At 67.4% G+C, this 51762-nt stretch carries 53 protein-coding genes and 1 rRNA gene; 27 read left to right on the forward strand and 27 right to left on the reverse strand.

The genetic code is table 11. From position 1 onward, the window contains the following. Positions 1 to 216 precede the first annotated feature (216 nt). Positions 217 to 1359 (reverse strand): HNH endonuclease signature motif containing protein, encoded by a 1143-nt coding sequence (locus A3CU_RS50215; RefSeq protein WP_052372511.1) that lies wholly within the window; start codon positions 1357 to 1359, stop codon positions 217 to 219. Positions 1360 to 1526: 167 nt separating this feature from the next. Continuing rightward, positions 1527 to 2225 (reverse strand): TioE family transcriptional regulator, encoded by a 699-nt coding sequence (locus tag A3CU_RS0131700; protein WP_043843262.1) that lies wholly within the window; start codon positions 2223 to 2225, stop codon positions 1527 to 1529. An 82-nt stretch (positions 2226 to 2307) separates the two neighbouring features. Here A3CU_RS0131700 and A3CU_RS47725 point away from each other — a divergent pair, with 82 nt between their 5' ends. Then, positions 2308 to 3513, forward strand: a complete 1206-nt coding sequence (locus A3CU_RS47725; protein ID WP_052372512.1) for an erythromycin esterase family protein — start codon at positions 2308 to 2310, stop codon at positions 3511 to 3513. Positions 3514 to 3539: 26 nt separating this feature from the next. Here the strand turns inward: A3CU_RS47725 and A3CU_RS0131710 are convergent, their stop codons facing one another. From A3CU_RS0131710 to sdhC, 4 genes are all read right to left on the reverse strand, one after another. Then, positions 3540 to 4316 (reverse strand): succinate dehydrogenase iron-sulfur subunit, encoded by a 777-nt coding sequence (locus A3CU_RS0131710; protein ID WP_027945639.1) that lies wholly within the window; start codon positions 4314 to 4316, stop codon positions 3540 to 3542. Further along, positions 4316 to 6103, reverse strand: coding sequence for a succinate dehydrogenase flavoprotein subunit (gene sdhA, locus A3CU_RS0131715; protein WP_027945640.1), 1788 nt, complete (start codon positions 6101 to 6103; stop codon positions 4316 to 4318). Before sdhA ends, A3CU_RS0131710 begins: the two co-directional genes overlap by 1 nt. A gap of 171 nt (positions 6104 to 6274) precedes the next feature. After that, positions 6275 to 6694, reverse strand: a complete 420-nt coding sequence (locus tag A3CU_RS0131720; protein WP_027945641.1) for a succinate dehydrogenase hydrophobic membrane anchor subunit — start codon at positions 6692 to 6694, stop codon at positions 6275 to 6277. Then, a complete protein-coding gene (gene sdhC / locus A3CU_RS0131725) occupies positions 6694 to 7140 on the reverse strand; it encodes a succinate dehydrogenase, cytochrome b556 subunit (RefSeq protein WP_027945642.1) in 447 nt (148 codons plus the stop codon). Before sdhC ends, A3CU_RS0131720 begins: the two co-directional genes overlap by 1 nt. 372 nt (positions 7141 to 7512) lie before the next feature. Here sdhC and A3CU_RS0131730 point away from each other — a divergent pair, with 372 nt between their 5' ends. From A3CU_RS0131730 to A3CU_RS47730, 6 genes are all read left to right on the forward strand, one after another. Further along, positions 7513 to 8616 (forward strand): BMP family lipoprotein, encoded by a 1104-nt coding sequence (locus tag A3CU_RS0131730; RefSeq protein WP_027945643.1) that lies wholly within the window; start codon positions 7513 to 7515, stop codon positions 8614 to 8616. Positions 8617 to 8845: 229 nt separating this feature from the next. Further along, the gene (locus tag A3CU_RS0131735; RefSeq protein ID WP_027945644.1) at positions 8846 to 10393 is read left to right on the forward strand and encodes an ABC transporter ATP-binding protein; all 1548 of its coding nucleotides are present in this window, start codon (positions 8846 to 8848) and stop codon (positions 10391 to 10393) included. A 127-nt stretch (positions 10394 to 10520) separates the two neighbouring features. After that, positions 10521 to 11609: an ABC transporter permease gene (locus tag A3CU_RS0131740; RefSeq protein ID WP_027945645.1), complete on the forward strand. Its 1089-nt coding sequence runs from the start codon at positions 10521 to 10523 to the stop codon at positions 11607 to 11609. Positions 11610 to 11665: 56 nt separating this feature from the next. Next, positions 11666 to 12898, forward strand: a complete 1233-nt coding sequence (locus A3CU_RS0131745) for an ABC transporter permease (RefSeq protein WP_052372518.1) — start codon at positions 11666 to 11668, stop codon at positions 12896 to 12898. Between the two features lie 35 nt (positions 12899 to 12933). After that, complete coding sequence (locus A3CU_RS0131750) at positions 12934 to 13326, forward strand: cytidine deaminase (protein ID WP_043843267.1); 393 nt, start codon at positions 12934 to 12936, stop codon at positions 13324 to 13326. A gap of 169 nt (positions 13327 to 13495) precedes the next feature. Then, positions 13496 to 14986 (forward strand): thymidine phosphorylase, encoded by a 1491-nt coding sequence (locus A3CU_RS47730; protein WP_084144043.1) that lies wholly within the window; start codon positions 13496 to 13498, stop codon positions 14984 to 14986. Between the two features lie 220 nt (positions 14987 to 15206). Here A3CU_RS47730 and A3CU_RS0131760 read toward each other — a convergent pair whose 3' ends face one another. Further along, positions 15207 to 16292, reverse strand: a complete 1086-nt coding sequence (locus A3CU_RS0131760; RefSeq protein WP_027945648.1) for a hypothetical protein — start codon at positions 16290 to 16292, stop codon at positions 15207 to 15209. 179 nt (positions 16293 to 16471) lie between these two features. On the opposite strand from A3CU_RS0131760, the gene A3CU_RS0131765 reads away from it, so the two are divergent. The 3 genes from A3CU_RS0131765 (at position 16472) to A3CU_RS0131775 (ending at position 19503) form a co-directional block, all read left to right on the forward strand. Then, positions 16472 to 17566 (forward strand): adenosine deaminase, encoded by a 1095-nt coding sequence (locus A3CU_RS0131765; RefSeq protein ID WP_027945649.1) that lies wholly within the window; start codon positions 16472 to 16474, stop codon positions 17564 to 17566. Positions 17567 to 17699: 133 nt separating this feature from the next. Then, positions 17700 to 18899 (forward strand): MFS transporter, encoded by a 1200-nt coding sequence (locus tag A3CU_RS0131770; protein WP_027945650.1) that lies wholly within the window; start codon positions 17700 to 17702, stop codon positions 18897 to 18899. Between the two features lie 148 nt (positions 18900 to 19047). Beyond that, a complete protein-coding gene (locus A3CU_RS0131775) occupies positions 19048 to 19503 on the forward strand; it encodes a nuclear transport factor 2 family protein (protein ID WP_027945651.1) in 456 nt (151 codons plus the stop codon). Positions 19504 to 19565: 62 nt separating this feature from the next. On the opposite strand, the gene A3CU_RS0131780 is transcribed toward A3CU_RS0131775, so the two are convergent. Genes A3CU_RS0131780 through A3CU_RS0131790 form a run of 3 tightly spaced genes read right to left on the reverse strand, consistent with a single transcriptional unit; the run spans position 19566 to position 21581 of the window. Further along, positions 19566 to 19970, reverse strand: coding sequence for a type II toxin-antitoxin system VapC family toxin (locus A3CU_RS0131780; protein ID WP_027945652.1), 405 nt, complete (start codon positions 19968 to 19970; stop codon positions 19566 to 19568). Then, a complete protein-coding gene (locus A3CU_RS0131785; protein WP_043843269.1) occupies positions 19970 to 20242 on the reverse strand; it encodes a type II toxin-antitoxin system Phd/YefM family antitoxin in 273 nt (90 codons plus the stop codon). The genes A3CU_RS0131780 and A3CU_RS0131785 overlap by 1 nt, the downstream gene beginning before the upstream one ends. A gap of 58 nt (positions 20243 to 20300) precedes the next feature. After that, a complete protein-coding gene (locus A3CU_RS0131790; protein WP_027945654.1) occupies positions 20301 to 21581 on the reverse strand; it encodes a hypothetical protein in 1281 nt (426 codons plus the stop codon). Between the two features lie 183 nt (positions 21582 to 21764). On the opposite strand from A3CU_RS0131790, the gene A3CU_RS0131795 reads away from it, so the two are divergent. The 4 genes from A3CU_RS0131795 to A3CU_RS0131810 all read left to right on the forward strand — a co-directional run bounded on the left by A3CU_RS0131795 (position 21765) and on the right by A3CU_RS0131810 (position 26888). Continuing rightward, entirely contained in the window at positions 21765 to 24275 is a 2511-nt protein-coding gene (locus A3CU_RS0131795) for a DEAD/DEAH box helicase (protein WP_027945655.1), read from the forward strand. Positions 24276 to 24631: 356 nt separating this feature from the next. Continuing rightward, a complete protein-coding gene (locus A3CU_RS0131800) occupies positions 24632 to 24895 on the forward strand; it encodes a DUF6412 domain-containing protein (protein ID WP_027945656.1) in 264 nt (87 codons plus the stop codon). A gap of 46 nt (positions 24896 to 24941) precedes the next feature. Next, positions 24942 to 25589 (forward strand): YidC/Oxa1 family membrane protein insertase, encoded by a 648-nt coding sequence (locus A3CU_RS0131805; RefSeq protein ID WP_027945657.1) that lies wholly within the window; start codon positions 24942 to 24944, stop codon positions 25587 to 25589. Positions 25590 to 25619: 30 nt separating this feature from the next. Continuing rightward, positions 25620 to 26888 (forward strand): cytochrome P450, encoded by a 1269-nt coding sequence (locus tag A3CU_RS0131810; protein WP_027945658.1) that lies wholly within the window; start codon positions 25620 to 25622, stop codon positions 26886 to 26888. A 108-nt stretch (positions 26889 to 26996) separates the two neighbouring features. Here A3CU_RS0131810 and A3CU_RS55860 read toward each other — a convergent pair whose 3' ends face one another. The 4 genes from A3CU_RS55860 to A3CU_RS0131825 form a co-directional block, all read right to left on the reverse strand. After that, positions 26997 to 27221 (reverse strand): HepT-like ribonuclease domain-containing protein, encoded by a 225-nt coding sequence (locus A3CU_RS55860; protein WP_425388294.1) that lies wholly within the window; start codon positions 27219 to 27221, stop codon positions 26997 to 26999. Beyond that, a complete protein-coding gene (locus A3CU_RS54830) occupies positions 27160 to 27333 on the reverse strand; it encodes a hypothetical protein (RefSeq protein ID WP_245617445.1) in 174 nt (57 codons plus the stop codon). The genes A3CU_RS55860 and A3CU_RS54830 overlap by 62 nt, the downstream gene beginning before the upstream one ends. Further along, a complete protein-coding gene (locus tag A3CU_RS0131820; protein WP_027945659.1) occupies positions 27323 to 27616 on the reverse strand; it encodes a nucleotidyltransferase family protein in 294 nt (97 codons plus the stop codon). Before A3CU_RS0131820 ends, A3CU_RS54830 begins: the two co-directional genes overlap by 11 nt. Before the next feature lie 116 nt (positions 27617 to 27732). Then, positions 27733 to 28695, reverse strand: coding sequence for a sugar-binding transcriptional regulator (locus tag A3CU_RS0131825; protein WP_245617446.1), 963 nt, complete (start codon positions 28693 to 28695; stop codon positions 27733 to 27735). Positions 28696 to 28814: 119 nt separating this feature from the next. On the opposite strand from A3CU_RS0131825, the gene A3CU_RS0131830 reads away from it, so the two are divergent. The 4 genes from A3CU_RS0131830 to A3CU_RS0131845 all read left to right on the forward strand — a co-directional run bounded on the left by A3CU_RS0131830 (position 28815) and on the right by A3CU_RS0131845 (position 33123). Further along, positions 28815 to 29810 (forward strand): zinc-dependent alcohol dehydrogenase family protein, encoded by a 996-nt coding sequence (locus A3CU_RS0131830; protein ID WP_027945661.1) that lies wholly within the window; start codon positions 28815 to 28817, stop codon positions 29808 to 29810. Then, positions 29803 to 31152, forward strand: a complete 1350-nt coding sequence (locus A3CU_RS0131835) for an ABC transporter substrate-binding protein (protein WP_027945662.1) — start codon at positions 29803 to 29805, stop codon at positions 31150 to 31152. The genes A3CU_RS0131830 and A3CU_RS0131835 overlap by 8 nt, the downstream gene beginning before the upstream one ends. 167 nt (positions 31153 to 31319) lie before the next feature. Continuing rightward, a complete protein-coding gene (locus A3CU_RS0131840) occupies positions 31320 to 32249 on the forward strand; it encodes a carbohydrate ABC transporter permease (protein WP_027945663.1) in 930 nt (309 codons plus the stop codon). A gap of 49 nt (positions 32250 to 32298) precedes the next feature. Then, positions 32299 to 33123, forward strand: coding sequence for a carbohydrate ABC transporter permease (locus A3CU_RS0131845; protein ID WP_027945664.1), 825 nt, complete (start codon positions 32299 to 32301; stop codon positions 33121 to 33123). Between the two features lie 33 nt (positions 33124 to 33156). Here the strand turns inward: A3CU_RS0131845 and A3CU_RS0131850 are convergent, their stop codons facing one another. Then, positions 33157 to 33348, reverse strand: a complete 192-nt coding sequence (locus A3CU_RS0131850; RefSeq protein ID WP_027945665.1) for a ferredoxin — start codon at positions 33346 to 33348, stop codon at positions 33157 to 33159. 99 nt (positions 33349 to 33447) lie between these two features. Next, on the reverse strand, positions 33448 to 34650 hold the full coding sequence (locus A3CU_RS0131855; RefSeq protein WP_027945666.1) for a cytochrome P450: 1203 nt from the start codon (positions 34648 to 34650) through the stop codon (positions 33448 to 33450). 115 nt (positions 34651 to 34765) lie between these two features. On the opposite strand from A3CU_RS0131855, the gene A3CU_RS0131860 reads away from it, so the two are divergent. From A3CU_RS0131860 to ehuA, 5 genes are all read left to right on the forward strand, one after another. Next, a complete protein-coding gene (locus tag A3CU_RS0131860) occupies positions 34766 to 35398 on the forward strand; it encodes a TetR/AcrR family transcriptional regulator (RefSeq protein ID WP_027945667.1) in 633 nt (210 codons plus the stop codon). Between the two features lie 217 nt (positions 35399 to 35615). After that, positions 35616 to 36497 (forward strand): ectoine/hydroxyectoine ABC transporter substrate-binding protein EhuB, encoded by an 882-nt coding sequence (gene ehuB / locus A3CU_RS0131865; protein ID WP_027945668.1) that lies wholly within the window; start codon positions 35616 to 35618, stop codon positions 36495 to 36497. 85 nt (positions 36498 to 36582) lie between these two features. Continuing rightward, positions 36583 to 37269: an ectoine/hydroxyectoine ABC transporter permease subunit EhuC gene (gene ehuC, locus A3CU_RS0131870; protein ID WP_027945669.1), complete on the forward strand. Its 687-nt coding sequence runs from the start codon at positions 36583 to 36585 to the stop codon at positions 37267 to 37269. Beyond that, positions 37266 to 37922, forward strand: coding sequence for an ectoine/hydroxyectoine ABC transporter permease subunit EhuD (ehuD, locus tag A3CU_RS0131875; RefSeq protein WP_027945670.1), 657 nt, complete (start codon positions 37266 to 37268; stop codon positions 37920 to 37922). Before ehuC ends, ehuD begins: the two co-directional genes overlap by 4 nt. Further along, positions 37906 to 38682 carry an ectoine/hydroxyectoine ABC transporter ATP-binding protein EhuA gene (gene ehuA / locus A3CU_RS0131880; RefSeq protein WP_027945671.1) on the forward strand — a complete coding sequence of 259 codons (777 nt, stop codon included), beginning with the start codon at positions 37906 to 37908 and terminating at the stop codon, positions 38680 to 38682. Before ehuD ends, ehuA begins: the two co-directional genes overlap by 17 nt. Before the next feature lie 50 nt (positions 38683 to 38732). Here ehuA and A3CU_RS0131885 read toward each other — a convergent pair whose 3' ends face one another. The 6 genes from A3CU_RS0131885 to A3CU_RS0131910 all read right to left on the reverse strand — a co-directional run bounded on the left by A3CU_RS0131885 (position 38733) and on the right by A3CU_RS0131910 (position 44348). Further along, entirely contained in the window at positions 38733 to 39599 is an 867-nt protein-coding gene (locus A3CU_RS0131885; RefSeq protein WP_027945672.1) for an aldehyde dehydrogenase family protein, read from the reverse strand. After that, positions 39592 to 41025 carry an aldehyde dehydrogenase family protein gene (locus tag A3CU_RS0131890; RefSeq protein ID WP_027945673.1) on the reverse strand — a complete coding sequence of 478 codons (1434 nt, stop codon included), beginning with the start codon at positions 41023 to 41025 and terminating at the stop codon, positions 39592 to 39594. The genes A3CU_RS0131885 and A3CU_RS0131890 overlap by 8 nt, the downstream gene beginning before the upstream one ends. 52 nt (positions 41026 to 41077) lie before the next feature. Continuing rightward, positions 41078 to 42034, reverse strand: coding sequence for a deoxyribose-phosphate aldolase (gene deoC / locus A3CU_RS0131895; protein WP_027945674.1), 957 nt, complete (start codon positions 42032 to 42034; stop codon positions 41078 to 41080). Positions 42035 to 42134: 100 nt separating this feature from the next. Continuing rightward, a complete protein-coding gene (locus tag A3CU_RS50220; protein WP_052372514.1) occupies positions 42135 to 43088 on the reverse strand; it encodes a CU044_5270 family protein in 954 nt (317 codons plus the stop codon). Next, the gene (locus tag A3CU_RS0131905) at positions 43081 to 43668 is read right to left on the reverse strand and encodes an RNA polymerase sigma factor (protein ID WP_027945675.1); all 588 of its coding nucleotides are present in this window, start codon (positions 43666 to 43668) and stop codon (positions 43081 to 43083) included. Before A3CU_RS0131905 ends, A3CU_RS50220 begins: the two co-directional genes overlap by 8 nt. Positions 43669 to 43748: 80 nt before the next feature. Further along, positions 43749 to 44348, reverse strand: a complete 600-nt coding sequence (locus tag A3CU_RS0131910; RefSeq protein WP_027945676.1) for a DUF1707 SHOCT-like domain-containing protein — start codon at positions 44346 to 44348, stop codon at positions 43749 to 43751. A gap of 170 nt (positions 44349 to 44518) precedes the next feature. Here A3CU_RS0131910 and upp point away from each other — a divergent pair, with 170 nt between their 5' ends. From upp to A3CU_RS0131925, 3 genes are all read left to right on the forward strand, one after another. Then, positions 44519 to 45142, forward strand: a complete 624-nt coding sequence (gene upp / locus A3CU_RS0131915; protein ID WP_027945677.1) for a uracil phosphoribosyltransferase — start codon at positions 44519 to 44521, stop codon at positions 45140 to 45142. 761 nt (positions 45143 to 45903) lie between these two features. Next, positions 45904 to 46305: a MerR family transcriptional regulator gene (locus A3CU_RS0131920; protein WP_027945678.1), complete on the forward strand. Its 402-nt coding sequence runs from the start codon at positions 45904 to 45906 to the stop codon at positions 46303 to 46305. Then, the gene (locus A3CU_RS0131925; protein ID WP_027945679.1) at positions 46302 to 47279 is read left to right on the forward strand and encodes an aldo/keto reductase; all 978 of its coding nucleotides are present in this window, start codon (positions 46302 to 46304) and stop codon (positions 47277 to 47279) included. The genes A3CU_RS0131920 and A3CU_RS0131925 overlap by 4 nt, the downstream gene beginning before the upstream one ends. A 145-nt stretch (positions 47280 to 47424) precedes the next feature. Here A3CU_RS0131925 and hisS read toward each other — a convergent pair whose 3' ends face one another. The 5 genes from hisS to A3CU_RS0131945 all read right to left on the reverse strand — a co-directional run bounded on the left by hisS (position 47425) and on the right by A3CU_RS0131945 (position 51059). After that, positions 47425 to 48717 (reverse strand): histidine--tRNA ligase, encoded by a 1293-nt coding sequence (hisS, locus tag A3CU_RS0131930; protein WP_027945680.1) that lies wholly within the window; start codon positions 48715 to 48717, stop codon positions 47425 to 47427. A gap of 251 nt (positions 48718 to 48968) precedes the next feature. Further along, on the reverse strand, positions 48969 to 49577 hold the full coding sequence (locus A3CU_RS0131935; RefSeq protein ID WP_027945681.1) for an acyl-CoA-like ligand-binding transcription factor: 609 nt from the start codon (positions 49575 to 49577) through the stop codon (positions 48969 to 48971). Then, on the reverse strand, positions 49574 to 49708 hold the full coding sequence (locus A3CU_RS55270) for a hypothetical protein (protein WP_281174169.1): 135 nt from the start codon (positions 49706 to 49708) through the stop codon (positions 49574 to 49576). The genes A3CU_RS0131935 and A3CU_RS55270 overlap by 4 nt, the downstream gene beginning before the upstream one ends. 27 nt (positions 49709 to 49735) lie before the next feature. Next, positions 49736 to 50518, reverse strand: coding sequence for an AMP-binding protein (locus A3CU_RS47745; RefSeq protein WP_156960662.1), 783 nt, complete (start codon positions 50516 to 50518; stop codon positions 49736 to 49738). Positions 50519 to 50609: 91 nt separating this feature from the next. Next, a complete protein-coding gene (locus A3CU_RS0131945) occupies positions 50610 to 51059 on the reverse strand; it encodes a flavodoxin family protein (RefSeq protein WP_027945682.1) in 450 nt (149 codons plus the stop codon). Positions 51060 to 51596: 537 nt separating this feature from the next. Between A3CU_RS0131945 and A3CU_RS0131950 the strand changes: the two genes are divergently transcribed. Further along, a 16S ribosomal RNA gene (locus A3CU_RS0131950) occupies positions 51597 to 51762 on the forward strand; the annotation flags it as partial.

The raw sequence follows: 51762 nt of genomic DNA on the forward strand, positions 1-51762 counted from the left end.
AAACTTCGTGTTATGCACCGCAATACCGGCCCCAATCCACCAGATTTCGAGCCGGCTCCACATAACGGGGCGTCAATCGCTGGTTTCTTGTGTGTACCTTCTCGTCTCGCTCACCGGACCCGCACCATCTGGCAGTACTGGTACGCTCCGACTTTGTCAGGGCCGCTTGCCACCCAAATCCCAACACTCCCAACAGGATTCAGGCTGCCCTCAGCTTCACCCAACCGCTGCGACAGCCAGGCGACGAAGGTCTTTCACCTCCATTCGGTAAACAAGCGCCTCATGGCGCACTTTGAGTCGGTGGTGTCGCCGGCAGAGGCAGTTGAGGTTGGTTTTGGAGGTGTGGCCGTTTTTGCCGCGCTGGTAGTCGTGGTGGTGGTCGATGTCGGAACGTTGTGCGGGTCGGCGGCAGCCGGGTGCTCGGCATGTGCGGTCGCGGACGCGGACGAATTCGTCGAGGGCGGCGGGGGGCCGGTAGCGGGTGCGGCCAACGTCGAGGACCGCGCCGGAGACCGGGTCGCAGGTGACTTTCCGCCACACGCTGTTCGGATCGGCCATGATTTCCCGGGCGATCTCAGCTGGAATCCGTCCGTGTCCTTCGAGTTCGCATCCGGTGTTGGTGATGCCCAGTGCCGCGTCGATCGGCACGTGCACGTACACCTGTGCGAGCACTCCGGGCAGGCCCTCGTGCTTGCCCAGTGCCAGGTCGGCCAGGACATCCACGCGCAGTTGGTCCAATGTGCGGTCTTCGTCCTTGGTTTTGAGTTTGCGGGCGATGCCGTCCACTCGCGCGTAGATCGCCGAGGCGATTTCGGCGGGGAGGTAGGCCCAGAGTGAGGCCATCCCTTCGTCGGCGTGGATCAGTTCGAGTCGGCGGTCTTTGCGGCGTTTCTTCGCCCGCTTGGCGTATCCGTCAGGGTCGATGGCGCACACGGCGTCGCGCACCATTCGCCGTACCTTCTCGGAGTCTTTGCCTGCCAGTCGCCCGGCGATCCGCTCGTCCACCGCGCGGGCCTGCTCGTCCGACAGGGCTGCCGTCACCTCGCAGACCTTGGTTGCCGTGCGTAGGTCGATCTCGCCGTGCTCCATCGTGGCCAGCAACCTTGGTAGCCGGGTGGTCAACGTCTCCGCCACATCAACCAGACCGGCAGCGGCCTGTTTGCCGGCACAGAGTTCGAGTGCGACTTCCTCGGCCACCCACCTCGTATGGCCCCGAATCCGAGAGAGCCGGGAAATGGCGTGTACCTGGATGGCTTGGGCGCGGCAGATCGCTTCCCGGGCCACGGTCATGGTCTCGACCGCGGCGTGGTCGGACATGCGAGAGATATCGTCGCCGCACAACGAAAAGAGGTCATACATCACGAGGGGAATCCTTCACCCGAAGTCAAAGATACTCCTTTATTCTATCGCTCAGGTGCACGAACTCGCATCGAGTGCGGCATGAGATGCCTTCACTGAATCGACTGAAAAATATTTCCAGTCGTAGGAGCTGACCGATAGATTCGACCTCAGACGGAAGTCAGCCGCTATCTGAGCAAACTCAGATAGCGGTCGAGACGAGTGGCCGCGCTGAGCATGGCAAGGCCGCGCGCGGTCAGCTTTCGTTGCCAGTCCTCCAGGGCGCTGGACAGCGTGTCGGTGCCACCGGCGGTCCGGATCTGCTGGACCACGGTGGTTATGCGGTCCAACGGGTAGCCTCCGCGTCTTAGGAGATGCGCGAGTTCGGCGTCGCGGACGTCGTTTGCGTGGAAGACGCGGTAGCCGGTGGCCGGGTCTCGTGCGGGGACGAGGATGCCGACGCTTTCCCAGTTGCGCAAGGTCGCCGGGGTGACGCGGAGCCGTTGTGCGAGTTCCCCAATGGTTCTGTGGTCTGCTGATCGACCGTCAGCGGCGTCAGACTCCGCGGTCAGGTGATCTACCGCTTTTCTTACCGCATCGAGCGTTTCTCGGTCACGGAGCAACTGATGGTGGCCTCGGTCGATGATCACCAGTGCCCTGTCGAGTTCGTGATTGCCGAGCGCGTTCATGATCTGGCCCGCGGCGGAGTGCCCGTACGCGGGGATGAGCGAGAGGTAGGCGCGCAGCGCTGCCGCATGCACCTCGGTGTAGATCCGATAGCCGCTGGGTGAGCGCTGGGCGGGTGGGATGAACCCGTCGCGCTCGTAGTTGCGGACCGCCTGGGTCGAGATGCCGTGCTCGCGCGCGAGGTCGGTCGGTCGCAACATCGGTTTGAAACTTTACCGCATGACTGGGCGGTCAGAGCGAGGAGAAGTTTCAACCGATCTTTCAACGATACGCTTGAGACTCATGAGTCAGGACATTCGGGACTTCGTAACTACCTCAGGTGACCTCTTGGGGATCGGTGAGCCGACGCATCTGGAACCGTCCTTCGCGCGCGTCCGGAACGAGTTGTTCGTTCAGTTGGTCGACCGCGGCTTCTCCTCGATCGCCCTCGAGACCGACCGCGTGGCCGCGCTCATCGTGAACGACTTCGTCCAAAATGGAGTAGGCACCCTGGACGCCGCGATGAACGAAGGCTTCTCGCACGGCTTTGGAAACGTTGACGCCAACCGGCAGCTGATTGCCTGGATGCGCGAATACAACGAGAGCCGCCCCGCAGCGCAGCGATTGGCTTTCCACGGCTTCGACGCCTCCTTGGAAACAATGAGCGCGCCCAGTCCACGGCGCTACCTCGAATACGCCCGCGACTACCTGGCGCTCGACCTCGATCTGGCAAGCCTTATCGGCGATGACGACCGGTGGAGCCGCACAGAGGCGGTCATGGACCCGGCCAGTTCGGTCGGTGCGACGGCCGAGGCCGAGAAACTGCGATCGATCGCCGACGACATGCTCACCTCGCTCTATTCGCGTGCACCGGGATTGATCGCGACGACCTCACGCGCTGAGTGGTTCAGGGCCAAGACGCACCTCACCGCCGGTCTTGGCCTGCTGCGCTACCACAAGCAGTGCGCACAGCACGTCGAACCGAAGAATGCGCGGATATCCCTTTTGTCGGCCACCCGGGATGCGCTCATGGCCCAGAACCTTCTCGATATCCGGGACATCGAGGCGCGACGGGGCCCAACGCTGGTCTTCGCGCACAACACTCACCTGCAGCGGCGAAGCCCGAGCAACTTGCGCATGTGGGAGCTGGACCTCACTTGGTTCGGTGCCGGCGCCATCGTAGGGTCGCTGCTGGGCGAGCAGTACAGCTTCGTCGCTGGCAGCTTGGGCCGCAGCGAAGCGATCCGGCTTGAAGAGCCCAAGCCGGATACCTATGAAGGCGTTCTGCAGGGCCGCGTCACGACCGACTGGGGCCTGACAGCGGTCCCAACGGTCGCTTCCGCCGGCACACGCACGGATGCGACCCCAGAGCAGGGTTACTTCCCGCTCGAGGAAGCGACGCTCGACGCGGCTGACGCGATCCTGCACATCAGTGTCGGCGCGACAGCCGCGGACCGCGGATACTCCGCCTATCTGCAAGCGGAGCGGAGTAAGTACGCTGCCGGCTGATCGAGCGTGCCGACCGTCCTACGTGGTCAGCGCCGGAACAGCAGCGCCCGCTTGACCTCCTGGATGGCCTTGGTGACCTGGATGCCACGCGGGCAGGCGTCGGTGCAGTTGAACGTGGTGCGGCAGCGCCACACACCCTCGGCGTCGTTGAGGATGTCCAGCCGCTCCTCGGAACCCTCGTCACGCGAGTCGAAGATGAACCGGTGCGCGTTCACGATCGCGGCCGGCCCGAAGTACGAGCCGTCGTTCCAGTAGACGGGGCACGACGAAGTGCATGCTGCGCACAGGATGCACTTCGTCGTGTCGTCGAAGCGTTCCCGGTCGGCCTGGGACTGGATGCGCTCGCGGGTCGGCTCGTTGCCGTAGGCGATCAGGTACGGCTTCACCGCGCGGTACGCCTCGAAGAAGGGCTCCATGTCGACATAGAGATCCTTCATCGTCGGCAGGCCCTTGATCGGCGCGACGGTGACCACCGTCGGCTTACCCTCCTTGGCGAGCAGGTCCTTGACCAGCACCTTGCACGCCAGCCGGTTGATCCCGTTGATCTGCATGGCATCCGAGCCGCAGACGCCGTGTGCGCAGGACCGCCGGAACGACAGCGTGCCGTCCACATAGTTCTTGATGTTGAACAGGAGGTTGAGCACCCGGTCCGTGGGCAGCGCCGGGACGTCGTAGGACTCCCAGTGCGGCTCGGCGTCGACCTCCGGGTTGAACCGCAGGATCTTCACCGTGACGGTGACCGAGCCCTCCGGCGCCGGAATCTGCGACGTGTCGTGGGCGGAGCTTTCTACAACCGCGGTCATCAGTACTTCCGTTCCATCGGCTCGTACCGGGTGAAGGTCACCGGCTTGTAGTCCAACCGGAGGTCGGCGAGGAAGCCGGTCAGGCCCAGCGGCGCGTCCGCGTCTTCCTTCTCCGGCATCATCTTGTACGACATCGAGTGCCGCATGAAGTTGACGTCGTCCCGGTTCGGGTAGTCCTCGCGGGCGTGCCCGCCGCGGGATTCCTTGCGTGCCAGCGCGGCGTTGACCAGCGCCTCGGCGAGGTCGAGCAGGAAGCCGAGCTCGACCGCTTCGAGCAGGTCGGTGTTATACCGCTTCCCCTTGTCCTGCACCGAAATCCGGCCGTAGCGCTCCTTCAGCCGCTGCACGTCGTGCAGCGCCGTCTTGAGCGTGTCCTCGGTGCGGTACACGGCGGCATTGGTGTCCATGGTCTGCTGCAGCTCGGTGCGGATGTCTGCGACCCGCTCGCCACCCTGCGCGGTGCGGAGGTGGGTGACCATGCCCTCGACCAGCGTCGCCGGATTCTCCGGCAGGTCGACGTGTTCCCGGCCCTGCGCGTACTCGGCGGCGGCGATACCGGCCCGGCGCCCGAACACGTTGATGTCCAGCAGCGAGTTGGTGCCGAGCCGGTTCGCCCCATGCACCGAGACGCACGCGCACTCACCGGCGGCGTACAGTCCGGGCACGACCTTTTCGTTGTCCTGCAAGGCTTCCCCGTGCACGTTCGTGGGGATGCCGCCCATCGCGTAGTGCGCGGTCGGGTACACCGGCACCGGCTCGGTCACCGGGTCCACTCCCAGGTAGGTGCGGGCGAACTCGGTGATGTCGGGCAGCTTCGTCTCCAGCACCTCGGCCCCGAGGTGTGTGCAGTCCAGCAACACGTAGTCCTTGTGCGGGCCGGCGCCACGGCCTTCCAGCACTTCGAGCACCATTGAGCGGGCCACGATATCCCGCGGCGCGAGGTCCTTGATCGTCGGGGCGTAGCGCTCCATGAACCGTTCGCCGTCGGCATTGCGCAGGATCGCGCCCTCGCCACGGGCACCCTCGGTGAGCAGGATGCCCAGCCCGGCCAGGCCGGTCGGGTGGAACTGGTAGAACTCGATGTCCTCCAGCGGCAGGCCCTTGCGGAAGTAGATGCCCATCCCGTCGCCGGTCAGCGTGTGCGCGTTCGACGTGGTCTTGAAAACCTTGCCGAAACCACCGGTGGCGAACACGATCGACTTCGCCTGGAAGACATGAATTTCACCGGTCGCGAGCTCGTATGCGATCGCACCGGAGGCGACCGGGCCGTCCTCGGTCTCGGTCAGCGCGATGTCCAGGACGTAGAACTCGTTGAAGAACTCGATGCCGTGCTTGACGCAGTTCTGGTACAGCGTCTGCAGGATCATGTGGCCGGTGCGGTCCGCGGCGTAGCAGGCGCGGCGCACCGCGGCCTTGCCGTGATCGCGCGTGTGGCCGCCGAAGCGCCGCTGGTCGATCTTGCCTTCCGGCGTCCGGTTGAACGGCAGACCCATCTTCTCCAGGTCGAGCACCGCATCGATGGCTTCCTTCGCCATGATCTCGGCCGCGTCCTGGTCGGTCAGGTAGTCACCGCCCTTGATCGTGTCGAAGGTGTGCCATTCCCAGTTGTCCTCTTCGACGTTCGCCAGCGCCGCGCACATGCCGCCCTGCGCGGCGCCGGTGTGCGACCGGGTCGGGTAGAGCTTGGTGAGGACCGCGGTGCGGGCCCGCTGGCCCGCCTCGATGGCGGCGCGCATCCCCGCGCCGCCGGCGCCCACGATCACCACGTCGTACTTGTGGAACTGCATATCCGATTCCTTCTTATTCAAAACGTGGGCGGGCAGCCAGGTCGTGGCTTGTTGTGTTGACCGCCGGTTGGCCGTGCGGGCGGCCTGCCTCCCCGCCCACGTGCACCTTGCTCGGCGTCACCACAAGTGCTCATCCTCACGTTTTGAATCGCGTTCCGTTGGGTTGCCGGGTTAGCTGCTGGGAATGTTCGGGTCGAAGGTGAAGATCACCAGCGTGCCGACGAACAGGATGACCACCATTGCCACGCACAGCAGGATCTTCAGCCAGAACCGGGTGGTGTCCTTGCGTGCGTAGTCGTCGATGATCGTGCGCAGCCCGTTGCCGCCGTGGATCTGGGCGAGCCACAGCATGGCCAGATCCCAGAACTGCCAGAACGGCGAAGACCAGCGGCCCGCGATGAACCCGAAGTTCAGCCGGTGCACGCCGCCGTCGAGGATGTTCATGATGAACAGGTGGCCGAGCACCAGGATGACCAGCGCGAGGCCGGAGATCCGCATGAACAGCCAGCTGTAGAGCTCGAAGTTGCTCCGCCGGGCCGCGGGCCGTCGCGGCGAGCGCGGCTTGTCGAGGACGAGGGATTCGTTGTCCATCAGTGCCCGCCTCCGAAAAGCGTGGAAACCGTGCGCTCGAGCATGAAGTAGGCACCCGGCACCATCACCACGACCCAGATTCCCACGATCGACCACAGCATCGGCCGCTGGTATTTCGGACCCTTCGACCAGAAGTCGACGAGCATCACGCGGATGCCGTTGAGCGCGTGGAAGAGCACCGCGCCGACCAGGCCGACCTCCATGAGGTTGACGATCGGGTTCTTGTAGGTCGCGATCACCTGGTCGTAGGCCTCCGGCGAGACCCGGACGAGCGCGGTGTCGAGGACGTGAACGAACAGGAAGAAGAACGTGAGCACGCCGGTGATGCGGTGCAGGACCCAGGACCACATGCCGGGGTCGCCCCGGTAGAAGGTGCCTTTGCGGCGCGCGCCACTCGCCCGATCGCTCGCCGCCGCCGCACTGGCGGTGCTAGCCGTGGTCGACATCGGTTGTACGGCCTCCAACGTCATGGTTGGACTCGTGGAATCAACGAGCTTGGATACCCCGGATGCTAAACCCGCACGCAGATTGCCACTCACTTCCGGGTTGGTCTGTGTGATCGACCAGACACTGAGCGCGTGGTCCGCGTCACTCGCTCTCATCATGGTCACGTTGGGTAGTCGTTTATTCGCGCTCCCGAATCGCCAGCAAACATTTAGGTTACGGCGCGTGCCGCGGTTATGGCCGCCAATTGACTGGCCGGTACGGTTCGCCAGTCGAGCCCGGCGAAGTGGACCGGGCCGTTCTCGGGTCCGCTGGTACAACAGCGGGGAGGGAGATACAGCGTGCGCAGAACGACGACGCTGATGGCCACCGCGATGGCCGGCGTGCTCGCGCTTGCCGGGTGTGCCAAGGACTCCGGCAACGGCGGCAACAACAACAATGCCGGGGCTGCCGGATCCTGTGTCACCTCGACCGCACCGCCGGTGGGCGCCTTCGGGCCTTCGACGAGCGCGACCGGGGAGAAGCCCGACGCCAGCGCGATGCGGATCGGCCTCTCCTACGACATCGGCGGTCGCGGCGACGCGTCGTTCAACGACGCGGCAGCGGCCGGCGTCGACAAGGCCAAGACGGACTTCGGCGTCAAGGACGTGAACGAAAGCACCGCCGGTCCCAGCGAGGACGAGGCCGCCAAGGAGCAGCGGCTCACCCAGCAGGCGACCAACGGTTACAACCCGGTGATCGCGGTCGGGTTCGCCTACGCGGACGCGGTGAAGGCGGTCGCGGCGAAGTTCCCGAACACCAAGTTCGCGATCGTCGACGACGACTCGATCACCCTGCCGAACGTGACGTCGCTGGTGTTCTCCGAGGAACAGGGGTCGTTCCTGGTCGGCGTCGCCGCGGCCTACAAGAGCAAGAACTGCCACGTCGGCTTCGTCGGTGGCGTGAACACCCCGCTGATCCAGAAGTTCCAGGCCGGTTTCGACCAGGGCGCCAAGGCGGCATCGAACAAGATCGTCATCGAGGACGAGTACCTGACCCCGGCCGGCGACTTCTCCGGCTTCCAGGACCCGGCCAAGGGCAACGTGGTCGCCAACGGCGAGATCAGCAAGGGTGCGGACGTCATCTACCACGCGGCCGGCGCTTCCGGTAAGGGCGTGTTCGAGGCGGCCAAGTCCGGCAACGCGCTCGCCATCGGCGTGGACTCCGACCAGTACAACCAGCAGACGGTGGCGGCCTCGAAGGACGTGATCATCACGTCCATGCTCAAGCGGGTCGACGTCGCGGTGTACGACTACATCATGGCCCTGGCGACGAACACGCTGGATTCGCTGCCGAAGCGGTTCGACCTCAAGGTCGACGGCGTCGGCTTCGCCACCTCCGGCGGCAAGATCGACGACATCAAGCCGGTGCTGGAGGGCTACCAGCAGGAGATCATCGACGGCAAGATCACCGTCGCCACCACCCCCACCGCGAAGTAGGTCGCGGCAAACGGCGGCCCCGGGGCTCGGGAGGGCGATCAGCCTATTCAGAGAACGTGTGCGGGTAGCCAGGCCGTGACATCCGTTGTCGGCTTCCGGTCGACGACGGCGGCCTGCCTCCCCGCCCACGTGCGGCGTCGTGGTGGGTTACCGGAGGTGACCGTCTCGCGTTGTGAATAGTGGTCTCGTCTCGTGCACCGTCGGCAATCTCCGGGAGCATTTCACGCCTATGAACAGCGCAGAACCGGTAGTCGAGCTGTCCGGGATCACCAAGCGATTTCCCGGCGTGGTCGCCAACTCCGACGTCAACCTCACCGTCCACGCGGGTGAGGTGCACGCGGTGTGCGGCGAGAACGGGGCCGGCAAGTCGACCCTGATGAAGATCCTGTACGGGATGCAGCAGCCCGACGAGGGCACGATCTCGATCAACGGCAAGCCGGCCCGGCTGCGCAACCCGCAGGACGCGATCCGGCACGGGATCGGCATGGTGCACCAGCACTTCATGCTCGCCGACAACCTGACCGTGCTGGAGAACGTGGTGCTCGGCGCGGAGCGGCTGCGGGGCATCGGCCGCCGGGCGCGGGCGCAGGTGGCCGAGATCGCCGCGTCGGTCAGCCTCACCGCGCCGTTGGACGCACTGGTGGAAACGCTGGGCGTGGCCGACCGGCAGCGGGTGGAGATCGTCAAGGTGCTCTACCGCGGCGCGCGGATCATCATCCTGGACGAGCCGACCGCGGTGCTGGTGCCGCAGGAGGTCGACGCGCTGTTCGAGACCGTGCGGTCGATGACGGCCGACGGTTTCACCTTCATCTTCATTTCCCACAAGCTCGATGAAGTGCGTGCGATCGCGGACAGCGTCACCGTGATCCGGCGCGGCACCACCGTCGGTACGGCCGACCCGAAGCGGATCTCGTCCCATGAACTCGCCGAGATGATGGTCGGCGCCGAACTGCCCAGCCCGCAGACCGGCGAGTCCACCGTGACCAGCCGTGAGGTGCTCCGGGTCGTGGACCTTCGGCTCGATGCGGAAGGCTCCACCCGCGCGTTGCTGGATCATGTCTCGTTCACCGTGCACGCGGGTGAGGTGCTCGGCATCGCCGGGGTCGAGGGCAACGGGCAGACGGAACTGGTCGAGACGATCATGGGCATCCGGCGGGCCACCTCGGGCACGATCGAGTTGGCCGACGCTGACGGCCACGCCCGCGACCTGACGCGGCTGGGCACGCTGGAACGCCGCGAAGCGGGCGTCGGCTACATCGCCGAGGACCGCACGCGGCACGGGCTGTTGCTGACGCAACCGTTGTGGGTCAACCGGATTCTCGGCTACCAATCGCGCAAGCCGGTCTCGAAAGGACAGTTGCTGGACATCGCCGGGGCCCGCCGGGACACCGAGCGAATCGTGCGCGACTACGACGTGCGCACGCCCGGCATCGACGTGCCCGCGGCCGCGCTGTCCGGCGGGAACCAGCAGAAACTCGTGGTGGGCCGGGAGCTTTCCGGCGACCCGGTGCTGCTGATCGCCTCGCATCCGACCCGTGGTGTGGACGTCGGCGCGCAGGCGCTGATCTGGGAGCAGATCCGCGCCGCCCGGGCCGACGGGCTGGCGGTGCTGCTGATCTCGGCCGACCTCGACGAGCTGATCGGCCTGTCCGACACGATCCAGGTGATGCTGCGCGGGCGCCTGGTGCGCCAGGCGGATCCGGCCACCGTGACGCCGCAGGAACTGGGCTCGGCGATGACGGGCCTGGGAGGCTACCGGTCGGAGGAGCCCGCGTGAACCCGCTTCATGTCATGAGTGACCCGTTACGGACGAAAAACGGTACGAACGAGTCACTCATGAACCAGCGTCCCGCACGAACGGGACCACTCGTGAACCGGGCGTCCCGCAAGACACAGGAGACGGCATGACTTCCTGGCGTACCAAGGTTCTTCCGCCGCTGCTGGCGATCGTGTTCTCGCTGCTGATCTGCTCGATCGCGTTGGTGATCTCGGGCGCGGACCCGCTGCGGGCCTACGGCACGATGGTCGGCGAGCTGGGCAAGGGCACCACCGCGATCGACACGGTGAACCTGGCGACGGTCTACTACCTGTCCGGCCTCGCGGTGGCCATCGGCTTCCAGATGAACCTGTTCAACATCGGGGTCGAGGGCCAGTACCGGTTCGCCGCGATCGTGGCGGCCATCGTCGGTGGCGCGCTGCACCTGCCGCCGGTGCTCCACACGCTGGTGATCATTTTGGTCGCGGTGTTCGCCGGCGCGCTCTACGCGGCGCTGCCCGCCGTGCTCAAGGTGCAGCGCGGGGTCAGCGAGGTGATCTCGACGATCATGCTCAACGCGATCGTGGCCGGGATCGTGGCGTTTTTGATCAACCCGGCCCAGTTCGGCGTGCTCACCGGCAACAACCTGCGTACCCAGCAGATCGACCCCTCGGGCCGGGTGCCGGGTGTCCCCATCGGCGGGGCCACGCTGTTCGGTTTCGCCTTCATCGCCCTGCTGGTCGGCGTCGCCTACTGGTTCATGCTCAACCGCACCCGGTTCGGGTTCGAACTGAAGGCCAGCGGTGAGTCCGCGACGGCGGCGGCCGCGGGCGGCGTGAACGCGAAGCGGATGACGCTCATCGCGATGCTGCTGTCCGGCGGCGTGGCCGGCCTGATCGCCATGCCCGAACTTCTCGGCCGTGACTTCAGCTACGCGATCACCTCGACACAGGGCTACGGCTTCACCGGTATCGCCGTCGCGCTGCTGGGCCGTAACCATCCGGGCGGGATCGCGCTGGGCGCGCTGCTGTGGGCGTTCCTGGACCGGTCGGCGGTCTCGCTGGAGCAGGTGAACGTGCCCAAGGAGATCGCCACGATCATGCAGGGCGCGATCGTGTTGTCCGTCGTCGTGGCCTACGAGGTCGTCCGGCGCGCCGACCTGGCCGCGATGCAACGCCGGGTGGGCCGCGCGCTGACCGGGCGGCCAGCGAGTGTTCAGGAAGGGGGTGCGGTCTGATGGCACTGGGCCCCAACAACTCGCCGGCGGGCACGCTTTCGCCCGCGCCGGTCACCATGCCGTCGGCGCCGCGGAAACGGCGCCTGCCGGGCTGGGCGCGTGGCGTCCTGTGGGCGGTCGGCGTGATCGCCGTGCTGTCGACCGCGTCCTACCTGACCGGTGTCAACACGTTGACGTCCACGAACATGTCGCAGATCGCGGTGCGCCTGGCGCTGCCGATCCTGCTGGCCGGGCTGGGCGGCCTGTGGTCCGAGCGGTCCGGGGTGGTGAACATCGGGCTCGAGGGCATGATGATCCTCGGTACCTGGGGCGCGGCCTTCGGCGCGTACTACGGCGGCGTGTGGGTTGGGCTGGGCGCGGCGATCCTGTGCGGTGCGCTGGGCGGGCTGCTGCACGCGGTGGCCACGGTCACGTTCAACGTCAACCACATCGTCTCCGGTGTCGCGATCAACCTGCTGGGGCTCGGCGTCGCGAAGTACCTTTCGACGCTCATTTTCCAGCCGCTGTCGGGCAACCCCCGGCAGTCGCCGCCGGTGCCGACCTTCGACACCTACTCGGCGAGCTTCCTGTCGGACTGGCTCAGCGGCTTGGAAAAGCAGCAGCGGGTCGGCATCTCGGACGCGGCCGGCCTGATCAACGGCCTGATCACCGGAGTCTCGCCGCTGACGATGATCGCGATCGTGCTGGTGCCGGTGAGCTACCTGGTGTTGTGGCGGACCCGGTTCGGCCTGCGGCTGCGGTCGTGCGGGGAGAACCCGGTGGCGGCCGAATCGCTCGGCGTCTCCGTGTACCGGTACAAGTACCTGGCGGTCCTGATCTCCGGCGGGCTGGCCGGGATGGGTGGCGCCTCGCTGGTCCTGCTCTCGGGCGGCGCCGGCTACCTGGAGGGCCAGACGAACAACCGGGGCTACATCGGCCTGGCCGCGATGATCTTTGGGAACTGGCGTCCCGGCGGGCTGGTGGGCGGCGCGGCGCTGTTCGGGTACGCGGACGGCCTGCAGCTCTCCGGCGGCGGCAAAGCGGTGCTGGCGCTGATGTACGGCATGGTGCTGCTGCTCGTGGTGCTCGTGGTGGTGCAGCTGATCCGGCGGAAGTGGCTGGCCGCCGCGCTGGGCGTGGCGGGCGCCGGGGTGCTGTACTGGATCTATTGGGCCAACGAAGATCTGCCGAGCGACCTGACGCCGTACACCGCGCACTTCGTGACTTTGATCGTGCTCGCCACGGCGTCCCAGCGATTGCGAATGCCGCGCGCCGACGGCGTGGGCTACCGGCGTGGTGAAGGGGGTTGACGGTGTCCAATTCGGACTCTTCGGTGGATTCTTCGATGGCTGCCGAAGTGGACTGGGCGGGGCTGCGCTCGTGGGCGGTCGACGCCGCGGACAGCGCCTACGCGCCGTATTCCGGGTTGAAGGTCGGCGTCGCGGGGTTGGTCGACGACGGCCGGATCGTGCTGGGCTGCAACGTGGAGAACGCCTCCTACGGGCTCGGGTTGTGCGCCGAGTGCACGATGGCCGGGCAACTGCGGCTGTCCGGCGGCGGGCGGCTGGTCGCCCTCGCCTGCCGGTCGGGCGCCGGTGAACTGCTGATGCCCTGCGGCCGGTGCCGTCAGGTGCTCTACGAGCTCGGCGGCCCGGACTGCCTGGTGGACACCCCGTCCGGCGTGCAGCCGATGTCGTCGGTGCTGCCGGACGCGTTCGGACCGGAGGACTTACCGTGAAACTGTGTCAAGTCGCGGCTCCCAAACCGATCACCGAGCGCGCCCCGGCCGTCAGGCCCGCTGTCGGGGCGGCGGGGCGCCATTCCAGAGCGAGGTGAGTCAAATTCGTCAGGAGCGCCCTGTCGACACGATCGCGGTCGCGCGCAAAGCCGCGAAAGAACGACCTGCCATGACGTTCACCGCGGTCGAAGTCATCCGGGCCAAGCGGGACGGTGCGCGACTGACCGGCGAGCAGATCGACTGGGTCATCGACGCCTACACGCGCGGCGCGGTGGCCGAGGAGCAGATGTCCGCGCTGGCGATGGCGATCTTCCTGAACGGTATGGACGCGGGGGAGATCGCGGCCTGGACCGGCGCGATGATCGACTCCGGTGACCGGCTCACCCTCGACGTGCCGCGCCCGACCGTGGACAAGCACTCGACCGGTGGCGTCGGCGACAAGATCACCCTGCCGCTGGCGCCGCTGGTCGCGACCTGCGGCGCCGCCGTGCCGCAGCTGTCCGGTCGCGGGCTCGGGCACACCGGCGGAACCCTGGACAAGCTGGAGTCCATTCCGGGCTGGCGGGCCGAGCTGTCCGCGGGTGAGATCCGGCGCCAGCTGACCGACGTCGGCGCCGTGGTGTGCGCGGCGACCGAGGGCCTCGCACCGGCGGACCGCAAGCTGTACGCCCTGCGGGACGTGACCGGAACCGTCGAGTCGATCCCGTTGATCGCGAGCTCGATCATGAGCAAGAAGATCGCGGAGGGTGCTTCCGGACTGGTGCTGGACGTCAAGAGCGGGTCCGGCGCGTTCATGAAAACCGAGGAGCAGGCCCGGGAACTCGCGCGCACGCTGGTCGAGATCGGCACCGCGCACGGGGTGGCCACGACCGCCCTGCTGACCGACATGAGTACCCCGCTGGGGCGCGCGGTGGGCAACGCGGTGGAGGTGGCCGAGGCGGTCGAGGTGCTGCGCGGCGGCGGGCCGCCGGACGTGGTCGAGCTGACCTGCGCGCTGGCGCGGGAGATGCTGGCGCTGGCCGGGTTGTCCACAGTGGATCCTGCTGCGGTGCTGGCTTCGGGACAGGCGTACGAAACCTGGTGCCGGATGATCCGTGCCCAGGGCGGCGACCCGGATGCGCCGCTGCCCTCGCCGAAGCACGTGCACGTCGTGACGGCCGACCGTGACGGCGTGCTGACGGCGCTCGACGCCTATGCGGTCGGGGTGGCCGCGTGGCGGCTCGGCGCCGGCCGGACCCGCCGCGAGGACTCCGTCCAGCACGCGGCGGGCATCCTGTGCCACGCCAAGCCGGGGGAGGCCGTCGTGTCCGGCCAGCCGTTGCTGGAACTCCACACGGACACACCCGATGCGGTCCCGGCCGCCCTCGCGGTGCTGGAAAGCGCTTTCACAATCGCCGAGAACGGCTCGGACCCAGGCATCGCCGACAACCGCTCCGGACAAGGCACCGCCCAAGACCGCTCCGGACACGGGATCGCCAAAGACCGCTCCGGACAAGGGATCGCCGAAGACCGCTCCGGGCAAAGCGAGGCCCCCGCCACTTCGGCCCGGACCGTTCCGCGCGGGCAGACCGTTCCAGCCCGGACCGTTTCGGGCAAGGGCATCGTCCTCGACGTGCTACGCGGCTCCTCCCAGACCACCGCGAGTCCCCCACTCCCGTAGCGCGTGTCCCACGTTCCGGTAGCGCGTGTCCCACGTTCCGGTAGCGCGTGTCCCACGTTCCCGTCGTGCGTGTCCCCCACTCCCGTAGCGCGAGTCCCACACTCCGGTAGACCGAAACGTGGGACTCACCGCGACGGGAATGTGGGACTCACGCGACCCGAAGGTGGGACTCGCAGGACGGGAGTGGGGGACACGCGCGACGGGAGTGGGGGACTCGCGCCTAGGACTCGGTGGACTCTTCGGTGGACTCGGCCTTCTTGGTCTCGGCGCCCTTGGTGGTACGTCCGCGGCTGGCGCGACGCGGCTGGCGCGGTGCCGGAGCCGGCGCGGCGATCTGCGGGACGGCGGGGCCGCCGCCGAGCATCAGCTCCGCGAAGGTCGCCATCGCCTCGTCCAACTGGCCACCGATCCGCCGCTCGGACTCCTCGTTGTGCCGGCGCACCACCGAACTCACCGAGTCGGCGTCGGGACGGGCGGAAAGCGTCTCTTCGACCCGGGCCAACCCGCTCTTCACCGTGCCACCGAGGTCACCGAAGTGCGTGGAGACACCGTTTTCGACCTTGTCGATGCGTTCGGACAGCTGGTCGAGACCGCTGGTGATCTGGTCCAGGCGCGCGGAGAGCGCTTCCAGGCGCTGGGACGAGTCGATCATCTCGCCGGTCTCTTCCAAGGCGGTGCGCAGCGCCTGCGCGGTCGAGTCGATCCGTTCGCGAGTGGTGGTCTCGAGCGCCTCGACCCGGGACTTCAGGTCGCCGTCCCCGCTCTCGACCCGGTCACGCAGCGACGCCTCGGCCAGCTCGATGCGCTCCTTGACCGGGCCGTGCACGGCCGCGGGCAGCGCGTCGAGCTTCGCGTCCTGCTTGTCCAGGTGCCCGTTCAGCTCGTCGAGCCGACGGTGGATGCTCTCCAGCTTGTCCTCGAGCCCGTCCATCCGCCCGGCGACGCCCTCGAACCGGGCCGCCACGCCGTCGAGCCGGCCATCCAGCTGCGCGAAGGGCTTGGCCAGCTTGTCGACCACGCTCTCCACCGCGCGAGCCAGGTCGGCAAGCGCGTTGTCCTGCGCTTCGAGCTTGGACATGGCCTCGTCCAGACGCTCGGCGAGGACGCTGACCTCGGTCCGGTCCGGCAGCTCGGACAGCCGCTTGCGGACCGCGCCCAGCGAATCCACGGGCGCCAGGCGGGCATAGATGTCGTCGAGCGCGTCGAAGATCTGCTGCTGCTCGCTCTCACGGACTTCGGCCGCGCGCACCAGCATGTTGCGCATCCGGTCGAAGGACGGGGCTCCGATGTGGTTGTCACTGGTCACTGCGGTGTCCTTCGTCGGCGGGGAAAAAGAGACATTGTGCGAAGCTTAGCCATTGCGGAATTGCTGGTGGAGCCGTGCCCCCTTTGACCGCCCGTGGGTGCCCGGCTCATTAGCGTATGTTGCGGATTGGTCACGGAGTTCCGGTCACGTCCGGGTGCTGCCGCGAGTACGGTTGACCCATGTCCGCTATACCGCCCGTGACCTTGGAGCACATTCGCCGCGTACCCAAGGTGCTGCTGCACGACCATCTCGATGGCAGCCTGCGCCCGGAGACCGTGGCCGAACTGGCCGACACGACCGGTTACCGTGGCCTGCCCACCACCGATGTCGGCGAACTCGGCCGGTGGTTCCGCGAGGCCGCGGATTCCGGGTCCCTGGTGTCCTACCTGGAGACCTTCGCCCATACCTGCGGGGTCATGCAGACCGAGGACGCGCTGGTCAGGGTCGCCGCGGAGTGCGCGGAGGATCTCGCCGACGACGGCGTCGTCTACGCCGAAGTCCGATACGCCCCGGAGTTGTTCGTCGAGCGGGGGCTGACTCTCGACGCGGTCGTGGAGGCCGTCCAGGAGGGGTTTGCGCAGGGTGAGCGCCGGGCCGCCGAACGGGGGAAATTCATCCGAACGGGGACTCTTCTGTGTGCAATGCGTCAGCACGCCCGGGCGCAGGAGATCGCCGAAATCGCGGTCCGTTACCGGGACACCGGGGTGGTCGGATTCGATATCGCCGGACCCGAGGCCGGATTCCCGCCGACCCGGAATCTCGACGCATTCGAATATCTGCGCACGAACAATGCGCATTTCACAATTCATGCCGGTGAGGCTTTCGGGCTCGCGTCCATTTGGGAGGCGATCCAGCATTGTGGCGCGGAACGCCTCGGGCACGGGGTGCGCATTGTGGACGACATCAAGTCCGATCCGGACGGAACGGCGCACCTGGGCCCTCTCGCCAGCTACGTCCGGGATCGCCGGATCCCGCTGGAGATCTGCCCGTCGTCGAACGTGCAGACCGGGGCGGCGGCCTCCATTGCGGACCATCCGATCGGCCTGCTGGCCAGGCTGCACTTCCGGGTCACCGTGAACACGGACAACCGGTTGATGAGCGGCTGCACGGTCTCCAGCGAGTTCGCCGCGCTCGCGGACGCGTTCGGCTACGGCTGGGCGGATCTTCAGTGGTTCACCATCAACGCGATGAAGTCCGCCTTCCTCGATTTCGATCTGCGCCTCGCCCTCATCAACAACGTGATCAAACCGGGCTACGCGCCTTTGCTCGCCTGACGGCCACGCCCCGCGAGTTTGAACGTTGCCGACGTCTGTGGCGCTCGGTTGGCCGCTTACGCCGTTGCCTTCGTTAGCTGTGACAACTAACATCCATAATGTAGGAGTCGATTCTCACATAATGGGATGGTAGATGAGCGAGGGTGCGAGAACGGAGAGCAAGAGACGTTGGGGCATCCTCGCCCTCGGCCTGTCCGCGCAGACCGCGAGTTGCGTGTTCCTCTATGGCCTGCCGTTCCTCGTCCCCGAGATGCACAGCCGATCGCTGGCCGCGGCGGGCACCATCGTCGCCGCACCGAGCATCGGATTGCTGCTCACGCTGATCGCCTGGGGTGCGGCCGCGGACCGGTACGGTGAGCGGCTGGTCATGGCGCTCGGGCTGGGCGGTTCCGGGCTGCTCCTGCTCGCGACGGCACTGGCCGCGCCGTCGGGTGCCGGCGAGTTCGTGCTCTTCCTGCTCGCCGGCGCGAGTTCGGCGAGCGTCAACGCGGCCAGCGGCCGGGCGGTGATGGGTTGGTTCGAACCCGCCGAGCGAGGCACCGCGATGGGCATCCGGCAGACCGCCCAGCCCCTCGGCGTGGGTATCGCCGCGCTCGCGCTGCCACCGCTGGCGCGGCAATGGGGCTTCTACCCGTCCCTGCTCTTCCCGGCCTGCTTCGCGCTCGTGGTCGCCCTGCTGGTGGCCTGGCTGGCCGCCGACCCACCCCGCCCGCCGAAGCGGCCGGGCGCGGCGAAACCGGCCTCCCCGTACCGCCATCCCACGCTGTGGCGGCTGCACGGCGCCAGTGCCCTGATGGTGGTGCCGCAGTTCGCGGTGTCGGCGTTCGCGCCGGTGTATCTGGTGTCGCATCACTGGAGCCCGGTGGCCGCGGGATGGTTCCTCGCCGCGACCCAGGTGCTCGGTGCCGCTGGCCGGCTCGCGTCCGGTTACTGGTCGGACCGGGTGGGCAGCCGGCTGCGGCCGATGCGGCAACTGGCCGTGGCCAGCGCGGCGGCGCTGCTGCTGGTCGCGCTCGGCGACGTGAGCTGGCTGTGGCTGGTGCTGCTGGCGCTCGTGCTCGCCGCGGTGATCACCGTGGCGGACAACGGGCTCGGCTTCACCGCTTCCGCCGAGCTGGCCGGATCGGCGTGGGCCGGCCGGGCGATGGGCGCCCAGAACACCGCGCAGAACCTCGCGGCCTCGCTGACCCCGCCGTTGCTCGGTCTGGTGATCGGCGGTTCAGGGTACGCGCTCGCCTTCTGCGTCGCCGCGGTCTTCCCGGTGCTGGCGGTCAGCCTCACCCCGGTGCACGCCGAGGCCAGGGCGAGGCGCACCAGTGAGGTCCCGGCGTAGGTTCGAGATCGTCCAATGAGGACGATCTGGTCCCGCAAGCTTCGCGCGCTTGGCCCACGGCGCTTACCTTTCAGGTAATTGGCTTGGGTGCCCGGCTTCGGCAAGATCGGTGATGCTTCCGCGTCACCAACGATCAGAGGAATTCACCATGACGACGACCACGACCACGACCACCCGAGCGGTAGTGGAGGAAGTACTGCGCCGGATCGCTGAGGGAGACCCCGACCGCGTCGCCGAGTTGTATGCCGACGGGGCGGACTGGAAGCTGGACTGGCCGGAGGCCGAGCACGGCCGCGCCGCGACCCCGTGGATCCGGCACCGCTCCACCCGGGCCGACGCGGCCGCCCACTTCCGGGAAATCGCCGAGCACCATGTTCCCGAGGCGGCGGGCACGGTCGTCGAGCGGATCCTCGTCGACGGCGACGACGCGGTTGTTCTCGGTGAGATCCGTCAGACCGCCCGGTCCACCGGACGTGCCTATCGGTCGCGGTTCGCCCTGCACCTCACGGTCGAGGACGGCCTGATCACCCGGCACCACATCTACGAGGACAGCCTCGCCGTCGCCCAGGCCTTCGACGCCGGCTCAGAGACGACCGCGCTCTAACAGGCGCAGAGCCGCCACACATACTGGTCCAATTCGGACAGTCACGCGCGGAGGGCGGCGCGCTAACTGCCCGTGCCGGGACTCCGAGTCGGAAGTCCAACCGACTCCGCACACGTCTGCAAGCGCCTGTCGTAGGTGACGAAGTAGCTCAGCTGTCCACCGAAGACGGCCTGAGCAGTCGCCAGGTGAATGGCGTCCAGTGAGCGGAGTTCCTGCATCCGGTAGCTCGCGGCGGTGCTTCGCACCAACTCGTCGATCTCGTATCGAGCGATTCGTCCCAGCAGCGCCGGAACCTGGCTGAGCAGCTCCGGTTCCGTGCGAAGCAGTGCTCTGGGCAGTTCGACCTCGGCCAGCGCAGACGACACGAACATTGCGTCTGGTTGGGTGTTCAGCCAGTCCGCCAGCGCGTCGCTTTCGGGCTCACGCCGGATGAGCTTCACCAATGCTGCTGTGTCGAGGTAGATCATTAGAACCGTTCGTCGTCCCGAAGCCGACGGAGTAGGTCTCCGGCCTCGTGATCGGTCCGGACCGGCCCTTTCGGGTGAGGAATCGGTCCGGTCAGGGTCGCCGGCCGCAGCTTGCCGCTCGCGATCAGCGCTGACGTCGGACTCGGTTGCGCAGGAATCAGGCGGGCAACGACTGCGCCGCGGTCGGTGATCTCAACCTCCTCGCCGCGTTTCACGCGAGCGAGCACGCCAGCGGTGTCCTGGTTGAGCTGCCGCACCGGTACCTGAGCCATGGAGCCAGTGTAGTACAGAGACGTAGTACAACGGCACGCATGGTGCTCCTGGGCCCCGCTACTTGCCGCGGACGCGGAGACGGTTTTCGAAGGTCTCGACCAGCTTGCGCCACTCGCTCTGCTCGGTGTCGAAGGGAGCGCTCGGTGCGAGCCGGTTCGGGTCCGGCCGCAGCACGTAGGACACCAGCCAGCCCAGGCTTTCCGAAGAGGACAGTGCCGCGGACACGGTGTCGTCGTCCGCCCAGTCGGCCGCGTCGGTGAGCAGCTCCACGGCCAGTTCCAGCTGGGTCGGGTCGATCGCCTCGACACCCTCGCCCAGGTCCTCGGCCAAACCGGCCAGGACGTAGGTGTTGTCGGCGTCCACATCGATCTCGAGCTCGCCCGCGGTGGCCTTGGTCAGCACCTCGGGCCAGGTGGACACCTCGGCCAGGTCGGTGCCCTGGAACTCGGTGGCATCGGCGAGCTTGCGGGCCAGCGTCCTCGGCGAGGTGAACACGTCGATCCGGCCTTCGCCGCCGAGGAAGACCGGCTCGTCGTCGAGGTAGCACCGCAGCGTGTAGTAGTCCTGGTCCGAGGTGGTGATCTTGATCGGGTCGATGCCGACCTCGGCCCAGAACCCGGTCGGCCCTTCCTCCTCGTCCTCCTCGGCGTCGTCGGTCTCCGCGTCCGAGGTGTCCAGGTCCTCGTCGAGGTCGTCCTCCCGGGCTTCGACCCCGGCCTCCGCCTCCGCGGACTCCTCCAGGAAGGCGGCCAGCTCCTCGGCGGTTTCCTCCAGCACGGCGGCGTTCACGTCGGGCACCTCGACCAGCGCGTCGATGGCGTCGAGCACGGTGTCCCACTTGTCCGAGACCGCCTCGGACAACTCGGCCCACAGCCGCTCGCCCTCACGGCCGGTGAACAGCCGGCCACCCTGGTCGAGCAGGGAGAACGCCTCCGTGGCGTCGAGCACCTCGTGCACCTCGTCGAGCTCGCACACGTCGGCCAGCGAGCGCACGATGCTGACGATCTCCGCCAGCTCGCTGATCGTCCAGGTGTCCGGGTCCTCGGCCACCAGCTCCGGCACGCCGACCAGGTCGTAGGAGTGGTCGTCGTCGGGAATCAGCTCCGGCACGTTCAGCGCGGGCACCACGTGCCAGGCCGGATGGTCGATGAGGTCGTGCTGGTCCGCGGTACGGATGAACGCGGCCAGATGCGCGGCGTCGGGGAAGGCGTAGAGGTCCTCGTCGTCGCCGAGGAATGCCTCCCACTCCTCGCCGTCCTCCCGCCAGCGCGGGGCCCAGAGGGTCACCAGGTCCCCCTGTGGCAGCCCGAGTTCGATCGGGACGATGTCCTGTGCCATTCCAGCCCTCCGGATTACACCTGTGTGTGCGAAGCGTACGGCTTTACCGCCGCGCCCGCGACGGCCCCCGTGCCGTTCAGGCCGCCGTGGACGGCCCGGGGCCGCCGGTGGCGGTTGTCACGGCCTGCATGCCCGTACCCATGCGTGCGTTTTGCACAACATGACTGGCACGATGGACACATAATGGCACTCACAGACCTTTTACCAGCGAATCCCGACCCGGACAACCTCTACGAGGCATTCTCGCAGTGGACGGCCGAGCGCGGTATCGAGTTGTACCCGGCGCAGGAGGAGGCGCTGATAGAGGTCGTCTCCGGGGCCAACGTCATCGTGTCCACCCCGACCGGCTCGGGGAAGAGCCTGGTCGCCGTGGCCGCGCACTTCGCCGCAATGGCTCGCGGCGTCCGCACCTTCTACACCGCGCCGATCAAGGCATTGGTTTCGGAGAAGTTCTTCGCGCTGGTCGACATCTTCGGCGCGGATCACGTCGGCATGATGACCGGCGATTCCAACGTCAATCCCGACGCGGAGATCATCTGCTGCACGGCGGAAATCCTGGCGAACATCGCGTTGCGTTTCGGTGATCGGGCGCCGGTGGGCCAGGTGGTGTCCGACGAGTTCCACTTTTACTCCGAGCCCGACCGCGGCTGGGCCTGGCAGGTGCCGCTGCTGGAACTGCCGCAGGCCCAGTTCGTGCTCATGTCGGCGACCCTGGGTGATGTCTCCCTGTTCGAAAAGGATCTGACCCGCCGCACCGGCCGGCCCACCGCGGTGATCACCTCGGCGCAGCGTCCGGTCCCGCTGACCTACCGGTACGCGCTGACCCCGCTGCACGAGACCATGTCCGAGCTGCTGAGCGGCGGGCAGGCGCCGGTGTACGTGGTGCACTTCTCGCAGGCGGCCGCGGTGGAGCGGGCCCAGGCGCTGATGAGCATCAACGTCGCCACCCGGGCGGAGAAGGAGGCGATCGCCGACCTCATCGGCGACTTCCGGTTCGCCGCCGGGTTCGGCAAGACGCTGTCCCGGTTGGTGCGGCACGGGATCGCCGTGCATCACGCCGGGATGCTGCCGAAGTACCGCCGGCTGGTCGAGCAACTCGCGCAGGCCGGGCTGCTGAAGGTGATCTGCGGGACCGACACTCTCGGTGTCGGTATCAACGTGCCGATCCGGACGGTCGTGTTCTCCGCCCTCACCAAGTACGACGGGGTGCGCCAGCGCCATTTGAAGGCGCGCGAGTTCCACCAGATCGCCGGCCGGGCCGGCCGCGCCGGTTACGACACCGACGGCTACGTCGTGGTGCAGGCGCCCGACCACGTCGTGGAGAACGCCAAGGCGCTGGAAAAGGCGGGCGACGACCCGAAGAAGAAGCGCAAGATCGTCCGGAAGAAGGCACCGGAGGGCTTCGTCAACTGGACGGAGAGCACTTTCGAGCGGCTCGTCTCGTCGCCGCCGGAGCCGCTGACATCCAGCTTCCAGGTCAGCCATTCGATGCTGCTGAACGTGATTTCCCGGCCTGGTAGCGCGTTCGACCACATGCGACACCTGCTGGAGGACAACCACGAGGACCGGCCGGCACAGCGCAGGCACATTCGTCGCGCGATCGCGATCTACCGCGCGTTGCTCGCGGCGGGCGTGGTCGAACAACTGGACGAGCCGGACGAGGAGGGCCGGATCGTCCGGCTGACCGTGGACCTGCAGTTCGACTTCGCGCTGAACCAGCCGCTGTCGCCGCTCGCGCTGGCCGCGATCGAACTGCTCGACCCCGAGTCGGTGAGCTACCCGCTGGATGTGGTCTCCATTATCGAATCCATTGTGGACGACCCGCGCCCGGTGCTTTCCCAGCAGCAGTTCAAGGCCCGGGGTGAGGCGGTCGCCGCGATGAAGGCCGAGGGGATCGAATACGACGAGCGCATGGCGCTGCTTGACGAGATCACCTACCCCAAGCCGCTCGAAGAGCTGCTGAACGCCGCGTATTCGACCTACCGGCGCGGGCATCCGTGGGTGGAGGACTATCAGCTGTCCCCGAAATCCGTGGTGCGCGACATGTACGAGCGCGCGATGAATTTCGTGGAGTACATCAATTTCTATTCGCTGGCCCGTTCCGAGGGGCTCGTGCTGCGCTACCTCGCCGACTGCTACGACGCGCTGCGCCACACGGTGCCGGACGAGGCCAAGACCGAGCCGCTGCAGGACCTGATCGCCTGGCTCGGGGAGCTGGTGCGACAGGTGGACTCCAGCCTGCTGGACGAGTGGGAGGCCCTGCGGCATCCGGAGGAGCACCTCGGCGAGGCCCGGCCGAGGAGGCCCGAGGGGCGGGTCGCGCCGATCACCCAGAACGTGCGAGCGTTCCGCGTCATGGTGCGCAACGAGCTGTTCCGGCGCGTGGAGCTGGCTGCGCGGCGGGCGTACGAGGAGCTCGGCGCGCTCGACGGTGCCTCGGGCTGGGACGCGGTGGAGTGGGAGGCCGCGCTGGAGGAGTACTTCGAGGAGCACAACGACCTCGGCATCGGCCCGGACGCGCGCGGCCCCAAGCTGCTGATGATCGAGCAGGAGCTCCAGGTGTGGCGGGTCCGCCAGATCTTCGACGATCCCGCCGGACACCACGACTGGGGCATCAGTGCCGAGGTCGACCTCGCCGCATCCGACGAAGCCGGGGCCGCCGTCCTGCGGATCACCGCGGTCGACCAGCTGTAGTGGAGCAATGAATGTTTGCTTCGAAACGCGAGTCCCCTGCGGCTGGCTAGTGCGCTGTTGCCGAGTGTCGTCCGGGACCTGACGCCGCGAACCCGCAACTTGCCCTCCTGAATCCGGAGCTCGCCCTCCTGAACCCGGAGCTCGCCCTCCTGAACCGGGAACTCGCCCGCCCTAACCGGGAAGTCACCCGCCTCAACCGGGAATTCGCCCGCCTGAACCGGGAACTCACCTTCCTAAACCGGGGACACGCCCGAACCCGGCGTGTCCCCGCCCCAGGCACGTGTGTCCCCGGTTTGGGGGTCTGAGTTCCGGGTTGGGGAAGGGGGAAACGCCGGTACAGCCGGTACAGTGGGGGCGTGCCGGTCGGGTTGTGGGCGATCGTTCTGGCGCTGGGCATGGTGCCCGGCGAGCTGATCGCGAATCCGGCCGGGATGCTGGTGATGGCGTCGGTGCTGGCCGCCGGGCTGGTCGTGATCGTTGCCGCCCGGATCGAGCCACCCACATCGCCGGTCCGAATCTTGGCCCTCGTCCTTCGCGAACGCTCTCGCCGCACGGCCTTCCTCCCACTCCGCGATCCCGACGCGCCCGGTCGCAGCCGCCCACGGGCACCCGGTCACTGACGGAATTTCGCGTCCCCCATCTCCTTTCCTCCTCTGGAGTATTGCCGTGTTCACTTTTCTTGACCTGCCCGTTTCCGTCGCCTATCACCTCGTGACCTGGCTTGCCTCGATGACCGGTGTCGCGCTCGCGATCGTGGTTTTCACCTTGGGTGTTCGCCTGCTTCTCCTGCCGTTGAGCAGGGCCGCCACCCTCGGCGGTAAGGCGCGTGCCGAGCTGATGCCGCGCGTGCAACAGTTGCGGGACCGCTATCGACATGATCCGCAGCGGCTGCAGCGGGAAGTCACCGGGCTGCAGCGGGAAGCCGGCGTCTCGTTGTTCACCGGCTGTCTGCCCGCGCTTGCACAGATTCCGTTCTTCATCATGATGTACCGATTGTTCTACGCGACCACGATCGCCGGTCACCCGAACATGTTGCTGGCCGGGACCCTGTTCGGTGCGCCGCTCGGCGGGCACTTCGCGGCGCTGGCGTCCGGACCGCACGTGCTGGTGTTCGTCGGGCTGTTCGTCCTGCTTGCGGTCGTCGCGTGGTTTTCGTCACGTTGGCAAGCGCGACAGGCGCCGGGCCCGGCGCTGCTGCGCCTGCTGCCTTATGGCACGGTGCTCGCGGCGGCGGTGGTTCCACTCGCGGCCGGGCTGTATCTGCTGGTGACCAGCGCCTGGACTGTGGTGGAGCGCGCAGTGTTGCTCGACTGAGTCTCAACCTCGCCCCTGTAATATCCGGGTATGGGAGATCTCCGCACGCGCGTTGTTTCCTGGGTTGGGCGCAAATACCTGGAGAGGAAGCAGAAGAAGGGCGTTGATCTGCTTTCGCTGCTGCCCGATTCCACGTTGATGCCGCTGCGGCGCAACGGCCTGGACCCCGTTCCCGAGCTGGGCGAGCGGCGGGAGACGGAGCCGGTCAGCCCGCTGAAGCTGCCGTTCGGGCTGCGGGCCTGGCTGGTCACCGGGTACGACGAGGCCAAGGAGGTGCTCGTCGCCACCGGCAAGTTCAGCAACGACTACACGAATCTGATGGGCACGGCGGCGATGTCCGCCGACCAGAATCCCGGGGGGCTCGGCTTCGCCGACCCGCCGGACCACACCCGGTTGCGGAAGCTGCTCGCGCCGGAATTCACCATGCGCCGGCTGTCCCGGCTCACCCCGCGCATCCACGACGTGGTGGAGGAGCGGCTGGACGCGATGGCCGCCGGCGGCGGGCAGGCCGACCTGATGAGCGACTTCGCGCTGCCGATCCCGTCGCTGGTGATCTGTGAGCTCCTCGGCGTCTCCTACGAAGATCGCGACGATTTCCAGCGCCTGAGCATGGCGCGGTTCGACCTGTTCGGTGGGGTTAGCGCGTCCTTCGGCGCGATGTCGGAGTCGCTTGCCTACCTGCTCCAGGTCGTCGGGAAGCAGCGCGATTCACCGGGGGACGGGCTGCTCGGCATGCTCATCAAGGAGCACGGCGACGAGATCGACGACCGGGAACTGGCCGGCCTCGCGGACGGCGTGCTGACCGGCGGGTTCGAGACGACGGCGAGCATGCTGGCGCTCGGCGCGATCGTGTTGCTGAGCAACCGCGAGCACTTTGAGCTGATCCGTGAACGAGATGACGCCATCGACTCGTTCGTTGAGGAACTGCTGCGGTATCTCACCGTGGTGCAGGCTGCCTTCCCGCGGTTCGCCCGCGAAAACGTCGAGGTCGGCGGCGCGCAGATCGAGGCGGGCGACATCGTGTTCGTGTCGCTGAGCGGTGCGAACCGGGACCGGGCGATGGGCGAGGACCCGGAAAGTTTCGACCCGGCGCGCGGGTCCAAGGCGCACCTGGCGTTCGGCTGGGGCGCGCACCGTTGCGTCGGCGCCGAGCTCGGGCGGATGGAACTGCGCGCCGCGTACCCGGCGCTCGTCCGGCGCTTCCCCGAGATGCGCCTGGCCGTCGCCCCCGCGGAGATTCCGTACCGCAAGACCTCCATCGTCTATGGCGTCGACTCTTTGCCGGTGCTGCTGTCGTAGTGACTCCGGTCGCCGCGCCCGTAGGTCCAGGGGCCGCTACGCGACGCACTGCGTCACGCGAAGTACGTGCGCAGACGCAGATGCCTTGGCAGGTCGGCGGACTGGGACCTAGGTTAGCTCGTCGAGCACCGCGTGGAGGGCCATGATGAGAGGCCCTAGCTGTTCGGTAGCCGTGGTATGGAGAATCTCGAGATCGATCGACCAGTAACTGTGGACGATGCGGTTGCGTAAGTCGGCTGGGCGGCGCCAGGGAACTTCGGGATGACGGCCTTCAGCTCTGTTGAAACTCGGGCCGCCGCTTCGCCGAGACCGTGAAGTTCCACAGCAACGCATCCGTGCGCTGCCGGTCGTGTTCGAGTGCGTCAAGGTCGATACCAGCCGTAAGTTCCTGTGCCCGTTCGGCGGCCTCGATCATCTCGGCGACGTACAACCGGTCACGCTGCATAAAGTCGCCTTGACTCATTGATTGCGGTGTCGCGCAGCAATGGATGGAGAGACTTCTTCGAGACCAGGTCTACCGGACGTCCGAAGAGGTCTGTGAGCTCTCGGTTGAGATCCTCAATCTTCCAGCCCAGCTTTGTACCTGGTTGCAACTCGTACAGTATGTCGATGTCGCTGGAAGATGTGTCATCCCCGCGGGCGACTGACCCGAACACGCGCAGGGTAGCGATGCCGTACCGGGCGCAGATTTGGCTAAGACGAGTTTCGTCGACAGCGAGCGCAGCCATGGCGTCAGTCTCCTTCCGTGCCCGATCATCCAATATTCGCTGTTCCTGTGCGGTTCGCAGCCCGATGCAAGACCTCCATCGTCTATGGCGTCGACTCGTTGCCGGTGCTGCTCTGATCAGGAGCTTCGCTGCGCTATCTGCAGGAGGGGCTCGGCCGCGGCGGTGTCGGTGATGAGGGTGGAGACCAGACCGGAGCGCAGGACGGCGTCGATCGCCTCCGCCTTCGGTGCGGTGTAGCCGAGGGCGATCACCTCGGGCACGCGGAACAGCTCTGGCGTGCTGATGGCCAGCACGTGATGCGCGAGGCCGGTGGACATCGGCTTGCCTTCGGAGTCGAACAGCCGTGCGGAGACCTCCGCCTTCGCCCCGCGGGCCGCGATCGCCTCGCTTTCCGCCGGGGGAAGCGCATCGTACACAGTGGACTCTCCGGGCCGCCACGCCCCGATGCTCACCACGGCCCTGGTGAGCTTGCCGAACTGGCCGAAGGTCTCGGCGATACCGGGTTGGCGGCGCAGGATCTCGGTGGTGCGCGCGTCCGGCAGGACGAGCGGCCCGTAGATGGGGTACGCGTCCCCGCCGGAGACCGCGGCGACGTGCCGCACGGTTTCCACGGAGCGGTCCCGCATGTCCATGCCGGCCTGCACTCCGCACAGTTGCACGACCGGGCACCGCGCGATCCGTTGCACGGATTCGGCCATGGCGTTGACCGAGCGTGCCCAGGCGAGCCCGAGCACGTCGTCCTCGGTGACGATCTCCGAGACCAGCCGGGCGGCGAGGGCACCGATGTTCCGACGCACGCGCGACCGCGGGCCGGTGCTGGCCGCTCGATCGAGCACGAACACCCGATCCAACCGGTACGCCGAACGCACCTGGTCCGACAGTTCGACGTCCACCGGCACCGGCAGGTCGAACTCGACTCGGACAAGACCGCTGCTACGGGCCGCTTCCAGTAGCCGGGCCACCTTGAACCGGCTGATCCCGAAGCGCTCCGCGATCTCGATCTTGGATTCCCCGAGCGCATAGAACCGGTGCGCGATCAGGGCGGCGGTCATGGTGTCGCTCAGCGATTTACCGCTCATGTGAGCACTATAGCGGCCAAATGTTGACGGACGACGAGGGAAAGTCCTTCAATGCTTGGACATGCACCATACACGCAGTCGTATTGGCGCTCATATGAGCAGCCAAGAGATGAGGTGACATGCGAGCCGCGATTGTTGAGCAACCGGGTTCGATCAGCGTCGGGCAGCGCCCCGATCCCGTTGGAGGGCCTCGCCAGGTCGTGGTCCGGGTCGGCGCCTGCGGAATCTGCGGCACGGACGTGCACATCGCGGATGGGCACTTCCCGCCCACGCCCTACCCGATCGTCCCCGGCCACGAGTTCGCCGGAGAGATCGTCGAGGTGGGGCCGAACGTGCCGGGCGGCTGGCGGCCTGGCGACCGGGTGGCCGTGGATCCCTCACTGCTGTGCGGCTACTGCGCGTTTTGCCGCGCGGGCCGCGCGAACCTGTGCGAGAACTGGGGCGCCGTCGGGGACACTGTGGACGGAGCGTTCGCCGAGTACGTCGCCGTTCCCGCCGCCAACTGCTACCGCCTGCCCGACAGCCTGAGCTGGCGCCAGGGCGCGCTGGTGGAGCCGGTTTCCTGTGCGGTGCACGGCATCCGGCGGGTCGGTGTCGAAGCCGGGGAGCAATTCCTGGTCATGGGCGCGGGCACGATGGGGCTGATCATGCAGCAACTGCTGCAACGCTCCGGCGCCGCGGTGACCGTGGTCGACCGCAACGCGGCCAGACTTCCGCGCGCCAAGGACCTCGGCGCGCACGCCGTCGCGACCGACGTGTCCGAATTGGACGGTGAAAGATTCGACGCCGCGGCCGACTGCACCGGAGCGGTACCCGCGATAGAGGCCGCCTTCGACGCCCTGCACCGCGGCGGCCGGCTGCTCGTGTTCGGCGTCGCCCCCGAACAGGCGCGGGTGGCGCTGTCCCCGTTCCGCATCTACAACGACGAGATCACCGTGATCGGCTCGATGGCCGTGCTGAACTCCTACGGCGCGGCATTGGACCTGGTCGCAGGCGGCGCGATCGACACCAAACCGCTGCTCACGGACACCCGCCCGCTGGAGCGGTTCGGCGAGGCGCTAGCCCTGATGCGCGCCGGCACCGGATTGAAGGTGCAGGTGCTTCCGCATGCGTAGGCAGCGTTTCCGGCGCACGGCCGTGCTGGCCTTCTCCACCTTGCTCGCCCTCACCGGTTGCGCAGGCGCTGGTGCGCTCGGTTCCGGCGGGAAAACGCTGGTGATCGCCATCGTGTCGAACCCGCAGATGAACGACGCCCAAGCGCTGTCCGGCCAGTTCGAGCAGGCAAACCCGGGCGTGAAGCTGAAGTTCGTGTCCCTGCCCGAGAACGAGGCCCGCGCCAAGATCACCGCGTCCGTCGCGACGCAGGGCGGCGAGTTCGACGCGGTGATGATCAGTAACTACGAGACCCCGCAATGGGCGGCCAACGGGTGGCTGGAAAACCTTCAGCCCTACCTCGCCGCCACACCCGGGTACGACGAAGCGGATTTCATTCCCAGCATTCGTGATTCGCTTTCCTATCAGGGCTCGATGTACGCGGTCCCGTTCTACGGTGAGTCGTCGTTCCTGGCCTACCGAAAGGATCTCTTCGACCGGGCCGGGCTGACCATGCCCGCGCACCCCACCTGGCAGCAGATCGCCGACTTCGCCGCCAAGCTCGACGACAAGGCGGCCGGCGTCGCCGGGATCTGCCTGCGCGGCAAGCCCGGCTGGGGCGAGAACCTCGCTCCGTTCGACACGGTGGCCAACACCTTCGGCGCCCGCTGGTTCGACGAGAACTGGAACGCCCAGCTCACCTCGCCCGAGTTCCGCGCCGCCGCACAGTTCTATGTGGACCTCATCCGCCAGCACGGCGAGGTCGGTGCCTCCAGCGCCGGGTTCTCCGAGTGCGGCACGCGTTACGGGCAAGGCCAGGCGGCGATGTGGTACGACGCGACCGTCATGGCGGGTACCAACGAAAACCCGTCCAGCAGCACGGTCGCCGGCAAGTCCGGCTACGTGGCCGCGCCGGTGGTGCAGACCAAGGCCAGCGGCTGGCTCTACACGTGGTCGCTGGCGATTCCGAAGTCCGCCCGGGACAAGCAGGACGCGTGGAAGTTCCTGGACTGGATGACGAACAAGGAGTTCGTCCGGACCGTGGCCGAGGCCGACGGCTGGAACGCGGTGCCACCGGGTTGCCGCCTTTCCACGTACCGAATTCCGGAATACCAGCAGGCAGCGGCGGCCTACGCGCAGCCGACCCTGGAGGGCATCGACGCGGCGCGGGAAAGCGACGTGCGAACCCGGCCCGTGCCGTACTCGGGCATCCAGTTCGTCGGCATCCCCGAGTTCCAGGACCTCGGCACCCGGGTCAGCCAGGAGCTCTCGGCCGCGATCGCCGGCCAGATCTCGGTCGACGAGGCCCTGCGGCAGTCCCAGCAATATGCCCAGACCGTTGGCGATTCCTACCGTGGTGCTTAAGACGCGCGATCGACGAACGCGTCTACGGACCGTGACCTGGCAACGCACACTCGGCCCCGCAGTCCGGCGGCCCGCAGCCGCGTTCGCGAGGCCTTCGGCGGCGCGTCTTCCAGTCGCCGAAGCACGAACACGGACTTTTGAATACCTTCGTCCCAGGAGACAACGAAATGACCGCGGTCGCACCCACCCTCCCCGGCCGTCCACGAGCCGCGGAGAAGGCTTCCCCAAGAGTCTCCACGAGCGCCTGGGCCCGGCGCGCTCCGCTGCTGCCCGCGTTGGTGTTCACCATCGTCGTGACCCAGATTCCGTTCCTGCTCACGGTGTTCTACTCGTTCCAATCCTGGAACCTGGTACGCCCCGGCTCGTTGCATTTCGTGGGGTTGCGTAACTACGCCGATGTTTTCGCCGACAGCCAGTTCCGCACAGCGATGCTCAACACGGTGCTGATGACGGTGGTCTGCGTGCTGGTGGCCGTCCTGCTCGGGCTGGGCCTGGCGGTGCTGCTGGACCGGAAGTTCCTCGGCCGCGGATTCGTGCGGACCTTGCTCATCACCCCGTTCCTGATTCTGCCCGCGGCCGGCGCGCTGCTCTGGAAGACCACCATGTTCGACCCGACCTACGGGTTGCTGAACTTCGTGTTCGGCGGCAGCACCGACTGGCTTTCGGAGTTCCCGCTGGCCTCGGTGATGGCACAGGTCGTGTGGCAGTGGACGCCGTTCATGATGTTGCTGCTGCTCGCCGGCCTGCAGAGCCAGCCGAAGGACGTGTTGGAAGCGGCCCAAGTGGACGGTGCGGGCCGGTGGCGGATCTTCACCGCGATCACGTTGCCGCACCTGTCCCGGTACCTGCAGTTGGCGGCTCTGCTCGGCGCCATCTACATCGTGAACTCGTTCGACGCGGTGTTCCTGATGACCCAGGGTGGCCCGGGCACCGCGAGCACCAACCTGCCGTACTACATCTACCAGCGCGCCTTCCAGGGCTTCGACATTGGACAGTCCTCCGCGATGGGCGTGGTCGTGGTGATCCTGACCCTGATCGTGGCGACGTTCGCGCTGCGCCTGATGTTCCGGGCGTTCGACGTGAGCGGCCGGAGGTGAAGACTGGCATGACATCCCTTGTCGCGCGCGAACTCGCGGAGGAATCAGCATGACGACGTTGCGTAGGAATGTCGGCGGAGCCTCGCTGACCGTGGCGACCTGGGTGATCGCGATCCTGTTCGTGTTCCCGGTGCTGTGGATGGTGCTGACCTCCTTCAAACAGGAGGCAGACGCCTACACCGATCCACCGCGCGTGGCGTTCAGCCCGACGCTGTCGGAGTTCGCCGGTGTCATCGAGCGCGGTTTCCTGCCCTACCTGGCGAACTCCGGGTTCGTCACGGTGCTGTCCACGCTGATCGTGCTGGCGCTGGCGGTGCCCGCGGCGTACGCGCTCTCGCTCGCGCCGGTGCCGCGGACGAGCAACGCGCTGGGGTTCTTCTTGTCCACCAAGATGTTGCCGATCGTCGCGGCGATCATCCCGTTGTACGTGATTTCGCAGAAGACAGCGCTGCTGGACAACGTGTGGGCGCTGGTCATCCTCTACACCGCGATGAACCTGCCGCTGGCGATCTGGATGATGCGCTCGTTCTTCCTCGAAGTGCCCGGCGAGATGATCGAAGCCGGACGGGTCGACGGCGCCAAACTGCCGACGCTGCTGGTGCGCGTGATCCTGCCGGTGGTCGCGCCCGGGATCGCGGCCACCGCGCTGATCTGCGTGATCTTCTCCTGGACCGAGTTCTTCTACGCGGTCAACCTGACCGCGGCCCGGGCCGGCACGGTGCCGGTGTTCCTGGTCGGCTTCATCACCAGCGAGGGCCTGTATTGGGCGCAACTGGCGGCCGCGGCGCTACTCGCCTCGCTGCCGGTGATGATCGTCGGCTGGATCGCGCAGCATCACCTCGTCCGTGGCCTGTCCATGGGCGCGGTGAAGTAACCCTGCTCCAGTGGGCGCTCCGCCCTCAGGTCGCTACTCCTCGACCAGGGACAGGGCGCCGCTGGGGCAGATGTTCACCGCCACGCGCGCCTTTTCCAGGTCGTCAGGGTGCTCGTTCAGAACGATGACCGTGCCGTCGTCCTCGCTCTGGTCGAAGACCTTCGGGTCGGTGAGCACACACTGGCCGGCTCCGACACAGACGTTCGTGTCCGCGACGATGCGCATGCCGATCCTCCTAATTGTCTGTTGGCCTACGGTTACCTTCGGAAGGCGCGTGTGCGACGTGCTTCGGCCAGCAGTCCCACCCAATCACCAACAGGCTCCTTACCAGGTCACCGGAAGCTGATACACGCCATAGATGGCGGCATCATCCTTGTACGGTAGTTCATCCGCGGGCACGGCGAGCTTGAGGCCGGGGATGCGGGCGAACAGCGTGTCAAAGACGATCTGAAGCTCCATCCTGGCCAGGTTCTGGCCGAGACACTGGTGGGCACCGAAGCCGAACGCGACGTGGTGACGCGCCCCGCGGTCGATGTCCAGCGCCATCGGGTCGCTGAAGACCTCGGGGTCGTGGTTGCCCATGTTGCCCAGCACGACCACACCTTCGCCGGCCTTGATGAGTACCCCGGCGAGTTCCACGTCCTCCAGGGCCACTCGGTTGGCGCCGATGTCGACGATCGAGTAGTAGCGGAGCAACTCCTCGACGGCGCCGAGGGTCTTGGCCGGATCCGCCTTGATCGCCGCCAGGTCCTCGGGGTGCTGGAGCAGGCCGATGGTGCCGAGCGAGATCATGTTCGCGGTGGTCTCGTGCCCGGCGACCAGCAGCAGGAACGCCATGCCCACCATGGCCCCGCGCTCGTAGGTCCCGGCTTCGCGATGCCGGCGGATCTGGCGGCCGAGCAGGTCGTCGGGCAGTTCCGCTTCCTTGGCGGTGACCAACTGAGCCAGGTAGGACCTCAGCTCGGTGAGTGTCTGGGTGCGCTGTTCTGCGGGGATTTCGCGCTTGAGCAGCATCGCGGTGTGGCGTTGGAAGAAGTCGTGGTCGGCGTAGGGGACGCCGAGCAGTTCGCAGATCACCAGTGACGGCACCGGCAGAGACAGGCTCTGCACGAGGTCCGCGGGGCGCGGGCCGGCCAGCATGGCGTCGATGTGCTCGTCCACGATCTGCTGGATACGGGGGCGCAGGGCGTTCATCCGTTTGACGGTGAACTCGCCGACCACCGCGCGCCGGGCGGGGCCGTGCTCCGGCGGGTCCATCGACAGCAGGCTCGTGAAGTTGACGTTCTGCAGGGGCTGTCGATCCTTGATCAGGGAAGGGAAGTTGGGGTGGCCGCGGTTGGGGCTGAACCGGGGGTCTGCCAGAACGGCACGGATGTCCTCGTGCCGGGAAACCGCCCAGGCCTCGCGGCCGTCAGGCAGGGTGACGCGGGAGATGGGGTCCTCGGCCCGCATCCGGACGTGCTCGTCGTGCGGAGCGTGCGGGCAGGTCCGGATGATTGCAAGCTCGGGAGCCGGTGTAGCGGTCATGATTCCACCCCAAATCTACTGGGCGTATGCGGATGGATACCTTCCACTTCTTGGTTTCCACGGTACAGACTTGGCGGACCCCCGTCCAACCGTCCTCAGATGCGACAATTCGCGAATGGTGGCTGATCCGGACACACCGCTGCGGGCGGATGCGCGGCGTAATCGTGACCAGATCATCGCCGCCGCGAAGCAGGTGTTCCTGGACCAGGGCCCGGACGTGCCGATGGAGGTGATCGCGCGGCGGGCCGGGGTCGGCGTGGGCACGCTCTACCGGCGCTTCCCCGATCGCGAGTCGTTGATCCTCGCGGTGAGCCGCCGGAACTTCGAGGAGGTCGTCACCGAGGCACGGGCGGCCGCCGCCGAAGAGCCGACCGCGTGGGCGGCGATCGTGCGGCTGCTCCAGCGGTCGCGCGGGCTGAAGCTGAGCGTGCAGCTGGCCGTGCTGTCTCCGCTGGCCCGGGCGATTCTGCGCGATGACGAGACGACCCAGGAGTTCCGGGCGGAGATCATGCTCATCCTGGACGAACTGGTCCGCGGCGCGCAGGCGGAGGGGTCGATGCGCCGCGACGTCGGCGCCGGTGACGTGGCCGTCCTGTGCTCGCTGTTGCTGATGGACCTCCCCCTCGAGGACCTGTCGGATCTGGTGCTGGACCGCGCGCTCGCGGTGATGATCGACGGTCTCCGCGCGACCTCGCAGAGCCCGTTGCCCGGCCGGCCCATCACGGGTGAAGACCTGCGTATCCGCTGAGGGGATCTGGGGGGCTTACCCCCGGTGGGGGCGCGGGGGCGGTGCCCGTACAAGGCAGCGCGACGGACGCTTGCGCGGCGTTTCGGAGAGAAAGCCGGCGTTCGCGGCCAAACATTGTCAACAATCTTTTCATTGACAATCTTACGAGCGCGCGCATAGCTTGATCGCGATCATGGTGGTCCGTTCGGATGGCGATTGTCGAGGAGGACAGTTCCCCATGCCGCGTACCGGAATTTCCAGACGAGACCTGCTCCGCGGCGCCGGGGCCGCGGTCGTGGCCGCGCCACTGACCGGCTTCATGGCGGGTTGCAGCTTCACCCAACCAGGCACCGGGCAGCCGAACTCCACGCTCGACCAGATCAAGAAGCAGGGCTACGCGCGGGTCGCGATCGCCAACGAGCCGCCCTACACCAAGGTGAACGCGGACGGGTCGATCACCGGGGTCGAGCCCGACGTCGTGTCCGCGGTGCTCAAGCGCATGGGCATCGAGAGCGTCCAGGGTGTGGTGACCCCGTACGAATCGATGATTCCCGGTCTGAACGCCAACCGCTGGGACACCATCGCCGCGGGGCTGTTCATGAAGCAGTCGCGCTGCGCGGAGATCCTTTACTCCGAACCGGACATCGTGTCGACCGAATCGTTCGCCGTTCCCGCCGGGAACCCGCGCAACCTCACCAGCATCGGCGACATCAAGGCGAATCCGGCCATGCGCGTCGCCGTGTTGCCCGGCGGTTTCGAGGACGGCGTCCTCAAGAGCCAGAACGTGCCCGCCGCCCAGTTCGTGAGCGTGCCCGACGGGCGCAGCGGCATGGAGGCGATCCAGGCGGACCGCGCGGACGCGTTCTTCCTGCCGACATTGTCTCTCAACGCCCTCAAGACCCCCGGTATCGACATCACCGGCGCGATCAAGGACGTTCAGCCCACCGGTGCCGGCGCGGGTTTCCGCAAGGGCGACACCGATTTCCAGCAGGCCTATGACCGGGAACTCGCCGGGTTCAAGCAAACCCCCGAGTACGCGGACATCCTGCACAGATGGGGCTTTTCCGCAGACGACGTACGCGGCGTCACCCGCGACCAGCTCTGCGCCAACAGCGGCTGACCGGGTCGGCGGAGGGAACGCTCATGCGAACGACGCGAGATTGGGCGGCCGCGATGACGAGGGCCAACGCTGAGGGGGTGCCACCATGTCCCAAATAGGCCCGTACGTGCCGCTCCTGCTCAACGGCCTGCTGATCACACTGGCGCTGACCGCGTGTGGCATGGCGTTGGCCCTGGTGGTGGCCTTCACCGCCGGGCTGGCGCGGATGTCGCCGCGGCGGCTGCTGCGCTGGCCTGCCGGGGCGTTCGTCGAGGTGTTCCGCGGCACCTCGATGCTGGTGCAGTTGTTCTGGCTCTTCTTCGCCTTGCCGTTCTTCGGTATCCAGCTCACCCCGTTCGCCGCCGGTGTCCTGGCACTGGGCCTCAACGAAGGCGCCTACGCCGCGGAGATCGTGCGCGGGTCGATCAACTCGCTGCCCAGAGGCCAGCACGAGGCGGCCGCGGCGCTGAGCATGAGCTCGGCCCACAAGATGCGCCGAATCCTGCTGCCGCAGGCGATCCCGGTGATGCTGCCGTCCTTCGGCAACGTGCTGATCGACCTGCTGAAGAACACCTCGCTGGTCTCACTCGTCACCGTCGCCGACCTGACGTTCCGCGCACAGATGGTCCGGTCCAGTACCGGCGCGACGACCGCGGTGTTCGGGACGATTCTGGTGATGTACTTCGTCGTCTCCTACCTGCTGTCGCTCGGGCGTGGCTGGCTGGAGCGCCGGGTGGCGCCGGACCGGATCGCGCCCAAGCGCACCGGACTGGCCGGGGCGGTGCAGGGATGATCTGGGACTGGAACTTCGCCGTGCAAATCCTGCCCGAGTTGCTCAACGGGCTGTGGGTGACCGTGCGGATCACGCTCGCCGGTATCGTGATCGCCCTGGTGCTGGGACTGGTCGTGGCGATCCTGCGGCACGCCAGGATTCCGGTGGTGCGGCAGGTGTTGTGGTTCTACGTCGAGTTCGTGCGCGGCACGCCCCTGCTCGTGCAGGCCTACTTCGCGTTCTACGTGCTGCCGCTGTACGGCATCACGTTGTCGGCGATGGTCACCGGGATCATCGTGATCGGCGTGAACTACAGCGCCTACACGGCCGAGGTGTACCGGGCCGGTATCGAGAGTGTCCCACGTGGACAGTGGGAGGCGGCGACCGCCTTGAGCCTGCCACTGCGGCGACGCTGGCAGGCGGTCGTGCTGCCACAGGCGGTCCGGGCCGTGGTGCCCGCGCTGGGCAACTATCTGATGCAGATGTTCAAGGACTCGGCCATCCTGTCCGCCATCACGGTGTTCGAACTGCTCGGGCACGCCACCGCGATCGGCTCGGGCAACTATCGCTACCTGGAGCCCTACACGCTGGTCGGAATCCTGTTCCTGGTCGTGAGTTATCCCGCGGCGAAGCTGATCCGACGATTGGAGCTACGCCTTGCCCAGCCCCGCTGACACCCCCGTGCCCACGATCTCCTTCCGCGGCGTGCGCAAGTCGTACGGCAGCCACCAGGTCCTGTCCGGACTGGATCTCGACGTGGCGGCCGGTGAGAAGGTGTCGATCATCGGCCCGAGCGGCTCGGGCAAGACGACGATCCTGCGCCTGCTGATGACCCTGGAACAGCCGGATGCCGGCAGTATCGAGGTCGACGGCGAAACCCTTTGGCACGAGGATGGTTTCGACGTCCGGCGGATGAAGCTGGTGCGGCGCCGGATCGGGATGGTCTTTCAGCACTTCAACCTGTTCCCGCACATGACCGTGCTGGGCAATGTGACCGAAGCGCCGGTGCACGTGCTCGGCCAGGAGCGGGGAGAGGCCGAAGAGCACGCCCGCGAGTTGCTGGGCATGGTGGGGCTCGACAAGCACCTGGACCACAAGCCGGGCCAGCTCTCCGGCGGCCAGCAGCAGCGGGTCGCGATCGCCCGGGCGTTGGCGATGCGCCCGCAGGTCATGCTGTTCGACGAGGTCACCTCCGCGCTGGACCCGGAACTGGTCGGCGAGGTGCTCGGCGTGATCCGGGAACTGGCGCACTCGCAGTCGATGACGATGCTGCTGGTCACCCACGAGATGTCCTTCGCCGAGGACATTTCCGACCGGGTGCTGATGTTCGATTCCGGCGCCGTGGTGGAGGCCGGGCACCCATCGGTCATCTTCCATGAGCCTGGCGAAGAACGCACGCGACGGTTCTTGAGCGCCGTGCTGGACCGGCGCTGATCCGACCGGCGGCGCGGATCGTTCGAAACCGTGCCGCCGGTCGTCGGTCGTCAAAGGCCCATCGGATGCCAGACGGTCTTGTCCTCGGAGTACCGACGCAGCCGCGAAATGTCCGGCCGGGCGGTCCAGTCCGGCTCCGTGGCCGGTACCGGAAGTACCCGTTTGACGGTTCCGGCGGCCTCGCGGGCGAGTTCGGCGCGGGCCTCGACGTCCGCGCCGGTCAGGTCCAGCGCGTTGACGTCGCCGTGCGACGCGAGCCAGGGACCCAGTTCGGACGCCCGTCCGGTGAGGATGTTGGCCACACCACCGGGCAAATCCGACGTCGCCAGCACCTCGGACAAGGTGATCGCGGGCAGCGGCCGTTCCGCGCTGCTCACCACGACGGCCGTGCAACCCGTCGCCAGGACCGGCGCGAGCACGCTGACCAAACCGAGCAGTGACGAGCGCCCAGGCGCGAGGACCCCGACCACGCCGGTCGGTTCCGGCACGGTGAACGAGAAGTACGGTCCGGCCACCGGGTTCGCCGCGCCCAGCACGCTGGCGATCTTGTCGGTCCACCCGGCGTACCACACCCACCGGTCGATCGCCGCGTCCACAACGGACTGTGCCCGCCGGGCCGCGATGCCCTCCACCAGGGCCACTTCACTGGCGAACTGGTCGCGGCGGCCCTCCAGCATCTCCGCGACCCGGTACAGCACCTGCCCACGGTTGTACGCCGTGGCACCGGACCAGCCGCCGAACGCCTTGCGCGCCGCCGACACCGCGTCGCGGACGTCCTTGCGCGAGGCGTGCGCGGCGTTGGCCAGGAAACGTCCCTTGCCGTCGTGGACGGGATACACCCGGCCCGACTCCGAGCGCGGGAACTTCCCGCCGATGAACAGCTTGTAGGTCTTGGCGACCGACACCCGCTCAGACATTCAGGTACGCCTCCAGACCCGTGCGGCCGCCCTCGCGGCCGAATCCCGACTCCTGATAACCACCGAACGGGGCCGCCGGATCGAAGCGGTTGAAGGTGTTCGCCCACACCACCCCGGCCCGCAGCTTCCCGGCGACGGCGAGGATGCGCGAACCCTTCTCCGTCCAGATCCCGGCCGACAGGCCGTAGGGCGTGTTGTTCGCCTTGGCGACGGCCTCGTCCGGGGTGCGGAAGGTGAGCACGGACAGCACCGGGCCGAAAATCTCCTCGCGGGCGATGCGCATCGATGGCTGCACGTCCGAGAACACCGTGGGCGCGAAGAAGAACCCGCGCTCGGGCATCGGGCACGGGCTGGTCCAGCGCACCGCGCCCTCGGCCTCACCGGACTCGGTCAGCTCGCGGATCTTGGCCAGTTGCTCCGCGGAGTTGATCGCGCCGATGTCGGTGTTCTTGTCCAGGGGGTCGCCGAGCCGGAGCGTGCCCACGCGGCGGCGCAACTTGTCCATCAGCTCATCCACAATGGACTCCTGCACGAGCAGTCGCGACCCCGCGCAGCACACGTGCCCCTGGTTGAAGAAGATCCCGTTCACGACCCCTTCGACCGCCTGGTCCAGCGGGGCGTCGTCGAAGACGATGTTCGCCGCTTTTCCGCCGAGTTCGAGCGTGAGCCGTTTCGACGTGCCGGCGACCTGGCGCTGGATCAGCTTGCCCACCTCGGTGGAGCCGGTGAAGGCGATCTTGTCCACGCCGGGATGCCGCACGATCTGCGCGCCCACGTCGCCGGCGCCGGGCAGGATGTTCACCACGCCATGCGGCAACTCCGCCTGCTGGCAGATTTCGGCGAACACCAGCGCGGTCAACGGAGTCGTCTCCGCCGGCTTGAGCACCACGGTGTTGCCGGTCGCCAGCGCGGGCGCGATCTTCCAGGCGAGCATGAGCAGCGGGAAGTTCCACGGGATGATCTGACCCGCCACGCCGATCGGTTTCGGATCCGGTCCGAAGCCGGCGTAGTCCAGCTTGTCCGCCCAGCCCGCGTGATAGAAGAAATGCGCGGCGACTCCTCGAAGGTCCGCGTCGCGGGATTCCCTGATTGGCTTGCCGTTGTCGAGCGTTTCCAGCACGGCCAGTTCCCGGGAGCGCTCCTGGAGCAGCCGGGCGATCCGGAACAGGTATTTCGCCCGCTCGGCGCCCGGCATGGGGCCCCAGGTCTTCTCGAAGGCGCGCCGCGCCGCCTTCACTGCGTTGTCCAAATCGGACGGTGCGACCGTACCGACTTCGGCGAGTACTTCGCCGGTGGCGGGGTTGACGGTTTTCAGCGGATCACCGCCGCCGTCGACGAACTCTCCGTCGATGAACGGCCGGTAGCTCGGCCTGAGGTTCGCGATGTCTCGCGATTCCGGCGCGGGCGCGTAGTCGAAGAGAGCCATCGCCTAGTCCACTCTGTTAATGCGAAGTTGTGGTCGGATCATGTTGCTCGCCTCACTCCGGCACGTAGTCCGGGCCGCTGTAGTGCCCGTCGAGCTGGGTACGGCGCTGCATCAGCAGATCGTTGAGCAGGCTGGACGCGCCGAAGCGGAACAGCTTCGGGGTGAGCCACTCCTCGCCCGCGACCTCGTGCACCGCCACCAGGTAGCGGATCGCGTCCTTGGTCGTCCGGATGCCACCGGCCGGCTTGACGCCGCGCAGCTGGCCGGTGGCGGTGTACCAGTCGCGAACCGCCTGCAGCATCACGTGCGTGACCGGCAGTGTCGCGGCGGGCGAGACCTTCCCGGTGGACGTCTTGATGAAGTCGCCGCCGGCCAGCAGCGCCAGCCAGGACGCGCGCCGGACGTTGTCGTAGGTGGCCAGTTCGCCGGTTTCCAGGATGACCTTCAGGTGTGTGCCGGGCCGGGCCGACTCACACGCGGCCTTGACCGCCTGGATCTCCTCGAAGACCTGCCCGTAGCGCCCTTCGAGGAACGCGCCCCGGTCGATGACCATGTCGACCTCGCCGGCGCCGGACTCCACGGCGAGCGCTACTTCGGCGAGCTTGACCGCCCGGCTGGACCGGCCGGACGGGAACGCGGTGGCCACGCTCGCGACCCCGATTCCGGTTCCCTGCAAGGCTTCCACCGCGGTCTCGACGAGATCGGGATAAATACACACCGCGGCGACCCGGGGCGTGTCGGGGTGCTGGGGGTCCGGGAGTTTCGCCTTGGCGGCCAGCGACCGCACCTTGCCCTGGGTGTCCGCGCCCTCCAGTGTGGTGAGGTCGACCATGGAGATCGCGGTGTCGATCGCCCACAGTTTCGCGGCCTTCTTGATGCTGCGGGTGGCCAGCGCCGCGGCCCTGGCCTCCAAGCCGACCTGATCGACGCCGGGCAGTCCGTGCAGGAACCGGCGCAGGCTCGCGTCATCGCGGGTCGCGTCGGCGAGTTCGGCGACGAGTGCGGTCATACCGGGGAGTCTAGGCCAGGTGCCGCAGGGGAATGACCAGCTGTGAACAAGATGGCGGGCCGCACCCTCCCTGGAGGTGCGGCCCGCCGGCGGGAAGGGCTTACGGGGTCTGTCCGATGCGGTCGACCAGGCCGCTGGCGAGTAGCGCGTCGGCCTGGGTGCGCCCGTCGCTGACGTACCCGCCCGCTCCGAGGAGCTGGAAGGTGTTCGGGTCGAAGATCAAGACGCCCTTGTCCCCTCCGTTGTTGAGCAGATGGGACACCCCAATCCCGTGCCGTCCCGCCGAGTCGGTGACGTCCGGTACGTATTCGTCCCCGGGAATCGTGGCCGCGACCCGGTACAACGCGGCCTTCAACGCGGGTGGCACGGCGTTCTTCAACAGCGCGGTGATCCTCTGGAACACCCACTGGTCGAGCGTGTAGAGCCGCGCCGCGCCCGGCCCCATCTTGTCGTAGTCTCGCTGCACCTGCGCGTATACCTCGGCGCGCAGTTTTTCCGGATCGGTCGGCAGAGTGGTCAGATAGTCGTAGGTCGGGTTGTACAACGACGGCGGCCCGCCCGGCCGCGAGTCGTTGGATCCCATCCGGAACTCCTCGATCCGGCCGTCCCGGTCTTCCCGCTCCAGACCGTCGGTCCCATCCACCTTGATCCAAGTCTGCGTGAGCACGACTCGAATGCCAGCGTCGTTGTATACCGTCTTCGTGCTGGTGTAGGTGTAATCCCCGTGCCCGGAGGGAGCGTTCTCCGCCTTTTCCGCCGCGAGGTTGAGCACGCCCGCGACCGAGGTCAACGGCGCGGCCGGGGCGGGAGCCGCCTGGTTCGGCCCGGACGACGCGGGTGTGCCGGTCAGCCAGGCGACCAGTGCGACCGCGATTACTCCCGCCAGGATCGGGGCGGTGATCGTCAGCCGGGGCAGGTGCCACCGCCGGGGTGCGCGTGCCGGGTTCGGGTTGTCCGCGTGCTTCTGCAGTGCGATCCGGTGCCTGGCGAGCGTGGTCGGGTCCGGGTCGTCGACCTCGGGCCGTAGCCGGGACAGCAGGTCCATCTCATCCATTGTGGTTTTCCTCCGTGGGCAGCAGTTGGCGCAACTTGGTGCGGGCGCGGTGCAGTCGGGAACGGACCGTGCCGAGCGGAATGTCCAGCGCCTGGGCGACCTCCTCGTAGGAGAGGTGCTCCCAGGCGATGAGCAGCACGATGTCGCGTTCGGCAGCGGAAAGCCGCGCGAGCGCCTTGCCGAGCGGCTGCGCTGCGGCGCTCACCCGGTCCGAAACCAGGTTCTCGTGTCCTTCCGCGGTCTGGTCCGGACCGATCCTGGCCAGTGCGCGATATTGTCGGATTTCGGCGCGGCGGTGCCGGCCGAGCAGGTTCGACGCGATGCCGTACAGCCACGGCAACGCGTTGCGCTGGGTGAGGTCGAAACGACGCCGCTGGTCGAAGGCGACCAGCATGGTCTGACCGGTCAGGTCGTCGGCGAGTTGCGTACCGACCCGGCGGGCCAGGAAGCGGTGCACCGTGTCCGCATATCGGTCGAAGATGATCGCGAATGCGTCCGGGTCGCCCCAGGACCGTTCGACGATCTCGGCATCGTCCAACTCACCGGCCGTGCGGTCCGACCGGGTCGGGAGGATGGTCATGTGGGACCTCTCATCGGGCTCCTCTCGTCGGGTTCCTCACCCGTCTTTGCCCGATGTCCCGAACCGAGTTCCGGTCGGATCTACCCGCGGATCTCTTTCCGGCGCGGCTTGCGGGTCACCTCGACCGCGCCCCAGAAGGCCAGGCCGTTGACCCGGACCACGGGTGCGCCGGGCGGGGGCTGGCTCGCGTCCCGGTGGTCCTTGCTTTCGAACGCGCCCATGAACCCGATGCCGCTGACCTCCACAACGACATCGTCGGGCACCGTGATTTCGATGCTGCCCATGATCGAGACCGCGGTGATGGTGGACACGCGTTCGGCGAACCGGGCATCGCGGAGATCGATTTCGACACTGCCCCAGAACGAGAAGCTGTTGTGCTGGGCCGGCACCACCCAGTTGCCCTTACGGCTCGAGCTCGACATGATCGCGATCGAGGTGGCCGACCCGGGGGTGCCGCCGATGCGGCTATCGATGGCCGGCGCGCGTGTCGCGCTCGGAACGACCGCGCCGGCCGAAACGGCGGGCAGATCGGCGACGGGCGGGTCTAACTCCGCCAACGTCTTCGCGGCGTAGACCGCGTCCAGCCGTTCTTCCAGCTCCTGAACCGTGATCCGCCCCTCGGACAGTGCGTTGTGGAGGATCTGCGCGACGCGCTCACGGTCGGCGTTGGAGGCCCGCATAGCTGGTTGCTCGGTCGGTTCGGTCACCCCGCGAGCCTATCGTCCTGCCCGGATGAGCCACCGAAAAACGTCATCAAAACGTATCGTGTCCGCCTGCTCACATTGCGATGCGGATCGCGAGGGCTGTTTGCGTGACGCTGCGGCGAAAACCAGTGTTACCGTGACGCCTCATGGACGTGCTCGTCGTCGATCATCCGCTGGCGAAGGACAGGCTGTCGACCATGCGCGACGCCAGGACCGACAGCGCCACCTTCCGCGCCGCGCTACACGACCTGACCGTCATGCTGATGTACGAAGCCACCCGTGACGCGCCGGTCCGCACCGAACGCATCCACACGCCCGTCGCCCGCACCGACGCCTACCGGCTGGCGAACCCGCCGTTGCTGGTGCCGGTCCTGCGGGCCGGTCTCGGCATGGCCGACCAGGCGCACAAGCTGATCCCGGCCGCGCAGATGGGTTTCGTCGGGCTGGCGCGCGACGAACAGACGCTCCACCCGACGCCGTACATGGAGTCGCTGCCGGAAGACCTCGCCGGCCGGCCGGTCCTGGTGCTGGACCCGATGCTGGCCACCGGCGGATCGATGGTCCACACGATCCGGCTGCTGACCGACCGCGGCGCCACCGACGTGACCGCGATCTGCGCGCTTGCCGCACCGGAAGGGATCGCACGCCTCGAAGACTCGGGCCTCCCGGTCCGGGTGGTGACGGCGAGCATCGACCAGCGGCTCAACGACTCGGGGTTCATCGTGCCCGGCCTCGGCGACGCGGGGGACCGCCAGTACGGCGCCATCTGAACAACAATCGCGAGCCGGCATCCGTGGATGCCGGCTCGTGTCGTGCCGTGGGCCTGCCCGGTCGACGGTCACCCGGGGCGGTACCCAGGGCCGTGGGATGGGGCAGGGTGCGCTCGCGATCTTTCTCTTGGTGACTAAACGGTTGCGTTTTGTGCTGACGCTTGGGTGTCGAAATCGTGTCGTTTCGTTGTCGAGAGGGAACTTGTTGATGCCTATACGTGGCTTTGAGGAGTCTCGAATGCTGCGACCAATACCGTGGTGGACACCATTCCAGTCGGCGAAACACCAACGGGTCTTGTGGTTACTCCGGATGGCGGTCGTGTCTATGTCGCCAACCGAAGTTCGGACCCGTCGGCGTCGCACCGACCGGTATCGCAATCGGCTCGGTTAACGGCAAACCCGTAAAGCCGTGCGAGCCAAAAGAGCCCAGCAGGCCGGAAGAGTGCCGGTGACCACCCACGGACGTGATGGCCCAAAACTTCTGGGCCCCCACCCGGTGACTCACCTTCCCCACCCACGAACTCACCGTCCCGAACCGGGACTTCACCGTCCTGAACCGGGGACACGCCGAGACCCGGCGTGTCCCCGACTCAGGCGTCCGAGTTCCCGGTTCAGGCATCCGAGTTCCCGGTTCAGGCGTCCGAGTTCCCGGTTCAGGCATCCGAGTTCCCGGTTCAGGCGTCCGAGTTCCCGGTTCAAGGGTTCGAGTTCCGTCTGGTGGGATTTGACCTGGAGTGCACTCCAGGTCGTAGTGTCGGGCCATGAGCTACTCGATAGCGGAAGCTGCACGACGGAGTGGCCTGTCGATCGACACCCTCCGTTATTACGAGCGCATCAAGCTGGTCGAGCCGCCGGAGCGCGATGCGGCGGGGCGCCGTGCCTACTCGGATGACGACCTTGCCTGGCTGCGGTTTCTGACCAAGCTGCGCACCATCGGCATGCCCATCCGGAGGATGCGGGAGTACGCCGAGTTACGCCGGCACGGCGAAGCCGCCGCACCGCGGCGCATGGCCATCCTGGTGGAGCAGCGGCGCTCGGTGCGCGAGCGGATTGCCGAACTTCAGTCCTGTTTGGACGTTCTCGACTACAAGATCGACCACTACGACCGGATCTGCGCGGGGATGTTCTCCAGCGGCGCGGTCAGGGAGGAAATTTCCGCGTGATACCTACCAGGAAGCTCGGTGACCTGGAAGTCGGCGCCCAAGGGCTGGGCTGCATGGGCATGAGCGCTGCGTACGGCGTGCGCGATAACGACGACGAGTCGATCGCCACTATCCACCGGGCGCTGGACCTCGGCGTCACCCTGCTCGACACCGCCAACGTCTACGGCAACGGCGCGAACGAGGAACTCGTCGGCCGGGCCATCGCGGGCCGCCGGGACCAGGTCGTGCTGGCGACCAAGTTCGGCATCGTGTACGACGACGGTGCCCAGCGGGCCCGCGGGGACGCGGCCTACGTCAGGCAGTGCTGCGAGGAGTCCCTGCGGCGCCTCGGCGTCGACCACATCGACCTGTACTACCAGCACCGGGTCGATACCGAGCGGGTCGAGGAGACCTGGGGCGCGTTGGCCGAACTGGTCGCGGAGGGCAAGGTGCGCTACCTCGGCATCTCGGAGGCGTCCGCCCAGACGATCCGCCGCGCGCACGCCATGCATCCCATTACCGCGCTGCAGAGCGAATGGTCGTTGTGGACCCGGGATATCGAGGCCGAGATCGTGCCCACCTGCCGGGAACTCGGCATCGGGATCGTGCCGTTCTCACCGCTGGGGCGGGGCTTCCTGACCGGTGCGATCAGCTCGGTGACCGACCTCCCCGCCGACGACCTGCGTCGCCGCCTGCCGCGCTTCACCGAGGGCAACCTCGACCGCAACCTGGCGATCGTCGAAGCGCTGCGTGAACTCGCCGCGGAGAAGGGCGTGACGGCGGGTCAGCTGGCGCTGGCCTGGGTCCAGCAGCAAGGTCGGGACGTGGTGCCCATTCCCGGCACCAAGCGGCGGAAGTACCTGGAGGAGAACGTCGCCGCCAGCGAACTCGTACTCTCGCGCGAGGACATCCAGCGCATCGAGGCGGCGGCCCCGGTGGACCGTGTGGCGGGCGCCCGCTACCCGGAGCAACTGGCCCGCGCCGCCGGCAAGTAACACCCCTGGCCGCCGTTTGCAAGGTGGCCCGGTCATGAGTGACCCGTTACTGACGAGATTCGGCAGGAACGGGTCACTCATGCACTCCGGTACTGCACGAAGGGGGCTCCGCCGTTCGCCAAAACGCGTCCGGCGAGGACGGGCCCTATTCGGCGAGCAGCGCGGCGACGGCGGTGGGGGCCTCGTCGAGGGGGACCTGTCGCTGCTCACGGGTGGCGAGGCTACGGACGGTGACGTTTCCGCTGTCCCAGTCCTCGCGGCCGACGATGACGACCGCGCGCGCCCCGGCCTTGTCCGCCTTGGCCAGCTCCTTGCCGAGCTTGCGCAGCTCCAGCGGCGTGGACGTGCGCAGGCCCGTGCCACGGAGCCGGGTCGCCACCTGCCGGGCCGCGCCGCCGAGGTCCTCGGAGACCGGGATCACCACGACGTCGACCTCGCTTCGCGGGGACGGCGCCAGGCTGTGCGTGGCCAGGAAGTCCATCAGGGTCACGTCGCCCATGCCGAAACCGATGCCGGTGATCTGCTGGCTGGTGAACATGCCCGCCAGGTCGCTGTACCGGCCGCCGCCGAAGAGCGCGCGGTTGTTCTCGGGCGAAACGTCGAAGACCTCGAACACGGTGGACGTGTAGTACGCCAGGCCCCGCACGATCATCGGGTCGAAGTGCACCAGCCCGGCGGCGTCGCTCTCCAGCACGCGCACCAGGTTCGACGCCTCCTTCACCGGCGCCGGCAGTTCGTCGAGCAGCGCGAGCCCGGCGCCGAGCACGTCGCCCAGCTTTTCGAACTGCTTGTCCGCCAGCCCGATCGTCTCGGCCTGCCCGGCCAGCGTATCGCGGTCGTACTTCTCCCAGCGGTCCACCAGCGAGAACACCTGCGGCAACTGCTCGGCCGTGCAGCCGACCAGGTCGGTGAGCGCCGAGGACAGCAGGTTCCGGTCGTTGGCGCGCACCCGGAACATGTCCTCGGTGGCGCCGACCGACCGGAGCAGGTCGTGCACCAGCTCGAACATCTCGATCTCGCAGTTGGGGCTCTCGGAGCCGAAGATGTCGGCGTTGATCTGCCAGTGCTCCCGCACCCGGCCTCGCTGTGGCCGCTCGTAGCGGAAGCAGTTGGGGTGGCTGTACCAGCGCACGGGGAACTGCAGCGAACCGGCGTTGCCCGCGATGATCCGCGCGACCGTCGGCGTCATCTCCGGCCGCAACGCGAGCCGCCGGTCACCCCGGTCGGTCAGCGTGTAGAGCTGCTGGTCGGCGATCTCCTGGCCCGACTTGCGCTCGTAGATCTCGGCGGACTCCATCAGCGGCCCGTCGTAGCGCAGGTAGCCGTACCGCTCCAGGACGTCGTAGAGATGGCCGAACACCTGCATCCGGACGGACATCTCCGGGGGCAGGAAATCCCTGGTCCCCCGGTAGGGCGCGGTCGGCAGGTACTCGGGCACGAGAACGGTTTCCTTTACGTCAGGTGGTGCCGGCTGTAAAGGAAAGTCTATCGGCCTGCGCGATCGATATACCGTAGGCGGTGAGCAGGAGCGTGCCGCCGATGGCGACACCGAGCGTGGTCGAGCGGCGACGAGTAGTTCCTCCCGCCGTCTCGCCCAGGCACAGACAAGGTCAATGCTCGATCGAGACGTCCTCACGATCAGCCGGGCGGGCTATCGCAGCAGCGAAGGATCGTCGAGACGCGCAGCATTCACAGCGGTAGTCCTTGTTCCAGGTAGGCCAGGCCTTCGTCCAGCGCCGTCATGGCGTCGAGGTCGGGATTTTCCGCCCAGTTGAGCCACACCGACAGCGTGATGCCGAACACGGTGGCGGCGAAAGTGCGGACGGCGGGGTCGTCGGGCTCGCGCCCGGCTCGTTCGGCCACCAGCTCGGCGAGCATCCGTTGAGTTCGCTTGATGTTGGTCAGGCTGGCCGCCCACAGTTCGGGGACGGCGAGGACGAGGGCCTGCCGTTCCCGACGCTCGGAGATCTCTTCCGCGGACATGTCGCGGAAGGCCGCCCGAAAAGCGGCCCGAACCGCCTCGAGCGGTTTCAGCTCGGCCGGTTGGGCTCGGAAGGCGTCGACGACGACCGGGTCGTAGCCGTCGGAGACGATGAGCTGGTCCTTGGTCGGGAAATAGCGGAAGACCGTGCTGAGCGAGACTTCCGCGGCCTCGGCGATCTGCTCGACGGTAGTCGCTTCGTAGCCTTGTTCGGCGCACAGCCGTAGCGCGTGCTGCCGGATCTTGGCACGCGTCTTGGCCTTCTTGCGCTCCCGCAGTCCGTTGCGGGGCGCGGCCTGGTCAGGATGTGCGGTCACTGATCCGCCTCCGCCTTCTCCGTGCTGTGTGCGAACGGGATCACCGGCCGGAACTTGCCGCCGTCGCTTTGCTGGGGTGGTTCGGTGGCCCGTTGCAGCTCGACGTGGCTGAGGCCGCGATCGGCGAGCATGCCGGTCAGCCCTTCGCATACCGCGCGCTACACCTGATCGGCGTCGGCGTCCGCGGCGCAGGCGAGCCGGACCCGCAGGGTCGTCGACGTGGTCTGGATGAGTTGGAACAGGCTGACCCCGGGAATCTGAACCCGGTTGGCGAGATTGCTGATCAATACGGTGTGTGAGAGTTCGCCCGGCGGAACGGGCCGGTAGTCGGCGTCGACGGGTTCGAGCACCGCCCAGTCACTGTTGACGTGGTACCAACCGTGCGCGCAGCCGTCGGTGAGGAAGGGACACTCGGTGGCACCGTAGACGCTGCGGACGTTGGTTCCGAAGACGGTCGCCATGCGGTGGTGAGCCTCCGGCGTCAGGCTCTCACCTGCGGGTTCCACCAGCACCGGGGAGATGCGCAGGCGCCCGGCTTCCTGCTCACCGGCCAGCATCGACAGCACACTGCCATAGCCGATGACGATCGCGGGCCGGAACTCGTTGAGTCCGGCCACCAACTCCTCCAGCGGCGCGTGCACCGAGAAGAAGCGGACCATCTTGCCGCCCAGGGCACCGGAGAACACGCGCTGTGATCCCGCGCTGACTAGGAAGTGGCCACCGGTGGCGACCACCATGGCCAGCCGGCCGCCATGGGCCAGCACCTTTGCCAGCCCGGAGGCACCCAGCCAGGTGCATCGCATCCGAGCGCCGAACGCGACGTTGACCGTCAGCGCTCGCCCATCCACCACGAACACACCCGGCTGGCCCGTGGTCCCCGACGTCGTCACGAGCGTGTAGTTGTCGGCGAACGGACGCCCGGCCGAGCCGGGGTCGGTAATGAACCGCTGTGCCCGTTCCCAGGCGACCGCCGGGCGTCGCTGGTACGGGGGCGGGGTGCCGGGTCAGTAGAAGTTCCAGGTCCAGTTCCGGTTACGAGAGCGTTGCGGCGATCGTGGCGCCGAGCTCCCAGCACGCTTCGAGGTCCGCCTTCGTGGGCTCCCCGGTGACCGTGACCGTTGCCGCCGCCTGCTCCCAGCCCAGGCCGGTAGTGATCGACTCGATCGCGCGCACCGCCCCGGTGACGTCGCTACCGCCATGCACGTAGTAGCCGAACGGCCGGCCCCGAGTCGCGTCCAGGCAGGGGTAGTAGACCTGGTCGAAGAAATGCTTGAGTGCGCCGGACATGTAGCCGAGGTTCGCCGGAGTGCCGAGCAGGTAGCCGTCGGCGTCGAGCACGTCCGGCGCGGTCGCGCCGAGCGCGGGACGGCGGACGACCTCGACGCCTTCGATCTCGTCGGTGGTCGCGCCGGACACGGCGGCCTCGAACATCGCCTGCAGGTTCGGCGACGGCGTGTGGTGCACGATCAGCAAGCGCGGCATGGTGCCCGAGGTTGCCCGCTACCACCGCGCGCCGCAACTCACACCCAGCGAGCCGAGCACGGACGACAATCTGGGCAGGCGAGGGGCACCAGCGGCGCGCGGAGGTCCACACCTGGCGGAGTTCCTCGTCCGGGTACTGCGGGCCGGCTTGCCCGAGTGCCCCTCGGTTGCCCGTTCGTGTGGGCGTCAGCGAGGCGTCCTTCGAGAAGAGGCGGGGCTGACCGCAACCCCGGCACCACCTCGGTTGCCGACTGACCGCCCTGAGTGACCCGCGCACCTGCTCTGTACTGGGGTTTTCCCATTAGGGGGACCCCCTGTCGGGGCCGATTTACCCGGTGTGTAATCTTCTTTTCGTCGCCAGGGAGACCGGGCCGGCGGGGCGAAAAGCCAACGCGGTAGAGGTCGCTCTCAGGAGACAAGAAACAGCTTCGTGTTGTTTGAGAACTCAACAGTGTGCTAGTGAGCTAAGTTAGTAGTTCTTTATGTTACCCTGTTTGGGTTTCTTTGAGATTATTCGAGTCTGATCGAATTCATTCATTGTTGGAGAGTTTGATCCTGGCTCAGGACGAACGCTGGCGGCGTGCTTAACACATGCAAGTCGAACGCTGAACCATCTTCGGGTGGGGATGAGTGGCGAACGGGTGAGTAACACGTGGATAACCTGTCCTTTGCTCTGGGATAAGCCTTGGAAACGGGGTCTAAT

This window comes from Amycolatopsis taiwanensis DSM 45107, assembly GCF_000519205.1.
GTDB lineage: Bacteria > Actinomycetota > Actinomycetes > Mycobacteriales > Pseudonocardiaceae > Amycolatopsis_E > Amycolatopsis_E taiwanensis.

What these genes read in the sequence shown, in the direction of transcription:
- A3CU_RS50215 (WP_052372511.1), bottom strand. Translation starts at nt 1,359, where the DNA reads ATGTATGACCTCTTTTCGTTGTGCGGCGACGATATCTCTCGCATGTCC.
- A3CU_RS0131700 (WP_043843262.1), bottom strand. Translation starts at nt 2,225, where the DNA reads ATGTTGCGACCGACCGACCTCGCGCGCGAGCACGGCATCTCGACCCAG.
- A3CU_RS47725 (WP_052372512.1), top strand. Translation starts at nt 2,308, where the DNA reads ATGAGTCAGGACATTCGGGACTTCGTAACTACCTCAGGTGACCTCTTG.
- A3CU_RS0131710 (WP_027945639.1), bottom strand. Translation starts at nt 4,316, where the DNA reads ATGACCGCGGTTGTAGAAAGCTCCGCCCACGACACGTCGCAGATTCCG.
- sdhA (WP_027945640.1), bottom strand. Translation starts at nt 6,103, where the DNA reads ATGCAGTTCCACAAGTACGACGTGGTGATCGTGGGCGCCGGCGGCGCG.
- A3CU_RS0131720 (WP_027945641.1), bottom strand. Translation starts at nt 6,694, where the DNA reads ATGGACAACGAATCCCTCGTCCTCGACAAGCCGCGCTCGCCGCGACGG.
- sdhC (WP_027945642.1), bottom strand. Translation starts at nt 7,140, where the DNA reads ATGTCGACCACGGCTAGCACCGCCAGTGCGGCGGCGGCGAGCGATCGG.
- A3CU_RS0131730 (WP_027945643.1), top strand. Translation starts at nt 7,513, where the DNA reads ATGGCCGGCGTGCTCGCGCTTGCCGGGTGTGCCAAGGACTCCGGCAAC.
- A3CU_RS0131735 (WP_027945644.1), top strand. Translation starts at nt 8,846, where the DNA reads ATGAACAGCGCAGAACCGGTAGTCGAGCTGTCCGGGATCACCAAGCGA.
- A3CU_RS0131740 (WP_027945645.1), top strand. Translation starts at nt 10,521, where the DNA reads ATGACTTCCTGGCGTACCAAGGTTCTTCCGCCGCTGCTGGCGATCGTG.
- A3CU_RS0131745 (WP_052372518.1), top strand. Translation starts at nt 11,666, where the DNA reads ATGCCGTCGGCGCCGCGGAAACGGCGCCTGCCGGGCTGGGCGCGTGGC.
- A3CU_RS0131750 (WP_043843267.1), top strand. Translation starts at nt 12,934, where the DNA reads ATGGCTGCCGAAGTGGACTGGGCGGGGCTGCGCTCGTGGGCGGTCGAC.
- A3CU_RS47730 (WP_084144043.1), top strand. Translation starts at nt 13,496, where the DNA reads ATGACGTTCACCGCGGTCGAAGTCATCCGGGCCAAGCGGGACGGTGCG.
- A3CU_RS0131765 (WP_027945649.1), top strand. Translation starts at nt 16,472, where the DNA reads ATGTCCGCTATACCGCCCGTGACCTTGGAGCACATTCGCCGCGTACCC.
- A3CU_RS0131770 (WP_027945650.1), top strand. Translation starts at nt 17,700, where the DNA reads ATGAGCGAGGGTGCGAGAACGGAGAGCAAGAGACGTTGGGGCATCCTC.
- A3CU_RS0131775 (WP_027945651.1), top strand. Translation starts at nt 19,048, where the DNA reads ATGACGACGACCACGACCACGACCACCCGAGCGGTAGTGGAGGAAGTA.
- A3CU_RS0131780 (WP_027945652.1), bottom strand. Translation starts at nt 19,970, where the DNA reads ATGATCTACCTCGACACAGCAGCATTGGTGAAGCTCATCCGGCGTGAG.
- A3CU_RS0131785 (WP_043843269.1), bottom strand. Translation starts at nt 20,242, where the DNA reads ATGGCTCAGGTACCGGTGCGGCAGCTCAACCAGGACACCGCTGGCGTG.
- A3CU_RS0131790 (WP_027945654.1), bottom strand. Translation starts at nt 21,581, where the DNA reads ATGGCACAGGACATCGTCCCGATCGAACTCGGGCTGCCACAGGGGGAC.
- A3CU_RS0131795 (WP_027945655.1), top strand. Translation starts at nt 21,765, where the DNA reads ATGGCACTCACAGACCTTTTACCAGCGAATCCCGACCCGGACAACCTC.
- A3CU_RS0131810 (WP_027945658.1), top strand. Translation starts at nt 25,620, where the DNA reads ATGGGAGATCTCCGCACGCGCGTTGTTTCCTGGGTTGGGCGCAAATAC.
- A3CU_RS55860 (WP_425388294.1), bottom strand. Translation starts at nt 27,221, where the DNA reads ATGCGTTGCTGTGGAACTTCACGGTCTCGGCGAAGCGGCGGCCCGAGT.
- A3CU_RS54830 (WP_245617445.1), bottom strand. Translation starts at nt 27,333, where the DNA reads ATGCAGCGTGACCGGTTGTACGTCGCCGAGATGATCGAGGCCGCCGAA.
- A3CU_RS0131820 (WP_027945659.1), bottom strand. Translation starts at nt 27,616, where the DNA reads ATGGCTGCGCTCGCTGTCGACGAAACTCGTCTTAGCCAAATCTGCGCC.
- A3CU_RS0131825 (WP_245617446.1), bottom strand. Translation starts at nt 28,695, where the DNA reads ATGAGCGGTAAATCGCTGAGCGACACCATGACCGCCGCCCTGATCGCG.
- A3CU_RS0131830 (WP_027945661.1), top strand. Translation starts at nt 28,815, where the DNA reads ATGCGAGCCGCGATTGTTGAGCAACCGGGTTCGATCAGCGTCGGGCAG.
- A3CU_RS0131835 (WP_027945662.1), top strand. Translation starts at nt 29,803, where the DNA reads ATGCGTAGGCAGCGTTTCCGGCGCACGGCCGTGCTGGCCTTCTCCACC.
- A3CU_RS0131840 (WP_027945663.1), top strand. Translation starts at nt 31,320, where the DNA reads ATGACCGCGGTCGCACCCACCCTCCCCGGCCGTCCACGAGCCGCGGAG.
- A3CU_RS0131845 (WP_027945664.1), top strand. Translation starts at nt 32,299, where the DNA reads ATGACGACGTTGCGTAGGAATGTCGGCGGAGCCTCGCTGACCGTGGCG.
- A3CU_RS0131850 (WP_027945665.1), bottom strand. Translation starts at nt 33,348, where the DNA reads ATGCGCATCGTCGCGGACACGAACGTCTGTGTCGGAGCCGGCCAGTGT.
- A3CU_RS0131855 (WP_027945666.1), bottom strand. Translation starts at nt 34,650, where the DNA reads ATGACCGCTACACCGGCTCCCGAGCTTGCAATCATCCGGACCTGCCCG.
- A3CU_RS0131860 (WP_027945667.1), top strand. Translation starts at nt 34,766, where the DNA reads ATGGTGGCTGATCCGGACACACCGCTGCGGGCGGATGCGCGGCGTAAT.
- ehuB (WP_027945668.1), top strand. Translation starts at nt 35,616, where the DNA reads ATGCCGCGTACCGGAATTTCCAGACGAGACCTGCTCCGCGGCGCCGGG.
- ehuC (WP_027945669.1), top strand. Translation starts at nt 36,583, where the DNA reads ATGTCCCAAATAGGCCCGTACGTGCCGCTCCTGCTCAACGGCCTGCTG.
- ehuD (WP_027945670.1), top strand. Translation starts at nt 37,266, where the DNA reads ATGATCTGGGACTGGAACTTCGCCGTGCAAATCCTGCCCGAGTTGCTC.
- A3CU_RS0131885 (WP_027945672.1), bottom strand. Translation starts at nt 39,599, where the DNA reads ATGTCTGAGCGGGTGTCGGTCGCCAAGACCTACAAGCTGTTCATCGGC.
- A3CU_RS0131890 (WP_027945673.1), bottom strand. Translation starts at nt 41,025, where the DNA reads ATGGCTCTCTTCGACTACGCGCCCGCGCCGGAATCGCGAGACATCGCG.
- deoC (WP_027945674.1), bottom strand. Translation starts at nt 42,034, where the DNA reads ATGACCGCACTCGTCGCCGAACTCGCCGACGCGACCCGCGATGACGCG.
- A3CU_RS50220 (WP_052372514.1), bottom strand. Translation starts at nt 43,088, where the DNA reads ATGGATGAGATGGACCTGCTGTCCCGGCTACGGCCCGAGGTCGACGAC.
- A3CU_RS0131905 (WP_027945675.1), bottom strand. Translation starts at nt 43,668, where the DNA reads ATGACCATCCTCCCGACCCGGTCGGACCGCACGGCCGGTGAGTTGGAC.
- A3CU_RS0131910 (WP_027945676.1), bottom strand. Translation starts at nt 44,348, where the DNA reads ATGCGGGCCTCCAACGCCGACCGTGAGCGCGTCGCGCAGATCCTCCAC.
- upp (WP_027945677.1), top strand. Translation starts at nt 44,519, where the DNA reads ATGGACGTGCTCGTCGTCGATCATCCGCTGGCGAAGGACAGGCTGTCG.
- A3CU_RS0131920 (WP_027945678.1), top strand. Translation starts at nt 45,904, where the DNA reads ATGAGCTACTCGATAGCGGAAGCTGCACGACGGAGTGGCCTGTCGATC.
- A3CU_RS55270 (WP_281174169.1), bottom strand. Translation starts at nt 49,708, where the DNA reads ATGCTCGCCGATCGCGGCCTCAGCCACGTCGAGCTGCAACGGGCCACC.
- A3CU_RS0131945 (WP_027945682.1), bottom strand. Translation starts at nt 51,059, where the DNA reads ATGCCGCGCTTGCTGATCGTGCACCACACGCCGTCGCCGAACCTGCAG.